The following is a 49,856-nucleotide window of genomic DNA, read 5'->3' on the forward strand; positions in this document are numbered from 1 at the left end:
AAGCTCTGCCGGGTGGCATTTGCCTTGATGAAAAATCAGAGCGAATACCAGCCGAAGCCTATGTTGCAGGGTTGCCCTGCAACATAGAATCTCCCACAGTGGTCCGGGCCCGGCCTCGCAGCCCAGCGGGAGCAAGCTCCCTCGCCACGGTTTTGTTGAGCATTGTTGAAGGAGGGGCAGCTTCATTCAGCGACTCGGTCAGTCAGCGCTTCAAGGCATCACATTGAGCGCGCAGGTCGCTGTTGGAGATCGAGCCGCAGCTGCCATTGCCGGTCTTGGCTTCACAGAGATAGCGCTGATCACTGTCGGTGATGCCGCCGCAACTGCCGTTGCCGGTCTCGGCCTCGCAGGCGTAACGCAGGTTGCTGTTGGAGATCGAACCGCAGCTACCGTTGCCGGTCTTGGCATCGCAGTAATAACGTTGGTCACTGTCGCGGATGCTGCCGCAACTGCCGTTGCCGGTCTCGGCCTCGCAGGCGTGACGCAGGTCGCTGTTGGAGATCGAGCCGCAGCTGCCATTGCCGTTCTTGGCATCACAGTAATAACGCTGGTCGTCGTCGTTTATGCTGCCGCAGCTGGCAAAGGCATAACCGCTAAGCATCCACAGCACCACAAAAATAACTTTCATCACTCTCTTCCCTGATTGGCCGGAACAAACCGGCGTTGCTTTGCCCAGCTGGGCCCGCGCAGTTTAGAGCGCAGGCTGGGTGTATGGAAGAGTTTGAATGAGACGACTCTCACACTGTCTCAGTGCCTGCGCTTGAGCATCGGCAGTGGATCGCTGGGTGATGTCGCTGAGGAACGGCTAAGATGGCGCAGGTAAAAATCACAGGGAAAGGCAGGCGTGATGGCAGCTCGTTTTGCTCCATTGGTTCATATCGATTGGAAAACACCCGGCGGTGAGTTGCTTGGGCTGCTGCAGCATTACTATCCCGACATCGGTGTGTTTGCCGGGCCGGAATTCGAGGCGTTGTTGGATGAGTTGTCCAACGAGATGCCCGAGGTCTGTTTCGAGGCGTTGGCGACTGTGTTGGCGCCTCACGGCTTCGACCTGTGGAATCTGGACGCTGGTGGCGATGATTACCGACCGGTGATTTTCCCGGCCGATCAGCGCGAGGCGTTTGCCCAGCACTGGCAGGGCCAGCGCGGCGAGCCGAGGTTCACGGCGAGTTTGATCGCGCCGCCGAAGCCTGCCGTCGAACGCAAACCGGCCAAACCCAAACGCAGCAAGTTGAATTGGCTGCAGGAAGTCCATGACTATCCCGGCGCCACCTATGTGCATGAGTACAACTACCGCAACGGTTGGGCCGCCATCACCGAGCAGGACGAAGACCAGTGGTTGTGCTTCCTGATCGACTACAACCAGTGGCCGCCCACCGAGCAGGACATGCTCGAACACCGGAGCGATGGCGTGGACGCCGCGGACTTGCAGCTCATCGATGCCGATGCCCAGCGCAGCCTGTGGAAACGTCAGGTCGTACGCGGCGATTACAGTGCGGATGACCGTTATCAATACGAGATTCGACAAGGCGATGAGATCGCGGCGTTCGGGCCTGCCGGGGAGCAGTGGCCGGAATTTGAACAGCCTTGCGTGGTGGTGGGCTCGGAGATATTCGAACGCCAGCGTATTTACGAACCCGAGCATTTGACGCGGATCTGGCGGATCACGGCGGACAGCAGCGAGGTGATTTTCGAGTACGCGGATGAACTGACGATCCTGCCCATAGGCCCTGGTCGCTTGCTGTTCATGCAACACAACGGCCCGAAGTGCTGGGTCTGGAATCAAGACCCGCCGCACCAGGCCTTCGTCGCCAAACCGATGCCCGCTGAGGCCTATAAGCTGCGGGCCTCAACGGTGTACCTGGGGGGTGACGAGATCCTGTTGTTCAGCGAAGGCGCGCGGCAGAACGTTGAGCACTCGGGTTATCAGGAAACAGTGTTGTTGGCGTGGCGCTTCAACTTCATGACTGGCACTGCGACGAAAGCGACATTGGATGGTTTCGGCAGTGAACTGCGCCAGGACACGCGCCTGCTCGTCACGCAGCCCAAGCAGGTCATTACCTTGCGCACGTTTCACGGGCAACTTCATGTGGCCCGGGGGCATGGGGATTGGTGGGTGTGGAGTTATCGCGCCAACACCTTTGGCACACACACGCTGGCGTGGTTTTGGAATCAGGGCAGTGATGAGGTGGTGAAGCTGTCGAGCAAGGACATCCCGCGTATTAAACCGGATGTTCGTTATGTGCCGGGGCAGGATCGATACCTGGCGTTTGAGACGGAGTTTGTGGCGCGGTTGCCTGGGTTTGCGCAGATGGTTGAAGCCAAGGGGTGTGAAATTCTGGTGTTTGAGTGAGGCGGTTTTGCCTCACCGCGATCCTTCGAACGCAACAGCTTTTGTGGCGAGGGAGCTTGCTCCCGCTCGGCTCTGTAGGAGCTGCCGGAGGCTGCGATCTTTTGATCTTGAGCGTTCGCTCCAGACTCAACGGGCAATGAAAGATCGCAGCCTCGTTGCACTCGACAGCTCCTACACACAGGCGAGCGGGAGCAAGCTCCCTCGCCACGGGTTTGCTTAGATGCTTAGCAACCCACGAAACCCACGCGCCGCGTAATACGACTGCACACCGTTGTGGTAGATGAACACCCGGCCATAACGGTAGTCGCCAAAAATCGCCCCATCGAGCGAGCGAAGCGCTGGAGGGGTTGCCAGCCAACTGGACGTTTTTGCATCAAACTCGCCGAGCGTTTGCAGGGCTCGGTACTGCTCTTCCGTCAGCAGGGCGATGCCCATTTCTTCGGCCATTTCGACGGCACTGCCTTTGGGCTTGTTCTCCTTGCGTGCGTCCAAGGCGGCACGGTCGTAGCAGAGGCTTCGGCGACCGGTTGGGCTTTCTTTGGCGCAATCACAGAAGGTGACAGCGCCGGTTTTCGGGTCGAGGCCGATAACGTCTGGCTCGCCTCCGGTGGCTTCCATGGCCTGGAGGGACTTCAGGGCATTGGGGTTGTTTTCAAGTCGAGTCTGGACGTCGGCCCAGGGGATGTCTGGGTGACGGTTCAGGTTTTTTTTGAAGCGGGTTTTCAGGGTTTGGATGAGATTGTCTTGTTCTTGTTTTTTCATGGTGTGGGAGTCCCTGGGTGATCGGTTGCCGATTCCGCGCCTGGTTCAAGACTACCTAGGATAGACGGGCGGCAGATTTCCCACAGACCTGGCCGCTTTTTTGTGGGAGCGAGCTTGCTCGCGATGGCGGTGTATCAGCCAGCAGATTGGTTGACTGTGAATCCGCTATCGCGAGCAAGCTCGCTCCCACAGGGTGAGTTTGTCAGGCACTGAACTGCTTGATCCAATCAAGGCCTGCCACGGTAGAGCCGGTGGGACGGTATTCACAGCCGATCCACCCTTGGTAGCCACGCCGCTCCAGGTCTGCGAACAACGCCGCAAAATCCATATTTCCCGTCCCCGGTTCATGACGCCCCGGGCAGTCGGCAATTTGCACATGGACGGTTCGGTCATAGAAACGAGCCAGGATATCCGCCGCGTCCCCGGTCAGCCGTTGGGCATGGTAAAGATCGAGGATCAGCCCAACACTCGGGAACGTCTCCAGCACCTGCTGCGCCCTGCTGAAGTCGGACATGTAGTAGTTCGGCATTTCCTGCACGCAGATGACTTCGATCAGCGGCCGCAGCCCCTGGTCCTCAAGGTATTTGACGGCGTACTCCAGGTTGCTCCCATAGATAAGCGCGGCGTCTTCCTGAGTCGTAACGCCCGACATGATGTGGACATCCGAACACGCCAGCGCCTTCGCATAGCGAGCAGCCTGGAGCAAGCCGCTGCGAAACGCCTCTTCCTGGCCGTGCAAGGCGGCGATGCCTTTGGTCACGCCAGCCGGTGCGGCGAACTGGATTAACGGCAGGTTGTGTTGAGTCAGATGATCAGCCAGAAGACTGGCGTCGAACTCATAGGGCGACGGGAATTCCACCGCGCGAAAGCCCGCAGCGGCGGCGGCTTCGATGCGTTGCAGAAAAGGCACTTCATTGAACTGAAAACCGAGGTGAGCGTTGAACTTGGGCATGGGGTAAATCATCCATCCTGGAAAGAAACGAAATCATCCGTTTAGAGCAACTTGCGCAGCGCCAGCACGGCACTGTCGGGCGTGGTCAATACCGGCAGACCGGAGCGGGCCTGAGCTTGCCCGGCAGCACTGGTCATCGAAAACTGGGCGAAGCAGATCAAGTCGCAATCCTTAACCTGAGCGGCCATTTCCACAATGGCAGCATCGTGGGCTTGTGGGTTGCCGTCTTTCAACGCCTGCAATGCACCCGGAACGAAATAAGGCACCACTTCCACCGCGCGACCACTGCGCTCTGCCGCTTGCTTGAACTCGGGCATCATCGAGGTAATGGTCGGCTCGAACGTTGCCAGCACAGCAATGCGCGATGCCTGGCTCAGCGCCTGGTCGATCATGGCTTCGTTCGGCTTGAGCACGGGAATGGCCACCTCGGGTTTAACCAGGTCGATGGCATCGCCAAACGCCGAGCAGGTAAACAGAATGGCATCCGCCGCGCTTTGTACGGCGTAGTGGGACAGCGTCAGGAAGCGCGCCTTCATGCTCGTGGTCAACTCGCCCTCTTCCACCCGGTCTTGGGGCAGCGAGTCCTCGAGCAGATTGATGATCCGTGCCTGCGGCCAATGCCGGGTAAAAGCCGCCGTGATGGGCTCGATTGCCAAAGGGGTTGCGTGGATCATAAAAATTCGTGGAGCCTTCATGCTTATGCCATTCTCCAGATCATGTTTTTTGCACGGTATCAGAAGCCCCGATAGCGTGTGGAATTCCTGTGGCAATAAACATGCGGCACTGAGCACATGAGGCCTGTATGAAGAACTTCACGATTCAACGTATTGACCACATCGTCCTGCGCGTCAAAGACATCGAGCGCAGCCTCGCTTTCTACACGTCGGTGCTTGGTTGCGAGCTCAAGAAGCGCCGGGACGATCTAGGCATGCTTCATCTGGGCACCGGTGTTTCGATGATTGACCTGGTGGCCGTCGACGGGCCTCTCGGTCGCCAAGGTGGGCCGGCGCCCGGCAAGCAGGGGCACAATGTCGATCACCTCTGCCTGCGTATCGAGCCGTTTGATGAACAGGCCCTCCTCGCGCATTTGGCCTCGGCCGGCCTGTCCGTTGAGAAAGCGCAGATGCGCTATGGCGCGGAGGGCAAGGGTTGGTCGATCTATTGCTTCGATCCGGATGGCAACCAGATCGAGTTGAAGGGGCCGGCGCTGGAGCCCTGAACTTCAACGGGCAGCTGCGGCCCCTGTGGGAGCGAGCTTGCTCGCGATAGCGGTCTGTCTGAGACGGTGATGTTGGCAGTGCCGCCGTCATCGCGAGCAGGCTCGCTCCCACAGGGGATCTCTGGCGGACGCCGAATTTGTGAACAGCCGCAATCAAAAACTGTGGCTGCGGAGGGTGAACTCCCTGTCACAGATTTTGCGCAGACTTTGGCTGCCCGGCTAGATTCGAGGTTTGCGCCGTCGACTCCAGACAATGCCCACCGCCGCAGCCACGACCACCACCCCGACATTGCCAAACAACCAGATCGCAAAGTTGCGGCTCTGGTCTGCTTCGCTCTCGTAGAACGGCCCGAAATAACTACCAACGGCCATGAACGCCAAATTAAATGTGCCGACCGCCAACACGATGATCATGAGGACGAACAAGGTTCCCTTGATGACGTTCATATGACTTTCCAGAACCAGATGTCCTTGGAATCGTGAAAGTCCGAGAACGTGCCTTCGATCGAAAAACCCATTTGTATACGCGGGTAGCTCAGCCAATCCGTCAGGCGACGGCCATTCCACAGGTCAATGTGATCGCCGCTGCGGTTGGTCGTGGTTTCGTTTGCCCGACGCCAGAAGTCCTTGAAGAAAATAACGCCCTGCTGCCCGCCCAGGGTCTCTTCGAATTCTTCGCTTTTAATGGTCTTCATGGCCTGCAAGCCAGGGATCTTGGCGCGGCTCAAGGCCTTGGCAAGTTCTTCGGCGGCCAATATATGCCCGTCGCTCTTGGGGTGTTGCCAGCAATGTCGCACGCTTTTGAGCTGGCTCATGTCTGCACCGGCGCGACGCAGGGCCACGCCGAGGTTGATCGCGCATTGGTCACTGAAGTTCTTGGCGCCATTGGTTCTGCAAGGCGCGGCATCACCAAATATCTGCGGATGGCTTTTCCACAACGTGTCGAATGTAAACATTCTGCCCTCTCCATGAGGTTTTTTATCCTGGACAAATAGCCTAGCAGACCTGCTCGCCCCATGGATTCAATAAGCGCTGGCGCAAGATTGAAAGCCAGTAGCCATCACCGCTCCTTTATGGTTTCCTGCCCCAGCACGGTTATTGACTGAAACCTTTCGAAATCACCCGTTTGTGATGTTTCAGCCCGACTCAAGGAAGGCTCTAGCGCAACCTGTCGAGACATACAGCCGAATGACGGTTTTTCCCGTCAACCGTCCCCGACAAGTTGTTTTTCTGCCTAGACTCATCATTGTTCCGCCGTGCGCTGTGTTTTGAATGAGCCCGCACGAAAATACTAAAAACAAGAGGAAAACCCGTAATGTTCAAACCTATCTGGAAAGCGCTCGCTTGCACATTGGCCCTTAGTGCGATGAGCACGGCCATGGCGGCAGATCCGGTGGTGATCAAGTTCTCCCATGTGGTCGCCGAACAAACACCAAAAGGCCAAGGCGCGCTGCTGTTCAAGAAACTCGTGGAAGAACGGTTGCCAGGCAAAGTGAAGGTCGAGGTCTACCCCAACTCTTCTCTGTTCGGCGATGGCAAGGAAATGGAAGCCCTGCTATTGGGCGACGTACAGATGATCGCGCCGTCACTGGCCAAGTTCGAGCAATACACCAAGACCGTACAGCTGTTTGACTTGCCGTTCCTGTTCGATGACATCTCCGCCGTGGACCGCTTCCAGTTGAGCCCTGAAGGCCAGAAGCTGCTCAAATCCATGGAAAGCAAGAACATCACCGGCCTGGCTTATTGGCACAACGGCATGAAGCAGTTGTCGGCGAACAAACCCCTGCGTGAACCCAAAGATGCTCGTGGTCTGAAGTTCCGCGTACAAGCATCGGCGGTGCTGGAAGAACAATTCAAGGCAGTGAACGCCAACCCGCGCAAGATGAGCTTCGCCGAGGTTTACCAAGGTTTGCAGACCGGCGTGGTCAACGGTGCGGAAAACCCGTACTCGAACATCTACAGCCAGAAAATGCATGAAGTGCAGAAGTACATCACCGAGTCCAACCACGGTTTGCTCGACTACATGCTGATCACCAACACCAAGTTCTGGAACGGCCTGCCGCCGGACATCCGCACTGAACTGGACAAGATCCTGGTAGAAGTCACGGCCCACGTGAACAAAGAGGCCGCGCAGCTGAACGAGCACGACAAACAGCGCATCCTCGACGCCAAGACCACCGAGATCATCACCCTGACGCCAGAAGAACGTGGCGAATGGCGCGACAAGATGAAACCGGTATGGAAAAAGTTCGAAGGTGATATCGGCGCTGACCTGATCAAAGCCGCCGAAGCCTCCAACAAGGCCCAGTGATTGGTTGGCCGGTGCTGCCGCCCTGGTAGCGCCGGCCTGTCGTCCCCCACAGGAGAGGTCACGCCATGAACGCCCTTCGGCGCATCTGGGAACACTTCGAGGAAGCTTTCATTGCCTTCCTTCTGGCCGCCATGACGCTTGTAACGTTCGTCTACGTGGTGCTCAACAATCTCTATACCGTTTTCTATAGCCTCGGCGACCAATGGTCAGCCGCAAGCGAGTCGATGTTCGCCATTGGCGACACCGTCATGGGCATGGCCCAGGCCATGACCTGGAGCACGTCACTGACCAAGGCCCTGTTTGGCTGGCTGATCTTTTTCGGGCTGTCGTACGGCGTGCGCACGGCCGGTCACATCGGCGTCGATGCGCTGGTGAAACTGGCGAGCAAACCGGTGCAGCGTTTCATTGGCGTCATCGCTTGCCTGTGCTGCCTTGCCTATGCCGGGCTGCTGGCGGTGGCGAGTTTCGAATGGATCAACACTTTGATGATTGCCCAGATCGGCGCCGAGGATCTCGGCCATTTCGGCATCATGCAGTGGCACGTCGGCTTGATCGTACCGGTAGGGTTCACGCTGGTGTTTATTCGTTTCGCAGAAATTCTCGTGCGAATTCTGATGAATCGCCAGACCGGTCTGGGCCTGGCCGATGAAGCGGCCGAAGCCATCAAATTGACCGAACATGAGGAAGACAAGCCATGACCATTGCCTTCCTGTTCATAGCACTGTTCGTGCTGATGTTCATCGGCGTGCCTATTGCCATTTCGCTGGGATTGGCCGGCTCGCTGACCATCATTTTTTTCAGCCCCGACTCGGTGCGTTCCCTGGCGATCAAGCTGTTCGAAACGTCCGAGCACTACACGTTGCTGGCGATTCCGTTCTTCCTGCTGGCCGGTGCGTTCATGACTACCGGCGGTGTGGCGCGACGGCTGATCGACTTTGCCAACGCCTGCGTCGGGCATATCCGTGGCGGCCTGGCGATTGCGGCGGTGCTGGCGTGCATGCTGTTTGCGGCGTTGTCGGGCTCAAGCCCCGCGACAGTGGCAGCGGTCGGTTCCATCGCCATTGCCGGGATGGTGCGCTCGGGTTATCCACAGGCGTTTGGCGCAGGCATCGTGTGCAACGCCGGCACCCTGGGCATCCTGATTCCGCCCTCGATCGTGATGGTGGTGTACGCCGCAGCGACCGAAACGTCAGTGGGCAAGTTGTTCATGGCCGGGGTGATTCCCGGCTTGCTGTTGGGTATTTTCCTGATGGTGGCGATCTACATCGTCGCCGTGAAGAAGAACCTGCCAGCCCTGCCCCGGGCAACGTTCCGTGAATGGTTGACCACCGCGCGCAAGGCCATCTGGGGCCTGCTGCTGATGTTCATCATCCTCGGCGGGATTTACTCCGGGATGTTTACCCCCACCGAAGCAGCGGCGGTGGCGGCGGTGTATTCGGCGTTCATTGCGTTGTTCGTCTACAAGGACCTGACGTTCCGTGAGACGCCGAAAGTGCTGCTGGAGTCGGCCAAGCTGAGCATCATGCTGATGTTCATCATTGCCAACGCCATGCTCTTCGCCCATGTGCTGACCACCGAGCAACTGCCGCAGCAAATCACCGCATGGGTGATCGATGCCGGTTTGACGCCGGTGACCTTCCTGCTGGTGGTGAACATCGTGCTGCTGATCGCCGGCGCGTTCATGGAGCCTTCGGCGATCATCCTGATCCTGGCGCCGATCCTGTTCCCCATCGCCATGAAGCTGGGCATCGACCCGATCCACCTGGGCATCATCATGGTGGTGAACCTGGAGATCGGCCTGATCACACCACCGGTCGGGCTGAACCTGTTCGTCACCTCGGCGGTGACGGGCATGTCCCTGCCCGCCACCATCCGCGCGGCCATGCCCTGGTTGATGATTCTGCTGGCGTTCCTGGTGCTGATTACCTATGTGCCATGGATCTCGCTGGCGCTACCGAATTGGTTGGGGATGAGTTAAGCCCAACTGAACACAGACCTGCGGAGCGAAGGCACTGGCTCATCACTCCGCAGGTGCAGGTCCTGGTGCGGGTGACGCACCGTCGACACATGCATAAGGAAATCCGGCAATGCTCAAACCTATGTGGATAACGCTCGCCTGTACCCTGGCCTTCAGTGCGTTGGGCACGGCCACGGCGGCAGAACCGATCGTGATCAAGTTTTCCCATGTCGTGGCCGAACAAACGCCCAAGGGCCAGGGCGCGTTGATGTTCAAGAAGCTCGTGGATGAACGGCTGGCGGGCAAGGTGAAGGTGGAGGTATACCCAAGCTCCACGCTGTATGGCGATGACAAGGAACTGGAAGCCTTGCTCCTCGGGGACGTGCAGATCATTGCGCGGTCGCTGGCCAAGTTCGATCAGTACACCAAGTCGGTGCAGTTGTTCGACTTGCCCTTCCTGTTCAACGACATCGCCGCCGTGGACCGTTTTCAGCGCAGCCCCGAGGGCCAGAAGCTGCTCAAGTCCATGGAAAGCAAGAACATCACCGGCCTGGCCTATTGGCACAATGGCATGAAGCAGCTATCGGCCAACAAGCCGCTGCGCACCCCCGAGGATGCCCGCGGCCTGACGTTCCGGATACAGACCTCCGCGGTGCTGCAGGAACAGTTCCAGGCAGTGGGCGCCAAGGCGCATCCGATGATTTTCTCGGTGGTGTACCAGGCTTTGCGCACCGGTCTGGTCAGCGGCACGGAAAACACCTATTCCAACTTCTACAACCAGAAACTCAATGAAGTGCAGAAATACGTCACCGAGTCCAACCACGGCGTACTCGACTACATGCTGATCACCACCTCGGACTTCTGGAACGGCCTGCCGCCGGATATCCGCAGCGAACTGGACAAGATCGTGGTCGAGTCCACCGCCCATGCCAACCAGGAAGCGGAGCGATTCAACCAGCAGGACAAACAGCTTGTGCTGGACGCCAAGACCACCGAGATCGTTACCCTCACGCCCCAGGAACGTAATGCCTGGCGCGAGAAAATGAAGCCGGTATGGACAAAATTTGAACAGGAGATCGGGCCGGACCTGATCAAGGCGGCTGAGGCTTCCAACAAGGTCCAGTGATGCTACAAAGGCCCAACACGCTCCCGCTGAGCCTGTAGGAGCTGCCGAAGGCTGCGATCTTTTGATCTTTTGATCTTTGATCTTTCGCTTGAGACTCAAGTGTTTGGGGAAAAATCGCAGCCTCGTTGCACTCGACAGCTCCTACACAGCGTCCGCAGGCCCAGCGGGCGCAAGCTTCCTTGCCAGTCAATCTACCGTCCCCAGCAACCCGGCACATTGCGTTATGATCCCCGCCTCTCCCTGAACAGAGCTTTTACTCGCGAATGCTGCCGTCCACTGCCGACACCTCCACCCTGCCCGCCGTCCTGGTCGGCCCACTGTTGCGACGGCTGGAGCCCACGCGCCTGGTGATGTGGCTGGTGGGTACGCGAGCATTGGCGTTGACGCTGCGCGTGGATGGCGTGGGCGATCTGGCACTGGATGCGTCGCACTGCACCGTGGTGCCGGTGGGGCAGCGGGCGTTTGTGCATCTGATCGATGTGCGGCTCGACAGCCCTCTGCCCCAGGACGTGGCGATCGACTACGACCTGCTGGTGGACGGCTCCCCCATCGCCGAATGGGCACCGCACCTGCTGTATGACGGCGCACCGTGCCCGAATTTCATGTTGCATTCGCGCATCGAGCAACTGGTCCACGGCTCTTGCCGCAAACCCCACTACCCAGCCAACGACGGCCTGCTCTGCGTCGACCGGCTATTGGCGCAAACCCCGGAGCAGCGCCCGGCATTGCTGATGATGAGCGGCGACCAGGTCTATGCCGACGACGTCGCCGGGCCCATGTTGCGGGCGATTCATGCGCTGATCGAACGCTTGGGGCTGTTCGAGGAATGCCTGGACGGTGCCGTGGTGGAAGACAGCGCCAAGCTCTATCAGCACCCGGCCAGTTATTACCATCGTGCCGATTTGTTGCCGGCACTTGAGAGTAACGAAACCCTGCGCGAGCGATTTTTCGGCGGGGCCCGCAAGCCGATTTTCACCAGCAGCAGCGCCGACAATCACCTGGTGACTTTCGCCGAGGTCATGGCGATGTACCTGCTGGTGTGGTCGCCGGTGCCCTGGACGCTGATCGCGGTGCAGCCGCCCGTACTGACCGTCGAACGACGCCAGCGCTACGACCTGGAACAACAGCGCATCGATGCGTTCAAGACCGGGCTGGGCGGCGTGGCGCGGGTGTTTGCGCACCTGTCGTGCCTGATGATTTTCGACGACCACGACATTACCGATGACTGGAACCTGTCTGCGCAGTGGGAGGAAACGGCCTACGGCCATCCGTTCTCCAAACGCATCATCGGCAATGCGTTGATCGCCTACATGCTCTGCCAGGGCTGGGGTAACAACCCGGATGCCTTCGCTGACGTGCTCCCGCAAACCTTGGCCCTGAGCGACACCGCCCGGGACCGTTACCTCGACAGCGAGCCCCAGGACCAACTGATCGACACCCTGCTGGGGTTCCAGCAATGGCATTACGTGCTGCCGAGCACCCCAGCCCTGGTGGTGCTCGACACCCGCACCCGCCGCTGGCGCAGCGAGAACAACCTCAAGCAGCCTTCCGGCCTGCTGGATTGGGAAGCCCTGAGCGAGTTGCAGCAAGAGTTGTTGGATCACCCGTCGGCGATCATCGTCTCACCGGCGCCGATCTTCGGTGTGAAGCTGATCGAGACTGTGCAGCGGGTGTTCAGTTGGTGCGGTTATCCGCTGCTGGTGGATGCGGAAAACTGGATGGCCCATCGCGGCGCTGCCCAGGTGATCCTGAACATTTTCCGCCACTCGCGTACGCCAGGTAATTACGTGGTGCTGTCCGGGGACGTGCATTATTCCTTCGTTTACGAAGTATTGATCCCACACCGCAAGGGCGGTCCGCGCATCTGGCAGATCACCAGCAGCGGCATCAAGAATGAATTTCCCCCTGCGCTGCTGGAATGGTTCGATCGCCTGAACCGCTGGCTCTACTCGCCGCGCTCGCCCCTGAACTGGTTCACCAAGCGCCGCAGCATGCGCATCGTTCCCCACACCCCGGAACACGCCGAAGCCGGTGAGCGGCTGTGGAACAGCGCAGGCATTGGCCAGGTGTTCTTCAATGAACAGGGCCAGCCCGCGCAGATCTATCAGCACAACGCCAACGGCCAACCGCCAACGCGCATGCGGCCTCCCAAATCCCCATCAGCCTGAAACCTGTGGGAGCGGATGCAAAAACACCTGTGAGCGAGCTTGCTCGCGATAGCGGTGGGTCAATTGCCGATGATGCTGTCTGTGCCGCCGTCATCGCGAGCAAGCTCGCTCCCACAGGGAAGTCGGCAGGTCAGAACGCCAATTGCAGGCTCTGCTGGCCTTCAAGGCTGAGCAGCAGCTGCTTCGCCGCCAGGCCGCCAGCGAAGCCGGTAAGGCTGCCGGAGCTGCCGATGACGCGGTGACATGGGGCGATGATCGAGATGGGGTTGCGGCCATTGGCGGCACCGACCGCCCGGACCGCCGTCGGTTGGCCAATCTGGATGGCGATGTCGCGGTAGCTGCGGGTTTCGCCGAAGGGGATGGTCAACAGGGCTTGCCAGACGCGGATCTGGAAATCAGTCCCCGCGAAGTCCAGCTCCAGCTCGAAACGACGGCGCTGGCCGGCGAAGTATTCCAGCAACTGACGCTCGGTTTCCTTGAGGACCGGATGCTGGGTGTCCTCCTCCAAAGGCCCCAGCCGCACCCGATTGAGCCGCTCGTTTTCCCAGAGGATGGCCGCCAGCCGTGCCTCCCGGGCGACGAGGATCAGTTGGCCGACGGGGGATTGGATGGTTTTGTACTGGGGGAGCATCAAGCATTCCTTATCACGGGTTGACCGTTTTTGTAGCACAAAGGCTTTTCACCAAACCGAAAATCTCGCTCAGCCCAACAACCCCAACGCCTTCGCCCGCGCCACCGCCTGGGTGCGGCGCTCGACGCCGAGTTTGCTGTTGATGTGGCTGGCATGGGTCTTGACGGTGTGCAGCGAGATAAACAACTGCTCGCTGATTTCCTGGTTCGAGCAGCCTTGGGCAATCAACTGCAACACCGCCCGCTCACGACTGCTGAGGGTTTCGACCGGCGCCGTTGGGTCGGCAGGCTGGGCCACCGTCGAGGGCAGGCGTTCGAGCAGATGCTCGCGCAAGGTACTGGGCGGTGCCTGCAGCAGCTGTTCGCGCAACCATTCACGGTGCTCGCCGAACAGCCATTCGAAGGGCTGCAAAACCCCGCCGCTGGCGGCTTCGAAAGCCTGGGCCAGGGTGCGACGGGCTTCGGGTTCACGCCCGATGCTCAGCAGCAAGGCGACTTTCTGGTTGAGCGCCATCACGCTGAGCATCTGCCGGCCACTCTGCTGACCGTGTTCAAGCAAGGCATCGAGCCGCCCTTGCGCGAGTATCGGTTGGCCCCGGATGGACTCCAGCACCGCCTGTTGCAACTCGACATGCAATGGCAATTGCGGGTGGAATTCCGGTGGCGCGGCGGCCCGTTCCCCCGTGTAGGTCTGGCCCAGCCGGGCCAGCCAGGCTTCGGCCAGGTCGGTACGCCCCTGGGCCAACCAGAGCTCGCACTTGACCAGGGTGATCATCGCCAGATAGTAGATCGGCGGAACATCCCAGATGTGCATCAGCCGCTCGGCTTCCGCCAGTTCGGCGAAGGCCCGGGCGAACTCGCCGCTGTAGCCTTCGATACGCGCGATCACGCAATGGCCGATCAGCACGCTGATGTCGCGGCAGGCACGGGCTTCGGTGAGGCCCGCCTGCAGCCGCGCAAGACCGACCTGGGGCTGCATGCGCAAGGTCAGCAAAAAACCTTCGTACATGATCAAGCGCGCCCGCACCGCATAAAGCCGCTGGGGCGACAGCTTGTGCAAACGTTGCAGGCCCTGGTGCACTTCATCCAGAGCCCGCAGGATCTCTCCCCGCGCCTGCAGGACCCGGGCACGATCGTAATGGGCCAGGGCCTCGAACAGTGGATTACCGACCCGCTGCGCCAGCTCCAGGGAATCGCGGTTCAGGTTTCGGGCGCGCCACAGGTCGCCGTCGGCAATCGCCAGGTTCGACAGTGTGGACAGGCACATCAGGCGCTGGCCGTAGCGTTTTTGCGGCAGGCTCTCCAAAGCTTCGCTGCAATACCGCACGGTGGCCTCGCGGTCGCCCCGGCCACGGGCGACGATCCCGCTCAGGGCCAGCCATTGGGCGAGCATGGATTTTTGCGCAGTGGCCGAGGGGGCCGGCAGGAAACGACTCAAGTGCGCCGCCAGCTCTTCGGCAGCGTCCAACTGGCAGGCCAGCCCCAACGCCCAGCTGTAGAGCACGATCAGCCGCGGGGTGCTGATGAGCAGGCTGTCGGGCAAATCCATTTTCCAGCGCAGCAACATGCCGACGTTCTGCTCGGCCAGCAGTTGCTCCTCCGAGAGGTTCTGCACCAGGTTCGCCGCCACGTCCAGGTGCCCGGCCCGCAGCGCCTGTTCCACGGCTTCGTCGATCAGGCCCTGGGCGTTGAACCAGCGACAGGCCCGCAGGTGCAGGGTCGCGGCCGGGACCATGGCCGGTGCGCTGGGACGACTGCGCAGCAGGTCGGAAAACAGGTGGTGGTATCGGTACCAATGGCCGTGCTCGTCCAGCGGCACCAGGAACACTTGGTGGGCCGCCAGGTAACGCAGGATTTCGGCGCTGTCATGGGCCTCGCGCACGGCGTCGCACAGTTCGCTGCAAAAGCGTTCCTGAGGGGCCGTGTCGTAGAGAAATGCCTGCACCTCGGCAGGCAGGCAGTCGATGACCTCTTCAAGCAGATAATCGCGAATCAGTCCTTCGCCGCCGTGCAAGGCCTGGGGCAGCAGGCCTTCGGTACCGGCTTCGGAGGCGGCCAGCAACCAGAAACGCAACCCTGCCACCCAACCTTCGCTGCGCTGGATAAGATTTTCCAGCGCCTCACCGCGCAACGAACTGCTGTGGTGCTGGAGCAGGGTCAAGGCTTCGTCATGGGTCAGGCGCAGGTCCTGCTCATTGAGTTCGAGCAGTTGCCGCGACAGGCGCAGGCGCGCCAAATGCCAGTCCGGGCGCTGGCGGCTGGTGACAAGGACCAGCAACCCGTCGGGCAGGTGATTGAGGAAAAATTGCAGGCAGCGATCCAGCACCGGGCTTTGGGCCAGGTGGTAATCGTCAAGGACCAGCAGCAAGGGTGCGCGAGGCGATAAGTGCGTGGACAGTTCGTCCAGCAGGCCGTCGAGCCATTCTTCGAAGGCAAAGGGTTGATGACGCTGGCGCATTTTCAGCAGCCCCAGGGCCCGGCCGCCCAATTGCGGGAAAAACGCCTGGAGCCCTTCGAGCAACCGTTCCAGGAAGCGGCCGGGATCGTTGTCCCGGACGCTGAGCCCCAGCCAGAGGCTTTGCCAATGGGCCGGCAGGCTCTGGCAGAACTCCACCGCCAGGGAGCTTTTACCGAACCCCGCCGGGGCACTGACCAACAGCAACCTGCCTGTGAGCCCTGCGCTCAAACGCTCGCACAACCGCGGCCGCACGACATGGCCGTCGGGCAAGGGCGGGCGGTAGAAACGCCCGTCCTGTACCGCGATGGCGGCGCGGGCAGAATCCGGAGGTGAAGACAAATCAGTCATGGCCGGCTCTTGTTGGAATGCGGGTGTCGGCGTTGCAGATGTCCGCAGACTAGCGGTAAACGAGGAGGTATTGAAGGGAGTGCTACAAATGGCTACAAAAAGACTACAAAAGTGATTGCCCTTGAAGGCGCCGCTTTTGTGGCGAGGGCGCTTGCTCCCGCTGGGTTTTGTAGGAGCTGGCGAAGCCTGCGATCTTTTGATCTTTTGATCTTTCGCTTGAGACTCAGGTGCCTGGGGAAAGATCGCAGCCTCGTTGCACTCGACAGCTCCTACACAGCTCCTACACAGTTCCGACACAGCTCCTACACGGTTTCTACAAGGTGCAGCCCAGCGGGAGCAAGCTCCCTTGCCACAGGTTTTTTTGTGTTGCTCAAAAAAAACGCCCCGAACCAGTCGGGGCGTTTCTTCGAGGATGCGGCCTCGGGTAAAGCGATTTAGCGGATGCCGTCCTGACGCAAGGCGTTCGGGGTGAAATCGGCGGTGGTGGCGGTGAAGCCGAAGTCGTAGGCCGATTTCTCTTCGTTCTTCATGCCCAGTGCCAGATAGCGGCCGGACTGCAGGTCGTAGAGGGTTTCCAGGGCGTACCACGGCACTTGCTTGTCGTAGTAGTTCTCGGCATGGGCCTCGGCCACGCGCCACAGTTGGCCACGGCCGTCGTAGTGGTCGATCACCGCAGCTTGCCAGGTGTCTTCATCGATGAAGAAGTCACGCTTGGCGTAGATGTGGCGCTGGCCTTCCTTCAGCGTCGCGGTCACGTGCCAGACACGACGCAGCTCGTAGCGTGCCAGGTCCTGGTTGATGTGGCCGGCCTTGAGGATGTCGGCGTACTTGAGTTGTGGCGAATCGATCTTGTAGCTGTTGGAGGCGATGTACAGCTCTTTCTTGCCTTCCAGCTTCCAGTCGTAGCGGTCCGGCGCGCCGTTGTACATGTCCAGGTTGTCGGAGGTACGCAGGCCGTCGGCGGCGGTACCCGGGCCGTCGTAGGACACTTGCGGGGCACGGCGCACACGGCGCTGGCCGGCGTTGTAGACCCACGCCGAACGCGGCTCCTTCACCTGGTCGAGGGTTTCGTGCACCAGCAGCACGCCACCGGCCAGGCGCGCCGGCGCGGTCACTTGCTGCTTGAAGTAGAACAGGATGTTGCCAGGGTTGGCCGGATCGAAGTCCTTCATCTTGTCGCGGAACACGAACTGGTCGCGGAAATACACCAGGCTGTACGAACCGTTGGGCTGTGGGGTGGCCTGGGTGACCAGACGCGTCACGCTACCGCCGCGATAGCGGGTGATGTGGTTCCAGATGACTTCCACGCCGCTCTGGGGAATCGGGAACGGCACGGCCGTCTCGAAGTTCTCCAGGCCGTTACCGCCGGAGACCAGTTTGGTGTTGACCGCGTTTTTCTTGATGGAAGCGAACACCTCGTCCGGCACGGTGGCACCGCGATGGGTCGGATAGACCGGCATCTTGAAGGTTTCCGGGTAACGCTTGAACAGCGCGTACTGGCCCGGCGCGAGCTTGTCCTTGTACTGGTCGACGTTTTGCGCGGTGATGGTGAACAGCGGTTTTTCACTGGCGTATGGGTCGGCGAGGAAGCCCTTGCTGTCCACGGAACCGGCATTCTTGGCCATGGGTTTCCAGGCCGAGATCGAGCCGTCGGCATTGCCGGCCATCTCGGCGCCCATCGGCGTCAGGCTCTTGCCGAGTTTATCGGCCTCGGCGGCGGGCACTGCCGCCATGACGCTGGCAGCCAGCAGGGAGAGCCCCAGAACACCGACCTGCAACAGATTCTTTGTTATTTTCATAGTGTGTCGTCCTGAAATTCGGTGCTTAGAAGGTCACGCCGACGCTGAGCGCCAGGAAGTCACGATCGTCCACGGTACTGAAGTCGCCACCAAAGAAGTTGGTGTAGGCCAGGCTGGCGTTGTAGGTGTTCTGGTACTCGGCATCCAGCCCGAGGCTGACGGCTTTGCGGCCTTCTTCGAAGTTGCCGCCAGGGCCTGGCGAGTAGCCTTTGACGTCATGGGACCAGGCCACGTTGGGCTTGAGGTTCACGCCAGCGAAGACGTCCGGGTATTCCCAGATGGCGCGCGCACGGTAGCCCCAGGAGGTGGAGGTGGTGAAGCCGTCGTTGTTGCAGTTGCTGTTCACGTTGCCGGCAGCCTGGCCGCCACCCGCGGCGGTCGAGGCGTTGAGCCTGCTACAGAAACCATTAGGCAACTCGCCCGGACCGAAGACCGGGTCACGGCCATAACGCGCGTCGGACTTGCTTTCCAGCCCGCCGACATGAGTCACCCCGACTTCACCCACCAGGGTCAGGCGGCTGGCGCCCATGACCTGGTCAAGGAAGTGAGTGAAGGTGGTCTGGAACTGAGTGATCTCTTTACGGTTATAGCCGTGCAGGTCCTGGCCCGGCGAGCCCTGGAGCACCGACGCATTGCCAAAATTGGCAAGCGGCGTAATACCGGCGAAGAGAATGTCGGTGGTGCTCAGTTGCACCGGGGCATTCGGGCGATAGCTGAGTTCACCGCTCCACGCCGTGCCGGTGGGCAGGGTTGTAGAGAAGCTCAGGCCATAGAGGCGGATGTCTTCAGGGTACTCTACGAAATATTTCGAACTACCCGCGACCAGCAGCGGCGCCAGTTGGCCAGCCACTGGCGCAAGGTTGTAGATGGACTGGGAAGCGCCCGTGGCGCTGAAAATCGGCGCACGGCTGTGGTAGTTCATGAAGTAGGCACCGAACTCGGTGTCCAGCGGCTCGAACATGTACTTCAACGATGCGCCCCACTGGCCGCTGTCACGGGCGTCGCGGTCCGCACCGCGGCGTACCAGCACACCTTCTTCGTTGACGTCGATACCCAGTGCGGCCGCTGCACCCAATGCGGCCGCTGGGAGCGTGGAACGCTTGTTCAGCACCCGCAGATTATCGTTGCACCCATCAGCAATCACATCCGGCTGGGAGAAGAACGTACCGCAGTTATCCACCACGGTCTGGTCCCACTCCAACTGATAGAACGCCTCGGCCGACAGGTTGTCGGTCAGGCTCTGGGAGACGTAGAACATGTTGACCGGGATCAGGCCTTCCTTGACCTCGGCACCAGGACGACGGAACGCGGACACGTCGACCGGGTTGATGGAGTTGATGCCGCCCTGGATGAAGGTACTTTCCCCCCAACTGACCACTTGTTTGCCCAGGCGGACCGAGCCCGGCTGATCGGCAATGGCGTAGTTGTGGTAGACGAATGCATCGAGAATCTGCCCGCCGGAGGACTGGGCACCTTCCTTGCGGTTGTTGTCGCTGATGTCCTTGTACAGGCGGTGTTCGTCCTTGAGTTCGAAGTCGTACCAGTACTTGCCGCGCACAAACACGCCGGTATCGCCGTACTTCAGTTCCAGGTCATGGATGCCCTTGAAGATCTTCGAGAAGGTTTCCCCTCGCTTGAAGTTCAAGTGGCCGTCATCGGAGGTCTGCGACAAACCCTTGCCGCCATTGTTGACACCGATCAGGTCCTTGTTGGCTTTGGCCGTGGACCAGCTCGCACCGACCGACAGGGACGAGTCGAACTGGCCTTCGATTTCACCGATGTTGAAACTGACGCCGAATGCTGGCCCGGCGAGCGAAGAGGCGAGACTGACCGCCAGAGGCAGTTTTGCCCGGCGCCAGAACGTGGTTGCTGAGGTCATCGACGCTACTCCATGTGCATTATTGTTATGGCAGTGGACATTTCAAGAACACCTCGATGGCCGGGAGCGGCAGCGTCCCGACATCCATCAAGGTCGCATCGCCCTTTCGTGCATGCGCCCCGTTCCTGAGAATCCGTGAGCGGACTATAGCCAGCAGGTAGTACGGCTTGATCCCTCTAAAGTGTGATTTGCAGCCCTCAACCACTCTGGAACAGTCCTTTCGCCAGGCCGACAGATGTCGGCACGGCAAGGATGGCTGAAATTTTCAGTTTGACAAGGCAAGCGCTTGCTTGGTGGGGCTGCCGTGCCCTTTCGGGCACGGCAAAAAGGCCTAAAGCGTGGACAGGAAGGTGCTGTTGTTGCTCTGCCATTCGGTGATGTCGACGCGGATGCGCTTCTTGTCGAGCTTGCCGACGCTGGTCTTGGGAATTTCAGTAACAAGGGCGATCTGGCTCGGGATCGCCCACTTGCTCAAGTGCCCCAGTTCGACGAACGGCTTGAGGTGTTCCTTGAGTTCGCGAGCCCCGAGCTGATGCCCTTCACGAATCACCAGCAAGGCAAATGGCCGTTCGCCCCACTGCGGATCGGGAATGCCGACCACTGCTACTTCGCGTACCGCCACGTGACGGCTGATGAGGTCTTCCAGGTCCAGGGAGGAAATCCATTCGCCACCGGTCTTGATCACGTCCTTGATGCGATCACGGATGTCGATGAAGCCCATGTTGTCCAGCGTGGCGACGTCACCGGTGTGCAGCCAGCCGCCGGCCCAGAGCTCGGCGCCCTTCTGCGGCTCGTTGAAATAGCCCTCGGTGAGCCACGGCGCGCGCAGCACCAGTTCGCCCTGGGTCTCGCCGTCGGCCGGCAGGAAGCGCCCCTCGGTGTCGACGATCGCCGCTTCCACCAGCGGGCCCGGCACGCCGGCCTTGATCCGATAGGTGGTGCGTTCGTCTTCGCTGCCGGCCATCAGTTCATCGTTGAGGTGGGCGCAGGACACCAGCGGGCCGGTTTCCGACATGCCATAGGCGGCAGTGAGCTGGATGCCCCGCGCCTTGGCCGCTTCGTACAGGCTGCGATTCAGGGCGCTGCCACCGATGACGATTTTCCAACCGCCGAAATCGGTGTCCTGGGCGCCCTTGGCGTTGAGGACCATTTGCAGGATGGTCGGCACGCAATGGGAAAAGGTGACCTTTTCCTTGCGCCACAGCTGGACCAGGAATTCGGGATCGTAGCGACCCGGGTAGACCTGCTTGAGCCCGAGCATGGTCGCGACATAGGGCAGGCCCCAGGCGTGGACATGGAACATCGGCGTGATGGGCATGTACACGTCGTTGGTGCCCAGCAGCCGCACGCTGTCGATAGACCCCATGATGGTCGCCACGCCCATGGTGTGCAGCACCAGTTGCCGATGGGTGAAGTACACGCCCTTGGGGTTGCCCGTGGTGCCGGTGGTATAGAACGTGGTGGCGACGGAGTTTTCGTCGAAATCCTGGAAGTCGTAGGTGGGGGCGGCGGCGGCCAGCAGTTGCTCGTATTCACCCACCAGGTTCGGCAGGTCGGCGGTTTTCTCCGGCAGGTCGGTCAACAGCAGGGTCTTGTCCACCGTGGTCAGGTGCCCGGCAATCGCCTGGTACAAGCCGACGAACTCGCTGTTGACCAGCACGAAGCGGTCCTCGGCGTGGTTCATGGTGTAGAGGATCTGCTCCGGTGACAGGCGCACGTTGATGGTGTGGATCACCGCGCCGATCATCGGGATCGCGAACATGCATTCCAGGTAGCGATGGCTGTCCCAGTCCATCACCGCCACGGTATCACCGGCCTTGACCCCCGCCTCGGTCAACACGTTGGCCAGGCGCGCGACCCGCTCTATCAGCGTCGGATAGCTGTAGCGCAACTGGTCACGGTAGATGATCTCGCGGGTTTTCTCGTAACGCGTGCCGGACATCAGCAGCCGCTTGATCAGCAGCGGGTATTGATAAGCGCCTTCGGCTGGAGGAATAACGCGAGTCTGCAACATAAGAGTCCCTTTTCTGACTGCACGGTCTTGGCTGGAAGTAAGCACTCTAGAGCGCTTATACACCGATCAAATCAGCCAAAGGAATGATTTGATCGGTGCGCAAATACTAGCCTTGAGCCATGCCCAGGACTGTAGGAGCTGCCGAGTGCAACGAGGCTGCGATCTTTCCCCTGCCAATTGAATCCAGAGCGAAAAAACAAAAGATCAAAAGATCGCAGCCTTCGGCAGCTCCTACACAAAGCGAGCTTAAGGTGGATCAGTGCGCCTCGGTAAACGCCAGCTTCACCCCAATGGCGACGAGCACCGCGCCCATGGTCCGGTCGAACCAGTGGCCCATGCGCGCAAAACCGGCGCGCACCCGTTGCTGGCTGAACAGCAGCGCCACCAGGCAGAACCAGGCGGCCGTCGCAACCGCCAGGTACACGCCGTAACCGGCCTGGACGGCCAACGGCGTGTGTGGGTTGATCACCACGGTGAACAGCGACAGGAAAAACAGGGTGGCCTTGGGGTTCAGGCCATTGGTGACGAAGCCCGAGGTGAACGCGCCGCGAGGGGTACGCTCACCGGCCTCCTTGTGCAGGTTGTCCTCGGCGGGCTTGGCCGGTTGCGCCCGCAGTGCCTTGAAGCCGATGTACAGCAGGTACGCGGCGGCGGCCCATTTCAGCGCGTTGAACAGCACGATCGATTGCGACACGATCAGGCCGATACCCAGCAACGAATACCCCACGTGCAGGAAAATCGCCGTGCCGACGCCCAGCGCCGTCCAGGTCCCGGCACGCCGGCCATGGGTCACGCTTTCACGCACCACCACGGCAAAATCCGGCCCGGGGCTGGCAACGGCCAACAGGTGGATCAGGGCGACGGTGAGGAATTCGGTGAGGTACATGGTGGAGCTCCTTGCGACAATCTTTTGTTGGATGAAATCCCGTGGCGAGGGAGCTTGCTCCCGCTCGATTGCGCCGCAGGAACTGTGTAGGAGCTGTGTAGGAGCTGCCGAGTGCAACGAGGCTGCGATCTTTCCCCAGACACTTGAATCTCAAGCGAAAGATCAAAAGATCAAAAGATCAAAAGATCGCAGGCTTCGCCAGCTCCCTCGCCACAAGTACACACCGCCACAGCCACATTTCATCTGATAGGCTCGCCACATTACGCCTTCGGTTCTTGACATAAAAGGTACAGCTGATGACGAACACCGCCCGCGCAGTCTTCCTCGACCACCCTTCCCTGGACCTCGGTGATCTGGACCTGGGCCCGCTGCGCAACTGCTTCAGCGACCTGCAACTGTTCGCCCGGACCACGCCGGACCAGGTCATCGAGCGGCTCAAGGGCGCCACCGTGGCGATCACCAACAAGATCGTGATCGATGCACAGGCCATGGCGGCCAGCCCCGAACTGAAGCTGATCCTGATCAGCGCCACCGGCACCAACAATGTCGACCTGGCCGCCGCCCGCAGCCATGGCATCACGGTGTGCAATTGCCAGGGCTACGGCACGCCGTCGGTAGCGCAGCACACGATCATGCTGCTGCTGAACCTGGCGACGCGCCTGGCCGATTACCAAAAAGCGGTGGGTGAAGGTCGCTGGCAGCAGGCTTCACAGTTCTGCCTGTTGGACTACCCGATTGTCGAACTGGAAGGCAAGACCCTGGGCTTGCTCGGCCATGGCGAATTGGGCAGCGCCGTCGGGCGGCTGGCCGAAGCCTTTGGCATGCGTGTACTGCTGGGGCAGATCCCCGGTCGCCCGGCCCGCCCCGACCGCTTGCCGCTGGAGCAGTTATTGCCACAAGTCGATGCGCTGACCCTGCACTGCCCGCTCAACGAGCACACCCGCAACTTCATCGGCGCCCGCGAACTGGCGCTGCTCAAGCCCGGCGCATTCGTGGTCAACACCGCCCGTGGCGGCCTGATCGATGAACAGGCCCTGGCCGAAGCCCTGCGCAGCGGTCACTTGGGAGGCGCCGCCACCGACGTGCTCAGCGTGGAGCCGCCGACCCAAGGCAACCCGCTACTGGCCGGCGATATTCCACGTTTGATCGTCACACCGCACAACGCCTGGGGCAGCCGCGAAGCGCGACAACGGATCGTCGGGCAAATGAGCGAAAACGCCCAGGGCTTTTTCAGCGGTACAGCGCGGCGTGTCGTCAGTTGATAAACTGCCGCACTTTTTTTCAAGGAGCAGACCATGGATCCGCGCAGTGAAGTACTGCTTCGTCAGGCCGAGTTATTCCAGGGCTCGGTGTTGTTGGCCGGCCTGCCCGCCGATGACCTGCTCGGCCGTTTGCCAGAGGCCCATGGCTGGTGCTGGCATGCCGGCGATCAGGCCGCGCTGGAGACTCGCTTCCCCGAGCGCAGCCACTTTGGCGTGAACGTACCCGAGCGTGGGTTCGACACGGCCGTGGTGTTCCTGCCCAAGGCCAAGGACCTGACCGACTACATCCTCAATGCCGTGGCGGCGCGCCTGGCCGGTCGCGAGGTGTACCTGGTGGGGGAAAAACGCAGCGGCATCGAAGGCGCGTCCAAACAGCTCAACCCGTTCGGCAAGCCACGCAAGCTCGACAGCGCGCGGCATTGCCAACTGTGGCAGGTCACCGTCGCCAACGCGCCCGAGGCCACGCCTCTGGAAAGCCTGGCCCATACCTACGAATTGCCCCTGGCCGAAGGCCCGTTGAAGGTCATCAGCCTGCCAGGGGTGTTCAGCCATGGTCGCCTGGACCGCGGCAGTGCGCTGCTGTTGGAACACCTGGATAAACTGCCCAGCGGGCATTTGCTGGACTTCGGCTGCGGTGCCGGGGTGCTGGGGGCGGCGGTCAAGCGGCGCTATCCGCACAACACCGTCACCCTGTTGGACGTGGACGCATTCGCCACCGCCAGCAGTCGCCTGACCCTGGCCGCCAACGGCCTGGAGGCCGAGGTGCTGACCGGTGACGGCATCGACGCCGCGCCGATGGGCTTGAGCGCGATCCTGAGCAACCCGCCGTTCCATGTCGGTGTGCATACCGACTACCACGCAACGGAAAACCTGCTGCGAAAAGCAGCCAAACATCTGAAAAATGGCGGCGAACTGCGGCTTGTCGCCAATAGCTTCCTCAAGTACCAACCGCTGATCGAGGAGCATCTGGGCGTCTGCGCCATCAAGGCCGAAGGCCAGGGCTTTCGCATCTACCGGGCCAAGCGCGGTTGAAATCTTTTAGGCAACAGCACTTGCTCTATCGGATTTGCCTAGGCAAAATCCGCTCCGTCCTAGGGGAGTAGTCTCCCGCGAGCGCCATGCTCGCCCGGCATACGTCAACATACTTGGTCAGCAGACCATGGCGTATGCGGCCCAAGCGTCCACGCAGATGGTCGCTGGGTTTGACAAGACCTATGACACGCACACCTTACCCGGGGCGGGAAGGCTGTACGTGTCATAGCCGTGTCGACCCGCCCCTTTAGGAATTCCTGATGCTGGACTCACTCCTCGTACCTACCGCTATCGTTGCGCTGGCCGAAATCGGCGACAAGACGCAATTGCTCGCGCTTATCCTGGCCGCTCGCTTTCGCAAACCCTGGCCGATCATCGCCGGCATCATTGCCGCAACACTCGCCAACCACGCAGCCGCCGGGGCAGTCGGGGCCTGGGTCAGCGGATTTTTCTCCAATGCGGTGTTGCACTGGATACTGGCGGCAAGCTTCACGGCCACGGCGCTGTGGACCCTGGTCCCGGACAAACTGGACGATGAGGAAGCAAGCACGGCCCGCAAGTTCGGACCGTTCCTGACCACGCTGATTGCGTTCTTCCTGGCGGAAATCGGCGACAAGACGCAGATCGCCACGGTGATGCTCGCCGCGCAATACCCGGAGTTGTGGTTGGTGATCATCGGCACCACCGTGGGCATGTTGATTGCCAACGTGCCTGTGGTCCTGGCGGGCAATTTCGCCGCCGAGAAGCTGCCCCTGACCCTGATCCGTCGCCTGGCCGCCTCGGCATTCTTCGTCCTGGCGATCGTGGCGGTGTACAAGGCGATGCAGAGCAGTGGGTGGGTTTGACCCTGTGTCACACCTTGGGCAGAGGATAACTGTGGGAGCATAGCTTGCTCGCGATAAACGATGACGCGGCCTGATTGACGTCTGCGTCGCCCCTGTCGCGAGCAAGCTTTGCTCCCACAACGATGCTTACTTCTTGGCCTGCTGATAAAGCGGCATCACCTTCGGAATCGCCGCCTGCAACGAAGCGATACGGCTGCCCGACGACGGGTGGGTGCTCATGAACTCCGGTGGCGCGCCTTCCGAGGCCTTGGCCATCTTGTTCCACAAGGTGATCGCCGCGTTCGGGTCGTAGCCGGCGCGGGCGGCCAGCTCGAGACCGATCAGGTCGGCTTCGTTCTCGTTGCCGCGGCTGTTGGGCAAGGTCATGCCATAGTTGGCGACTGTGTCGGCCAACGCCAGGCTGTCCTGGCCCAGGCCGAACAAGGCACCAGCGCCTTGCTTGGCCATCTCGATGCCATAGGCCTTGGACATCGCTTCGCGCCCGTGCTCGCGCAGGGCGTGGGCGATTTCGTGGCCCATGATCGCGGCGATTTCAGCGTCGGTCAGCTTCAACTGATCGATCAGGCCGGTGTAGAACATGATCTTGCCGCCAGGACCACAATTGGCGTTGAGCTCATCGCTCTTGATCAGGTTCACTTCCCAGTTCCACTGCGCCGAATCCGGGCGGAACACAGGCGCCTGGGCGATCAAGCGGTCGGCAATGACCTGGATGCGCTTGGCATCGTTGCTGGTCTTGTCCAGCACGCCCTGGGCGCTCGCCTCACCCATCGTCTTTTGATAGGACTGGGCGTACATCTGGTTGACCTGATCGGTCGACAGCATGCTGAACATGTACTGCTTGCGTTCCACGCCCACGGCTCCGCCGCTGGTGGTATTGACCGACTGGCAACCGGTGAGCAGCAGAGCCGCGCTCAGAGCACTCACCATCAATGTCTTGTTCATGTAAAAGAAGCTCCCTGGAAACGTGGGCGTATCCTAGGCCTTGATTTGTATCGGCGCCAGATACAGAACGAGGGATTACAGGTTTTTCGGACAGACCCTACACAGTCCATTTGCGACACCCATGCAGCTAAAACAGTCAGCCGACGAACAGCTCCTCATGCCGCGCCACAGAAACGCCGATAACGGCTCCAGACGTCATTCCCGCGTCAGGAGCCTTTATGAAATTCAGATCGATCCAGTTTTCCGTGGCCGCCCTGGCCGGTGCCATCGTGCTCAGCGTGGTGGGAGCCCTGGTGCTGTACGCACTGTTTGCCGGCGCGCGCACCCAGGACATGGTGCAGCAGCGGACCAAGGCGCAGTTCGAACACCTCATCGAACAACGCCTCACAGCCCTGGCCCGCACCCAGGCGAGCCTGATCCAGCGGGAACTGGAAGCACCGTTGTTGCTCGCCCGTGGCCTGGCCACCAGCAACGCCTTGATGGGCATGAACGGCACGGACGGCAACCCGCAACTGAAGGTGCCTCGCGAGCAAATGATCAGCCTGTTGCGCGAAACCGTAGTGCGCAACCCGAAGATCCTCGGTGCTTACATCGCCTGGGAACCGAACGCCATCGACCACGACGACGCCAATTATGTGAACAGCCAGGTGCTTGGCATGGAAACCGACGGACGTTTCCTGCCGTGGTGGTTCCGTAACCAGGACGGCTCCCTGGGCCTGGAAAAACTCGCCGACGTGACCGACCAGAAACTGCTTTCCACCGGCATCCGCGCCAGTGAGTACTACCTGTGCTCCCAGGACAGCAAGAAAGCCTGCGTGATCGACCCGGCGCCCTATCGCGTGGGCAGCACGATGACCATGCTCGCCTCGTTCATCGAACCGATCATGATCGATGGCAAGTTCCAGGGCATCGTCGGTGCCGACCTGTCGGTGAACTTCATCCAGGACATGCTCGTGGCCGCCGATGGCAAGTTGTACGACGGCGCCGGGGAAATGGCCTTGCTCTCCAGCAACGACCGACTGGTAGCCTTCACCAAGGACCCGAGCAAACTCGGGGAAAAGGCCAGTGACCTGCTGGACGCCAGTGCACTGGATAACCTCGCCAGGCTGGGCGCCGGCGAAGTGCGCTACGACATCGACGAAGAACATGGGCATATCGAGGTGTACATGCCGTTCGGCATCGGTGAGACCAACGCCCGCTGGACGCTGATGTTGCAGCTGCCGCTGAACGCGGTCATGGCCGACCTGCAAGCGCTGCAGAAGGATCTCGACCATCAGCGCCAGGCCGACATCTTCGGCATGGCGATGGTGGGCCTGGTGATTGCCGGCATCGGTCTGCTGGTGATCTGGTTGGTGGGCCACGGCATTGCCCGACCGCTCAAGCAAATGGTGGCGATGCTCGATGACATCGCCCAGGGCGAAGGCGACTTGACCCGTCGCCTGGTCAGCGACCGCGCCGATGAACTGGGGGCGATCGCCAGGGGCTTCAATACCTTTCTGAGCAAGTTGCAGGGCATGATCACCCAGGTGGTGACCTCGGTGCAGAGCGTCAGCGATTCGTCGGAGCACACCGCCGATATCGCGATCCGCACCAACCAGGGCGTGCACAAGCAGATGTCGGAGATCGATCAGGTCGCCACTGCCGTGCACGAAATGACCGCCACCGCCCAGGACGTGGCCCGCAACGCGACCCAAGCCGCCCAGGCCGCCAGCCATGCAGACCAGGCTGCCAGCCAGGGCATGCAGATCGTGCGGGACACCTCCACCTCCATCGGAGCCCTGGCCGTGGAAATCGGCAAGGCGGTGGGTGTGGTGCAGACCCTGGCCAAGGACAGCGAGAACATCAACGCGATCCTCACCGCCATCCGCGGGATCGCCGAGCAGACCAACCTGCTGGCCCTCAACGCAGCCATCGAAGCCGCCCGGGCCGGTGAACAGGGCCGTGGTTTCGCGGTAGTCGCCGATGAAGTGCGCAACCTGGCGCAGAAGACGCAACAGGCGACCGAAGAAATCCAGACGATGATCCAACAGTTGCAACAAGGCACCCGGGACGTGGTGCGGGTGATGGAAGACAGCCAGAACCGCACCGACGAAAGCGTGCAGCATGCGGCGAAAGCGGCCCAGGCCCTGGAGACGATCACCCAGGCCGTGTCGGTGATCAACGACATGAACACCCAGATCGCCAGCGCCGCCGAAGAACAAAGCGCCGTGGCCGATGACATCAACCGTAACGTGATCAACATCGGGCAAGTAGCGAACGAAGTGGCCAGCGGCGCCGACGAATCCAGCGCAGCCAGCGCCGGGTTGACCAAACTGGCGGAGCAGCAGCGACGGTTGATCAATCAATTCAGGGTCTGATCCAACGGCCCCATCGCGAGCAAGCTCGCTCCCACAGGGGATTGGCGGTGGCATGCCGATCTTGTGAACACCGAAAAAACTGTGGGAGCGAGCCTGCTCGCGATAGCGTCCGTTCAGCCAACCTTGAAGTGACTGACACACCGCCTTCGCGAGCAAGCTGTGGGAGCGAGCCTGCTCGCGATAGCGTCCGTTCAGCCAACCTTGAAGTGACTGACACACCGCCTTCGCGAGCAAGCTTTGCTCCCACAGGGGATTGGCGGTGGCATGCCGATCTTGYGAACACCGAAAGAACTGTGGGAGCGAGCCTGCTCGCGATAGCGTCCGTTCAGCCAACCTTGAAGTGACTGACACACCGCCTTCGCGAGCAAGCTTTGCTCCCACAGGGGACTTGAAGTGACTGACACACCGCCTTCGCGAGCWAGCTTTGCTCCCACAGGGGATTGGCGGTGGCATGCCGATCTTGTGAACACCGAAAAAACTGTGGGAGCGAGCCTGCTCGCGAWAGCGTCCGTTCAGCCAACCTTGAAGTGACTGACACACCGCCTTCGCGAGCAAGCCCGCTCCCACAGGGGATTGGCGGTGGCATGCCGATCTTGCGAACACCGAAAAAACTGTGGGAGCGAGCCTGCTCGCGAWAGCGTCCGTTCAGCCAATATTGAAGTGACTGACACACCGCCTTCGCGAGCTAGCTTTGCTCCCACAGGGGATTGGCGGTGGCATGCCGATCTTGTGAACACCGAAAAAACTGTGGGACACAGGTTCAATGCAGGGGTTTAGAGTTCGCCGAGGGCCTCTATCAGCGCTTGGTTCTGCTCCGGTGTGCCGATGCTGATCCGCAGGAACTGGGCAATCCGCTCCTGTTTGAAGTGCCGCACGATCACACCCTGTTCCCGCAGTTTCGCCGCCAACCCTGCCGCATCGTGCCGGGGGTGGCGGGCGAAGATGAAGTTGGCCGCCGAGGGCAGCACTTCAAAGCCCTTGGCTTGCAGTTGGGCCACGACCCATTCACGGTGCTCGATGACCAACTGGCAGGTCCGGTCGAAATGCTCGCGATCATCGAACGCCGCCGCGCCGCCGACATTCGCCAGGCGATCCAGCGGGTAGGAGTTGAAGCTGTTCTTGATCCGCTCCAGCGCTTCGATCAGGTCCGGATGGCCCACCGCCAGGCCCACGCGCAGCCCCGCCAGGGAGCGGGACTTGGACAGGGTCTGGGTCACCAGCAGGTTCGGATAGCGATCCACCAGGCTGATGGCCGTCTCGCCGCCGAAGTCGATATAGGCCTCGTCGACCACCACCACCGAATCCGGGCTGGCCTTGAGGATCTGCTCGACCGCTTCCAGCGCCAGCAGGCAGCCGGTCGGCGCGTTCGGGTTGGGGAAAATGACCCCGCCATTGGGTTTGGCGTAGTCTGCCGGATCGATCTGGAATTGCGCATCGAGCGGCACCGCATCGAACTGGATGCCGTACAGCCCGCAATACACCGGATAGAAGCTGTAGCTGATGTCCGGGAACAACAGCGGCTGGTCGTGTTGCAACAAACCGTGAAAAATGTGCGCCAGCACTTCATCCGAGCCATTACCCAGGAACACCTGATTGCTCTGCACGCCGTAATAGCGGGCCACGGCGCTTTTCAGCAGGTCGCTGTTGGGATCCGGATACAGGCGCAGGTTATCGTTCAGCTCGGTCTGCATCGCCGCCAAGGCCTTGGGCGATGGGCCGTAGGGGTTCTCGTTGGTGTTGAGCTTGACCAGCCGGGTCAGCTTCGGCTGTTCACCCGGCACGTAGGGCACCAGGTTCTTGACGAACGGGCTCCAGAATTTACTCATTTCAGTTCCCCTGCCCTTCGATGGATGGCTCGTCAAGAATGCGGTACTCGGCACTGCGCGCGTGGGCGCTCAGCGATTCGCCACGGGCCAGCACCGAAGCGGTCTTGCCCAGTTCGGATGCGCCCTGCTCGGAGCAGAAGATGATCGACGAACGTTTCTGGAAGTCATACACCCCCAGCGGCGACGAGAAGCGCGCGGTGCCGGAAGTCGGCAGCACGTGGTTGGGACCTGCGCAGTAATCGCCCAGGGCCTCACTGGTGTGGCGGCCCATGAAGATCGCACCGGCGTGACGGATCTGCGGCAACCAGGCCTGCGGGTCGGCGACCGACAATTCCAGGTGTTCCGGCGCGATACGATTGGCGACTTCGATGGCCTGCTCCATGTCGCGGACCTTGATCAGCGCGCCACGACCGTTGATCGAGGTGTTGATGATCTCGGCGCGGTCCATGGTCGGCAGCAGCTTGTCGATGCTGGCGGCGACCTTGTCGAGGAACTCGGCGTCCGGGCTGACCAGGATCGCCTGGGCATCTTCGTCGTGCTCGGCCTGGGAAAACAGGTCCATGGCGATCCAGTCCGGGTCGGTCTGGCCGTCGCACACCACGAGGATTTCCGAAGGGCCGGCGATCATGTCGATGCCGACCTGGCCAAACACGTGGCGCTTGGCGGTGGCGACATAGATGTTGCCCGGCCCGACCACCTTGTCGACCCGCGGCACGCTTTCGGTGCCATAGGCCAGCGCAGCCACGGCCTGGGCACCGCCGATGGTGAACACCCGGTCCACGCCAGCGATGCAAGCGGCGGCCAGCACCAGTTCGTTGATTTCACCGCGCGGGGTCGGGACAACCATGACCACCTCGGCCACGCCGGCGACCTTGGCCGGAATGGCGTTCATCAGCACCGACGACGGATAGGACGCCTTGCCGCCCGGCACGTACAGGCCGGCGCGGTCCAGCGGCGTGACCTTCTGGCCCAGCACCGTGCCGTCGGCTTCGGAGTAGCTCCAGGAGTCCTGTTTCTGCCGTTCGTGATAGTCGCGCACCCGGGACGCGGCTTTTTCCAGGGCTTCGCGCTGGGGCACGGTGATCCGGGTCAGGGCCAGTTCCAGGCGCTCGCGCGGCAGGATCAGGTCGGCCATGGACGCCACTTGCAGGCCGTCGAACTTCTGGGTGAATTCCACCAGGGCGGCATCGCCACGCTCGCGCACAGCCTTGATGATGTCCAGCACCCGCTGATTGACCGAGTCGTCAGACACGCTTTCCCAGCTCAGCAGATGATCCAGATGATGTGCGAAATCCGGGTCGGCAGCATTGAGTCGGCGAATCGAAGTGGGAGCGATCATAGCGAGGGCCTCATTAATGGCAAATGCTCAGGCGCCCTAAGCTACCAGTCCATTCGCGTGGGCACCTGAGAAAATTGGCTATGACACGGATAGACGGGCGCGACTCAAGGTCGCGCAGGTGAATCAGCCGCGGTGTCGCGATTCCACTGCCTTGCGCAGGGTATCGATCAGAGCCTGGATACGGGCGTGCTGCATTTTCATCGAAGCCTTGTTGACGATCAGCCGGGAGGTGATGTCAGCGATGAAGTCCTGGGGTTCCAGACCGTTGGCCCGCAGGGTGTTGCCGGTGTCGACCACGTCGATGATCTTGTCCGCCAGGCCGATCAGCGGCGCCAGCTCCATCGAACCGTACAACTTGATGATATCGACCTGACGGCCCTGCTCGGCGTAGTAACGCTTGGCGATGTTGACGAACTTGGTCGCCACGCGCAAACGCCCCTTGGGCTCCGGCGCGCCGACTTTACCGGCGGTCATCAGCTTGCAGCGGGCGATCTGCAGGTCCAGGGGCTCGTACAGGCCCTGGCCGCCGTATTCCATCAGCACGTCCTTGCCGGCAACGCCCAGGTCGGCGGCGCCATGTTCCACGTAGGTCGGCACATCGGTGGCACGCACGATCAGCAAGCGCACGTCGGCCTGGGTCGTGGGGATGATCAGCTTGCGGCTCTTGTCCGGATTCTCGGTCGGCACGATGCCCGCTTCAGCCAGAAGCGGCAGGGTGTCGTCAAGGATGCGGCCCTTGGACAGTGCGATGGTCAACATGGGAAACGTCAGTCCTTATCAAGGTACTCATGCCCGGTCGCAAGCGGCGCCGGACACACATCGAGGGTGCAAACACCCTCGACCTGAAACGAAATCAACGGGCACGTCCCTGCGCCCACGGAAAGTGCCTGCGCGACGATCATACTGCGTTGAAAACAGGTTCGGAATGCTCATTGACAATCAGTCAACTCCGCTTCCTCGCCTGTTTTCGCCTTGCTTGATCGCCGCGCAGTCACTTTCCAATTAGCCCGGTACGCGGCGGATCTTGGCGCCGAGCATCTGCAGTTTTTCTTCGATGCACTCATAGCCACGGTCGATGTGGTAGATGCGATCGATCAGGGTATCGCCTTCGGCAACCAGGGCCGAGATGACCAGGCTGGCCGAGGCCCGCAGGTCGGTGGCCATCACTGGCGCGCCCTTGAGCTTCTCGGTGCCGGTGACGATGGCCGTGTTGCCTTCGACCTGGATCTTGGCGCCCATGCGGTGCAGTTCGTAGACGTGCATGAAGCGGTTTTCAAAGATCGTCTCGATCACCGCACCCGTGCCTTCGGCAATGGCGTTGAGGGAGATGAACTGCGCCTGCATGTCGGTCGGGAACGCCGGGTACGGAGCGGTCCGCACGTTGACGGCTTTTGGCCGCTTGCCGTGCATGTTCACTTCGATCCAGTCTTCGCCGCAGGTGACTTCGGCACCGGCTTCCTTGAGTTTCTCCAGGACGGCTTCAAGGATGGTCGGATCGGTGTCCTTGACCTTGACGCGGCCACCGGTGACGGCAGCGGCCACCAGATAGGTGCCGGTTTCGATCCGGTCCGGCATCACTTTGTAGGTGGCCGAATGCAAGCGCTCGACGCCATCGATGGTGATGGTGTCGGTGCCAGCGCCGCTGATCTTGGCGCCCATGGCGATCAGGAAGTTCGCCAGGTCGACCACTTCAGGCTCGCGCGCGGCGTTTTGCAGCACGCTGCGGCCCTTGGCCAGTGCGGCGGCCATCATGATGTTCTCGGTGCCGGTCACGCTGACGGTATCGAAGAAGAAGTGCGCGCCGCGCAAACCGCCTTCCGGCGCCTTGGCCTTGATGTAGCCGCCTTCGACGTCGATCACCGCGCCCATGGCTTCCAGGCCGCGGATGTGCAGGTCCACCGGACGCGAGCCAATGGCGCAACCGCCAGGCAAGGCAACTTCGGCTTCACCGAAACGGGCGACCATCGGGCCCAATACCAGGATCGACGCACGCATGGTCTTCACCAGCTCGTACGGGGCGACCAGGGTCTTGATGGTGCGCGGGTCGATCTCGACGCTGAGCTTCTCGTCGATCACCGGCTCAATGCCCATGCGGCCGAACAGCTCGATCATCGTGGTGATGTCGTGCAGGTGCGGCAGGTTGGCCACGGTCACCGGGCCATCGCACAGCAGGGTCGCGGCAAGGATCGGCAGGGCGGAGTTCTTTGCCCCGGAAATACGGATTTCGCCATCAAGACGAACGCCGCCGGTAATAATCAGTTTATCCATAAGAATCTCGAGGCCCTTGGGCTCAGGTGCGCTCGGCCCAGGCCGCGCGGCTGAAAAATTTCATCGTGACCGCGTGGATGCTGCCATCGGCGATCCATGGGTTCAAATGGGCATAGATGCTCTGCTGACGCTTCACTGGGCTCAACGTCGCCAGTTCATCGCTGATCACGTTCAACTGGAAGTTGCAGCCTTCGCCTTCAACTTCCACCTGCGTACCAGGCAGCTTTCCTTCTAGGAAGCTCTTCACTTCTACAGCCTGCATGCTCAACCTCAATCGGCGCCCTGTGCGCGCGGGTCGCACATCATACAAAAAAGCCCCGCGCCTGCGAACCCCGCGAAGCAGGACTCTGACGAGTAACGCAGCCCGCTTGGGCGTGTTTGAATCATTGTGGCCAGAGATTGCTCCCGTCGGGCGTAGGAGCTGCCGAAGGCTGCGATCTTTTGATCTTGATCTTCACTCCCGACTCAATTGCCTGGAACAAGATCGCAGCCTCGTCTCACTCGACAGCTCCTACGACGCGGCACAGCGGGAACAAGCTCCCCCGCCACAATGGTCAGGGGTGCGCCAACAACTCGGTCAGCTCGCTGACCTGGGCTATTTCGCGCATGTCTTCGGGCATCCCACGGATGCTCCACGTTTTGCCGGCAGCCTTGGCGTCCCGCATGAAGCACAGCAGCAGCGACAGGCCGACGCTGCTGGACTTCTGCACCGCCGAGCAGTCAATGACCACCTCGGCGGCACTGACGGACTTGATCAGCGCCTGGCCCTCCTTGCGCAGGGCCGGGCCGGTGCGGTAATCCAGCACGCCACTGAGCATCAGCACGCCAGCCTCACCCAGACGAACGGCGGATTCACTCACCGACTCGATCATTGTGCCTGCTTCTCTTTGGCATCTTCGGCCACTTCCTTGGCCTTGGCGACCTCACCGGCCCAACCGTTGATGGTCTTGTCCAGGTCGTTGCCATTGCGCTGCATCGCGTCGGCGAACTGATCACGGAACAGCTTGCCGATGTTGATGCCATTGATGATCACGTTGCGCACCTTCCACTCGTCGTTGATTTTCTCGAGTGTGTAGGAGACAGGGTAGATCGCGCCGTTGTTACCCTTGACCTGCATGTCGACGCTGGTGCGGGTGCCGCTTTCGTCCTTGGCCGGCGAAACGGTGATGCCCTGGTTGTTGTATTCAAGCAAGGCGTTGCCATAGAACTGCATCAGGCTGCGCTTGAAGTTTTCCTGGAACCGGGTCATCTGCGCCGGGCTGGCCTTGCGCGAGTACTTGACGGTCATGATGCTCTTGGAGATGCCATCGGCGTCCACCACGGGGCCGACGATGCCGTTCAGCGCGTCATAGAACGCGCTCGGGTCCTGCTTGTATTTCTCTTTGTTGGCGGAAAGGTCCGCCAACAGCCGGGTCGTCGTGTCCTGGATGATGTCATGGGCCGAAGGCGCAGCCACGGCGTTAGCCATCAACGGCAGCGCGGCGAGCAGCACCAACAGGCCACGTCGCAAGATAGAGATCATTCAAAAGCTCCTCATTTGGCGTCTTTGCTAACGGTATTGAGCAGGAATTTACCGATCAGGTCCTCGAGCACCAGGGACGACTGCGTGTCGTGGATGACGCCACCGTCCTTGAGCACGGCGTCTTCCCCACCCACGCTGATGCCAATGTATTTCTCACCCAGCAGCCCAGCCGTGAGGATAGATGCAGTGGAATCAGTCGGCAGGTTATCCACGCGCTTTTCCAACTGCAGCGTCACCCGACCGGTGAAATCCTCGCGATTCAGATCGATTGCCGTGACCTTGCCGATAGTGACACCGGCCATGGTCACCTTTGCTCTGACCGTCAAACCGGCGATATTGTCAAAGTTGGCATAAAGTTTATAAGTATCGGTGCTTGCCGTCGGCGCCAGTCCACTGACCCGCAGGGCCAGCAGCAGCAAAGCCAGGATGCCAGCCAGCAAGAAAAGGCCGACACCGATTTCCAGGGTGCGGTTTTGCATCAGAAATCTCCAAACATCAAGGCGGTCAGAATAAAGTCGAGGCCCAGGACCGCCAGCGAGGCGTACACCACGGTCTTGGTTGTGGCACGGCTGATCCCCTCTGACGTGGGCTCACAGTCATAGCCTTGAAACACGGCGATCCAGGTCACGACGAAAGCGAATACGGCACTTTTGATCACGCCATTGAGGACATCGTCGAGGAAGTCGACGCTGTTTTGCATGTTCGACCAGTAGGAACCCTCATAGACCCCCAGCCAGTCGACGGCCACCCACGAGCCGCCCCAGATCCCCACGACGCTGAAAATCATCGCCAGCACCGGCAGGGAAATGAAACCGGCCCACAAGCGCGGGGCGATGATGTACTTGAGCGGGTCGACACCGATCATTTCCAGGCTGGACAACTGCTCGGTGGACTTCATGTTACCGATTTCGGCCGTCAGCGCCGAACCGGCCCGCCCGGCGAACAGCAGCGCCGTTACCACGGGGCCGAGCTCACGCAGCAGCGTCAACGCAACCATTTGCCCGACCGCCTGCTCCGAACCGTAGCTGGACAAAATGCTGAAGCCTTGCAGCGCCAGCACCATGCCAATGAAGATCCCGGAGACCACGATGATCACCAGGGACATCACGCCAACCGAGTGCAACTGCTTGACCAGCAGGCCAAAACCGCCGCCCGTCGAGTTGCGGCCGAGCAAGGCGTGCATCAGGAACAGCGAGGAACGGCCCAGTACCGCCACCACATCGATGCCGGAGCGGCCGAACAGGCGAATTCTTTCTAATAGTGATTTCTTGCGCATCAGCGCTTCCCCAGCAGATCGGTACGGTAATCCGTGGCCGGAAAATGGAACGCCACCGGCCCGTCCGGATCACCCTTCATGAATTGGCGGATGCGCGGATTGTCCGAATCCGCCAGTTCCTGGGGCGTGCCCTGCCCCAGCACCTGGCTATCGCCAACCACATAGATGTAGTCGGCAATGCTCGCGGTTTCGGCCAGGTCGTGGGAGACCACGATGCTGGTGATGCCCAGCGCATCGTTGAGCAGGCGGATCAGGCGCACGAGCACGCCCATGGCGATCGGGTCCTGCCCGACGAAGGGCTCGTCGTACATGAGGATCTTCGGATCGAGGGCAATCGCCCGCGCCAACGCGACCCGACGCTTCATGCCGCCGGACAGCTCGTCGGGCATCAGGTCGAGGGCGCCCCGCAGCCCGACGGCCTGCAACTTGAGCAGGACGATGTCGCGGATCATCTCTTCCGGCAGCTCGGTATGGACCCGCAGCGGGAACGCCACGTTCTCGAACACGTCGAGATCGGTAAACAGCGCGCCACTCTGGAACAGCACGCCCATGTGCTTGCGCGCATCGAACAGGTCGCTGCGAGACAACTCGGGAAGATTCTGACCATTGACCCAGACTTCGCCGGCGTTGGGGCGCAATTGTGCCCCGATCAGCCGCAGCAGCGTGGTCTTGCCACACCCGGAAGGCCCCATGATACCGGTGACCTTGCCGCGCGGAATGCGAATATCGATGTCATTGAAAATGCTGCGCGTCCCTCGCTTGAAGGACAGTCCCTTCAGCTCGACCGCGTAGGCGTTGTCGGCACTCATCTAAACTCCTTGCGATGCAGCCTCACATTCGAATGCCCTGGGCAGCCGACAAGCGCCGGTACCGCCGGGCATGCGAACCGGCGGCGAACTATATCACTGCAACAGCCAAGCGCCCAAGGCCAACGCCCCGCCTGTTAAGCCTGTCTTAAGGTAAAAAGCCACATTTTATGTCGAACCTTGCGACGCCTTGAACAAAGCATGACGAACTTACGTGAGGGAATTGTTCATTGCCGCTATAATCGCCGCCTTTTCATCGGGCTATACGATTTCTGACATGAGCCAATCCAGCGACCTGATTCAATCGGCACAACGTACCATCCGCCTCGAGCTCGAAGCCGTGCAAGGCTTGCTGCCCCATATCGACGCTGATTTCGTACGCGCCTGCGAGATGATTCTGGCCAGCAAAGGCCGCGTGGTCGTGGTCGGCATGGGCAAGTCCGGGCACATCGGCAACAAGATCGCCGCCACCCTCGCCAGCACCGGCACCACGGCCTTTTTTGTCCATCCGGCCGAAGCCAGCCACGGGGACATGGGCATGATCACCCGGGACGACGTCATCCTGGCCCTGTCCAACTCCGGTTCCACCAATGAGATCATCACGCTGCTGCCGCTGATCAAGCGCCTGGGCATCCAGTTGATCAGCATGACCGGCAACCCGGACTCGCCGCTGGCCAAGGCCGCCGAAGTGAACCTCAATGTTCATGTCGAACACGAAGCCTGCCCGCTGAACCTGGCACCGACCTCCTCCACCACCGCGGCCCTGGTCATGGGCGATGCCCTGGCCGTGGCGCTGCTGGAAGCCCGGGGCTTCACCGCGGAAGACTTCGCCTTTTCCCATCCCGGTGGCGCCCTCGGCCGTCGCCTGCTGCTGAAAGTCGAAAACGTGATGCACGCTGGCCAGGAGTTGCCACAAGTGCTGCGCGGCACGCTGCTCAAGGACGCGCTCATGGAAATGACCCGCAAGGGGCTGGGCATGACGGTGGTCCTGGAAGTCGACGGCAAGCTCGCCGGGATCTTCACCGACGGCGATCTGCGCCGCACCCTGGACCGCACCATCGACATCCACAGCGCCACCATCGAGCAAGTCATGACGCCCCACGGCAAGACCGCCCGCGCCGAGATGCTCGCCGCCGAGGCCCTGAAAATCATGGAAGACCACAAGATCAGCGCCCTGGTAGTCGTCGACGACGAAGACCGTCCGGTGGGCGCCCTGAACATGCACGATCTGCTGCGTGCGGGAGTCATGTAAATGAACACAGACCTGTTGCAACGTGGCCAAGCCATCAAGCTGGCGGTTTTCGACGTGGACGGCGTGCTGACCGACGGTCGCCTGTACTTCCTCGAAGACGGCAGCGAGTTCAAGACGTTCAACACCCTCGACGGCCAAGGCATCAAGATGTTGATGGCCGCCGGCGTGCAGACCGCTATCATCAGCGGCCGCAAGACCCCGGTGGTCGAGCGGCGCGCCAAGAACCTCGGCATCCCGCACCTTTACCAGGGGCGCGAAGACAAGCTGGTGGTGCTGGACGAGCTCCTGGGTCAACTCAACCTAAGCTATGAACAGGTGGCCTACCTCGGTGACGACCTGCCAGACCTGCCAGTGATTCGCCGGGTCGGCCTGGGCATGGCGGTCGCCAATGCGGCCAGCTTCGTCCGCGAGCACGCCCACGGCGTCACCACGGCGCGAGGCGGCGAAGGTGCGGCCCGCGAATTCTGTGAACTGATCCTGCGCGCCCAGGGCCGCCTCGAAGCGGCCAACGCCGCGTACCTGTGAGCCATTTATGCTGAGCAAGAAGATTCGCACCATTGTGGTGTTCGGCTGTATCGCGGCGATTTTTGCTGCGGTGGGCTACTGGAACATCAGCCCCGAACGGTTTCTCGACCAGCCTGCGGCCCAGATCGAGGAAAAGATCGACTGGTACGCGACCAACACGCATACCCTGCAGTACCTGCCCGACGGCAAGGTGCAGTACGAGATGACGTCCGACAAGGTCGACCACGTAAAGGCCACTGACATTACGCTGGTCACCAAGCCCGACCTGAACATGTTCCGCGGCACCGAGTTTCCGTGGCATGTACAGAGCGAGCACGCCGAAGTCAATTCCGGCGGCACCGAAGTGGAACTGATCGACTCGGTGCGCGTCGCCCGAACCGACGAGAAAAACCGTACGACCATCATCACCAGCACGCGCATGACCGTGTTCCCACAGCAAGAATATGCGCAGACCGAGCAACCCGTTAGAATCGACGGCGCCGGGGGTGTATCGACCGGCACGGGAATGAAAGCGTATTTGAAGGAAAGCAGGATACACCTGCTATCGAACGTAAGAGGACAGTATGAAGCTCGCTAAAACCCTCCCTATTTTGCTCAGTCTGGGCGCAGCACTGGGAAGCGCGAGCGCCTGGGCTCTTCCCGACGACCGCAACCAGCCTATCCGCATCCAGGCTGACGACGCCCAGCTCGACGACAAGAATGGCGTCGCCACCTATAAAGGCGACGTGATCATCACCCAGGGCTCGATGAAGGTCACCGGCAATACCGTGACCATCACCCGCACCCCGTCCGGCGACATCGACGTGGTGACCTCAGTGGGCAACCTGGCCTATTTCGAGCAACTGCAAACCGCGGGCGATACCAAGCCAGTGCAGGGCTACGGGGTCACCATCCAGTACCACGCCTCCCAGGATCGCGTGGTCCTGATCGACCGCGCCAAGGTCGTGGACAAGGACAACAACGTGACCCAAGGCGAGAAAATCGTCTACGACACCAACAAGAAACTCGCCAGCGCCGGTCGCGCCACCGGTAGCAAGGTGACCGAGTCGCGTCCGCGGATCGACATGGTGATCCAACCGAAAAAGAAAACCGACGAGCAGAAGGCCCAGTAATGGCAACTCTGAAAGCTCAGCACCTGGCCAAGAGCTACAAGAGCCGTCAAGTCGTGCGTGATGTCAGTCTGTCCATCGACAGCGGCCAGATCGTCGGCCTGCTCGGCCCCAACGGCGCGGGCAAGACCACCTGCTTCTACATGATCGTCGGCCTGGTCCAGGCCGATCAGGGTCGCGTGCTGATCGACGACCTGGATGTCAGCCACCAGCCGATGCACGGCCGGGCGAAGGCAGGTATCGGCTATTTGCCGCAAGAAGCGTCGATCTTCCGCAAACTGTCGGTTGCCGACAACATCATGGCGATCCTCGAGACCCGCCAGGAACTCGACAAGGCCGGTCGTCGCCAGGAGCTGGAAAGCCTGCTGCAGGAATTCCACATCAGCCACATTCGCGACAACCTGGGCATGAGCCTGTCCGGCGGTGAGCGGCGTCGCGTGGAAATCGCCCGCGCCCTGGCCACCGCACCGAAGTTCATCCTGCTCGACGAACCGTTCGCCGGCGTGGACCCGATCTCGGTAGGCGACATCAAGCAGATCATCCATCACCTCAAGGCCAAGGGGATCGGCGTGCTGATCACCGACCACAACGTGCGCGAGACACTGGATATCTGTGAAACCGCCTACATTGTCAACGACGGCCAGCTGATCGCCGAAGGCGACTCCGCAGCTATCCTGGCCAATGACTTGGTCAAGGAAGTGTATCTGGGCCATGAGTTCCGCCTGTAAGCACAAGTGTCTGGCGAATTGCTCGAGCGTCGTTTAATTTTATTATGGCGACGCTCTAGGCAAACACTTCAGTTTCAGGCATATAATTTGCTTAAGTTTGGCGCCTCGGCGCCCTGTAGTGGATGGCGCATGTGCGCCGGCGAATAAGGTGTTAAGCCCCTGCCATGAAACCATCGCTAGTCTTGAGAATGGGCCAGCAGCTGACGATGACACCGCAGCTGCAACAGGCCATCCGCCTGCTCCAATTGTCGACCCTGGACCTGCAACAGGAAATCCAGGAGGCCCTGGAGTCCAATCCGATGCTCGAACGCCAGGAAGAAGGCGACGACTTCGACAACACCGACCCGCTGGCCGACAACGTCGAGCAGAAGACCAACACCGAGATCCCGGAACCGGCCTACCAGGAAACCGCCCCGACGGTGGACAACCTCGATGATGGCGAATGGAACGAACGCATCCCCAACGAACTGCCCGTGGACACGGCCTGGGAAGACGTTTACCAGACCAGCGCCAGCAGCCTGCCGAGCAGCGATGACGACGAGTGGGACTTCACCACCCGTACCTCTGCCGGCGAAAGCCTGCAAAGCCACCTGCTGTGGCAGTTGAACCTGGCGCCGATGTCCGACACCGATCGTCTGATCGCCGTGACCCTGATCGACTGCATCAACAACCAGGGCTACCTGGACGAGACCCTCGAAGAAATCCTGGAAGCCTTCGACCCCGAGCTCGACATCGAGCTGGACGAGATCGAAGCCGTCCTTCATCGCATCCAGCAATTCGAACCGGCCGGCATCGGCGCCCGCAACCTGGGCGAGTGCTTGTTGCTGCAACTGCGCCAGTTGTCCGCCAAGACACCATGGCTGGCCGAAGCCAAGCGGCTGGTCACCGATTACATCGATCTGTTGGGCGGCCGCGACTACAGCCAACTGATGCGTCGCATGAAGCTCAAGGAAGATGAGCTGCGCCAGGTCATCGAACTGGTGCAGAGCCTCAACCCGCGCCCCGGCTCGCAGATCGAATCCACCGAACCCGAATATGTGGTCCCCGACGTGATCGTGCGCAAGCACAATGATCGCTGGCTGGTGGAACTCAACCAGGAGTCGGTGCCCAAGCTGCGGGTCAACGCCCAGTACGCCGGCTTTGTGAAGCGCGCCGACACCAGCGCCGACAACACCTTCATGCGCAACCAGTTGCAGGAAGCGCGCTGGTTCATCAAGAGCCTGCAAAGCCGCAACGAAACCCTGATGAAAGTTGCCACCCAGATCGTCGAGCATCAGCGCGGCTTCCTGGAGTACGGCGATGAAGCGATGAAACCGTTGGTCCTGCATGACATTGCCGAGGCGGTGGGCATGCACGAGTCGACGATTTCCCGGGTAACCACCCAGAAATTCATGCATACCCCTCGGGGCATCTATGAATTGAAATACTTTTTCTCCAGCCACGTCAGCACCTCCGAAGGCGGCGAATGCTCGTCCACGGCCATCCGCGCGATCATCAAAAAACTGGTGGCCGCGGAAAATCAGAAAAAGCCGTTGAGTGACAGCAAGATCGCTGGTTTACTGGAGGCACAAGGCATTCAGGTGGCCCGCCGTACCGTCGCCAAATACCGCGAATCCCTCGGGATCGCGCCTTCGAGCGAACGCAAGCGGTTGATGTAACAGGCCACGCCACAGCGTTCCAGTGGCAGGCATTTCTGCCTGCCGCTTTATGCACTGGCAACGAAGGAGAAGCTGTATGCAAGTCAACATCAGTGGACACCAACTGGAAGTGACCGAACCCCTGCGCACCTACATCGGCGAAAAACTCGACCGATTGGAGAGGCATTTCGACAAGATCACCAACGTGCAAGTCACGATGAACGTCGAGAAGCTGCTGCAGAAAATCGAAGCCACGCTGCATATCCCCGGCGGAGAAGTGGTTGCCAACGCAGAGCACACAGACATGTATGCCGCGATTGACCTGCTGACCGACAAGCTGGATCGCCAACTCAAAAAGCATAAGGAAAAGACCCAGAGCCTCCTCCAGGGCGCAACCGGTCGTTAACCCCCCCAATCCATGATCCGACTAGAAACCATCCTGACCCCCGGCCGTTCCCAAGTGAACGCGCCGGGCGGCAGTAAAAAGAAAGCCCTCGAACACATTGCCAACCTGATCCACCGCGAGGTACCGGATCTGGAAATGCAGGACGTCTTCGAGGCCCTCGTTGCCCGTGAAAAACTCGGTTCCACCGGTTTTGGCAACGGCATCGCCATTCCCCACTGCCGTCTCAAGGGTTGTGCCGCGCCGATCAGCGCGCTGTTGCACCTTGAAACCGCCATAGATTTCGACGCCATCGACGGCGCCCCGGTCGACCTGCTGTTTGTATTGCTGGTACCGGAAGCGGCGACCGATGCGCACCTTGAGCTGCTGCGCCAGATTGCCAGCATGCTGGACCGCAAGGAAGTGCGCGAAAAACTGCGCAGCGCACCGAGTAACGAAGCTTTGTACCAGGTTGTCCTGGACGAGCAGAACGGTCATTAAAAATGCGCATGATCATTGTCAGTGGCCGCTCCGGCTCCGGTAAAAGCACGGCCCTCAACGTGCTTGAGGACAGCGGCTACTATTGCATTGACAACCTGCCCGCCGGCCTGCTGCCGGAACTGGCCGAGCGCGCCCTGATCCACACCGAGTTGGCGCAGCCGCTGGTGGCGGTGTCCATCGATGCGCGTAACCTGCCAAGCCACCTGTCGCGTTTTCCTGAACTGCTCGAGGAAGTGCGCAGCCGGCATATCCAGTGCGACGTGCTGTACCTGGATGCCGATGAAGAGACACTGCTCAAGCGTTTTTCCGAAACCCGCCGGCGCCACCCACTGAGCAACGCCAACCGTTCGCTGGCCGAAGCCATCGAGGATGAAAGCCAGCTACTGGGGCCGATCGCCGACCTGGCAGACCTGAAGGTCAACACCACGCACCTGAACCTGTATCAGTTGCGCGACACGATCAAGCTGCGCCTGCTCAACCAACCTGAGCCGGGCACGGCGTTCCTGGTGGAGTCGTTCGGTTTCAAGCGTGGCATGCCCGTCGATGCCGACCTGGTGTTCGATGTGCGCTGCCTGCCCAACCCTTATTGGAAACCGGAATTGCGCGCGCAGTCCGGGCTCGACCAACCGGTGATCGACTACCTGGCCGCCCAGCCGGATGTTGAGGAAATGTACCAGGACATCTCCAGCTACCTGCTCAAATGGCTGCCCCGCTTTGCCGCGAGCAACCGCGCCTATGTCACGATCGCCATCGGCTGTACCGGCGGCCATCACCGCTCCGTCTACCTGACCGAACGCCTGGGTCAACTCCTGCAACAATCCCTGAAGAACGTCCAGGTTCGCCACCGCGACCTCAGCTAAAGGATTCACATCGCGATGCCTGCTCAGGAAATTGAAATCATCAACAAGCTGGGTTTGCATGCCCGAGCGTCGGCCAAGTTCGTCGGAGTCGCGGGCCAGTTCAAGGACACCACCATCAGGGTTGGCCGCACACCCGAGACTGCGGTCGACGGTAAAAGCATCATGGCGATGATGATGCTCGCCGCTGGCAAGGGCACCAGGATCCACCTGCACACCGAAGGTGAACAGGCGCAAGAAGCAATGGATGCCCTGGTGGACCTGATAAACAGATACTTCGACGAAGGCGAGTAACTGACCAAATCCCAAGGCGGATTTATTGTGGCAAGGGAATTCATTTGTGGGAGCAAAGCTTGCTCGCGATGAAGGCGACTCGGTAACTCAGAAAACCGAGGTGCCTGGATCGCGAGCAAGCTTTGCTCCCACAGATTCCCTCGCCACAGATAAATCACATCACCACAGATCTGCCGTTTGTCACGCCAACGCCGTATCCAACACCATCATCAGACAAAACCCCACCAGCAACCCCAGGCTCGCCAGTTTCTCGTGACCATTGCGACGGGATTCAGGAATGACCTCGTGAGTCACCACCAGCAACATCGCCCCGGCCGCCAACGCGAGCCCCAGGGGCAAGAGCATCTCGGCCAGGCTCACCAACCAGGCGCACAGCAGCGCGAACACGGGTTCGACCAGCCCTGACGCCGCGCCAATCAGGAACGCCTTGACCCGCGACATCCCCGCCGTAGCCAGCACCAGCGCGATCACCAGCCCTTCGGGTACATCCTGCAAGGCGATGCCCATCGCCAGGCTGTCGGCATCCGGCATGCCGCCGCCCGCCGACACCCCCACCGCCATACCTTCGGGAATGTTGTGGGCGATGATGGCAAACACGAACAACCAGATCCGCGGCGCAATGATCGGGCGGCCTGGCGCCGCGACGAGCCTTTCGGGACAGGCGCAGACCTTGCGGTCCACCAGATACAGCCCGAACGCGCCCAATAGAATGCCGAAACTGATGAGGCCGCTGACCGCCCAAGGCGTCAGTCCCAATCGTTCGGCCGCGGCAATGCCCGGCACGATCAGCGAAAACGCCGTGGCCGCGAGCATCACTCCGGCACCGAAGCCCAGCAGCGAATCGCTGACGGCCTGGGGCATGCGCCGGATGACCAGCACCGGCACGGCCCCCAGCGCGGTGCCCAAGGCGCAGAGCCCGCCGCCCTCGAGCGCACGCAACAGCCTGGGCTCCAGGTCCAGCCATGCCAGGCCCTGGGCCGCCAACAACGTCATCCCGGCCAACAGCAACAACGACCCCAAGGCATAGCGGAACATCCGTCCGCTTCCAATCGCCAGTGTTTGAGTATCCATAATCAGCCTTGGGTTGCTTTCAGGAAGGACTCGAAGCCAGCGCAATCTGGTAGCGCCGGGCGACCTCAGGCCAGTTGATCACGTTGTAGAAGGCGCTGATGTATTCCGGACGACGGTTCTGGTAGCGCAGGTAATAGGCGTGCTCCCAGACGTCCAGGCCAAGAATCGGTGTGTTGCCCTTCATCAGCGGGCTGTCCTGGTTGCCGCTGCTTTCCACCACCAGGGTCTTTTGCGGGGTCACGCTCAACCAGGCCCAGCCGCTGCCGAAACGAGTCAGCGCCGCTTTGGTAAAGGCCTCCTTGAAACCCTCGATACCGCCCAGCTGCGCTTCGATCGCCGCCGCCAGGGCGCCATCGGGCTGGCCGCCGCCCCGGGGCGTCATCACTTCCCAAAACAGCGAATGGTTGGCATGACCACCGCCCTGGTTGATCACTGCGGCCTGCAGGCTTGCCGGCAACTGCTCGACACTGGACACCAGTTTTTCGACAGGCCACCCGGCGTATTCGGTGCCGTCCACCGCCGCGTTGAGGTTATTGATGTAGGTCTGATGATGCTTGGTGTAGTGGATCTCCATGGTTTGCGCATCGATGTGCGGTTCCAGGGCGTCGTAGGCGTAGGGCAATGCAGGCAAGGTAAAAGCCATGTTCAATGAACTCCATGATGAAGAGGGGCATTGCGCCGCCGGGCCGTAGCGGCATTGCAGTGCAGCAGGCGTTGGGTCCGTGGGTACTCACCGTACTCGCTGATGAAATTCAGCAGTTCGACATAGGTCTTGTGGCTCTGGCGCAGCGCGGCGGTGCGCAGGGCAGGCGCCAGCCGCTCGTCCTGGATCGTCTGCAACAACCGTTGGTGGATCGCGCACAGGTATTCGGCGCTCTCCTCCGGCTGGTTCAGGCGCAAGTGCAGGTCCGCCAGGTTGTGATGGGAGACGACGCACGCGGCCACGGCTTCGTCGGCATCCGCCCAGCGCTCGAACAACACCTGGGCCAGCGCCAGGGCCTGCAGGTAGGCTTCGCGGGCGTCCACCAGCTCGCCCAGCATGAAACAGCGATTGGCCCGTTCGATCGTACGTTTCCAGTGTTCCATGATGAGTCCTCCACACAGGTGTCGGGGTTACACGCCGCCGGCGGTGAGCTTCTCCGGGTCCAGCAGGACTTCGAGTTCGCTGCGTGTCAGGTCGGTGTGCTCCAGAGCGACATCGATGACCGGCCGACCTTGCTGGTAAGCCTTCTTGGCGATTTCAGCGGCCTTCTGGTAACCGATGATCGGATTCAGCGCGGTCACCAGGATCGGGTTGCGCGACAACGCTTCCTTGAGCCTTGCCTCGTTGACCTTGAAGGTGGCGATGGCCTTGTCCGCCAGCAAGCGGCTGGCGGTGGACATCAAGGCGATGCTGCTCAGCAGGTTCTGGGCGATGATCGGCAGCATCACGTTCAATTCGAAGTTGCCCGATTGACCGGCGATAGTGATCACCGTGTCGTTGCCAATCACTTGGGCCGCCACCATCGCGGTGGCTTCAGGAATGACCGGATTGACCTTGCCGGGCATGATCGAGGAGCCCGGTTGCAAGCCTTCGAGTTCGATCTCGCCCAGGCCTGCCAGCGGCCCGGAATTCATCCAGCGCAGGTCGTTGGCGATTTTCATCAGCGACACGGCGGTGGTCTTGAGCTGCCCGGAAACCGCTACGGCGGTGTCCTGGGAGCCGATCAGCGCGAACAGGTTCTTGCCCGGAGTGAACTGCACCTGGGTCAATTGCGTCAGTTGCTGGCTGAACAGCTCGGCGAAACGTGGATGGGCATTGACGCCGGTGCCGACCGCCGTACCGCCCTGGGCCAGGGATTGCAGGCTCGGCAGCACATCCTGCAAATGGCCGATATTGGCCTTGAGCTGCTGCGCCCAACCGTCGAGCACCTGGCTCAGGCGCACCGGCATGGCATCCATCAGATGGGTGCGACCCGTCTTGATGAATGGGTGGACCTCTTCGGCCTTGCGCTCGATCACCTGCACCAGGTGCGACAGCGCCGGCAGCAGTTGCTCATGCAAGGCCAGCGCCGCGCTGACATGAATGCTGGTGGGGATGATGTCGTTGCTGCTCTGGCCGCAATTGACGTGGTCGTTCGGATTGACCGTTTCCCCCAGCAGACGACTGGCGAGGGTGGCGATCACTTCGTTGGCGTTCATGTTGGAGCTGGTGCCGGAGCCGGTCTGGAAGATATCCACCGGGAAATGGTCCATGAAACGACCTTCGAGCAGCCCCAGGGACGCATCGACGATGGCCTTGCCCTGGGCCGCGCTGATCTGTTCCAGCTCTACGTTGGCCCGGGCGGCGGCAGCCTTGGCCAGGATCAGGGCGCGGATGAACTGCGCCGGCATACGCTGGCCGCTGACCGGAAAGTTATCCACTGCGCGCTGGGTCTGGGCGCCATAGAGGGCATCCACCGGGACTTGCAGCTCGCCCATGCTGTCGCGTTCGATACGGGTATTACTCATCGGGAGATCCTTGCACCAGTTCAATAAGAGGAATCGACGGTTCCAGGGCGCAGGTCGCCAGCGCCCAGGCATGGCTCTGCCAGCGCTTGAGGCGGCAGCGGCACAGTGATTGTTGTTCGAGCTCACGCAGAGGGCGCCAGGCCTGGTCGAGGCAGAGATTGCGCCAATGCCAGGGCAGCGCGACATCCGAGGCGGTATCGAGCAGCAGCCGGAACGCGGTCTCGGAGATCATCCATGGCGAAGTGGCGGTGCAGCAGGCCAGATAGCGGCCCTCGGCCAGGTAGTGCTCGATCAACCGCGGCTCGTCCGGGTTCATCGCGCAACGGATCTGGCGACTCATCCAGCGCCAGCTTTCAAGGTAGGGTTGTTCGTGCAGGGCAGAACTCATGACCGGGGCTCACTCGGCGAATGAGATTCATTATTAGATGATAATAAGAAGCAACACAAGCCTGATGAAGATCACATTGTGGCGAGGGGATTTATCCCCGTTGGGCTGCGAAGCGGCCCTCGACAATTAACAAGACACAACGCGGGGTCAGATTTTGGGGGGCGCTCTGCGCCCCAGCGGGGATAAATCCCATAGGCGCTAACCAAACCCCAAAAATAGTAAACTGATCGTCGATAGAAGAGCTGCAAGGAAAGCAAGCGTGACACCAGGACTAGATGAAGATTG

Annotated in this window: 49 protein-coding genes, 1 pseudogene and 1 riboswitch; of the genes and pseudogenes, 22 read left to right on the forward strand and 28 right to left on the reverse strand. The window is 60.9% G+C overall.

The features are described from left to right. Positions 1 to 202: 202 nt before the first annotated feature. A complete protein-coding gene (locus ASC85_RS20755) occupies positions 203 to 628 on the reverse strand; it encodes a hypothetical protein (protein WP_057451113.1) in 426 nt (141 codons plus the stop codon). A 219-nt stretch (positions 629 to 847) separates the two neighbouring features. On the opposite strand from ASC85_RS20755, the gene ASC85_RS20760 reads away from it, so the two are divergent. After that, the gene (locus ASC85_RS20760) at positions 848 to 2,353 is read left to right on the forward strand and encodes a DUF6630 family protein (protein ID WP_057451114.1); all 1,506 of its coding nucleotides are present in this window, start codon (positions 848 to 850) and stop codon (positions 2,351 to 2,353) included. A 216-nt stretch (positions 2,354 to 2,569) separates the two neighbouring features. Here the strand turns inward: ASC85_RS20760 and ASC85_RS20765 are convergent, their stop codons facing one another. From ASC85_RS20765 to ASC85_RS20775, 3 genes are all read right to left on the reverse strand, one after another. Then, on the reverse strand, positions 2,570 to 3,115 hold the full coding sequence (locus ASC85_RS20765) for a DUF4256 domain-containing protein (RefSeq protein WP_057451115.1): 546 nt from the start codon (positions 3,113 to 3,115) through the stop codon (positions 2,570 to 2,572). Positions 3,116 to 3,317: 202 nt separating this feature from the next. Further along, entirely contained in the window at positions 3,318 to 4,067 is a 750-nt protein-coding gene (locus ASC85_RS20770) for a hydroxypyruvate isomerase family protein (RefSeq protein WP_057451116.1), read from the reverse strand. A gap of 41 nt (positions 4,068 to 4,108) precedes the next feature. Beyond that, positions 4,109 to 4,762, reverse strand: a complete 654-nt coding sequence (locus tag ASC85_RS20775; RefSeq protein ID WP_057451117.1) for an arylsulfatase — start codon at positions 4,760 to 4,762, stop codon at positions 4,109 to 4,111. A gap of 107 nt (positions 4,763 to 4,869) precedes the next feature. On the opposite strand from ASC85_RS20775, the gene ASC85_RS20780 reads away from it, so the two are divergent. Further along, on the forward strand, positions 4,870 to 5,286 hold the full coding sequence (locus tag ASC85_RS20780) for a VOC family protein (RefSeq protein ID WP_057451118.1): 417 nt from the start codon (positions 4,870 to 4,872) through the stop codon (positions 5,284 to 5,286). 219 nt (positions 5,287 to 5,505) lie between these two features. Here ASC85_RS20780 and ASC85_RS20785 read toward each other — a convergent pair whose 3' ends face one another. Beyond that, on the reverse strand, positions 5,506 to 5,733 hold the full coding sequence (locus ASC85_RS20785) for a hypothetical protein (RefSeq protein WP_057451119.1): 228 nt from the start codon (positions 5,731 to 5,733) through the stop codon (positions 5,506 to 5,508). Then, entirely contained in the window at positions 5,730 to 6,242 is a 513-nt protein-coding gene (locus ASC85_RS20790) for a type VI secretion system amidase effector protein Tae4 (protein ID WP_046063872.1), read from the reverse strand. The genes ASC85_RS20785 and ASC85_RS20790 overlap by 4 nt, the downstream gene beginning before the upstream one ends. Positions 6,243 to 6,601: 359 nt before the next feature. Between ASC85_RS20790 and dctP the strand changes: the two genes are divergently transcribed. From dctP to ASC85_RS20815, 5 genes are all read left to right on the forward strand, one after another. Next, positions 6,602 to 7,597 (forward strand): C4-dicarboxylate TRAP substrate-binding protein DctP, encoded by a 996-nt coding sequence (dctP, locus tag ASC85_RS20795; RefSeq protein WP_014336661.1) that lies wholly within the window; start codon positions 6,602 to 6,604, stop codon positions 7,595 to 7,597. Positions 7,598 to 7,662: 65 nt separating this feature from the next. Continuing rightward, the gene (locus ASC85_RS20800) at positions 7,663 to 8,295 is read left to right on the forward strand and encodes a TRAP transporter small permease (protein ID WP_057451120.1); all 633 of its coding nucleotides are present in this window, start codon (positions 7,663 to 7,665) and stop codon (positions 8,293 to 8,295) included. Further along, positions 8,292 to 9,575, forward strand: coding sequence for a C4-dicarboxylate TRAP transporter large permease protein DctM (dctM, locus tag ASC85_RS20805; protein WP_057451121.1), 1,284 nt, complete (start codon positions 8,292 to 8,294; stop codon positions 9,573 to 9,575). Before ASC85_RS20800 ends, dctM begins: the two co-directional genes overlap by 4 nt. Before the next feature lie 109 nt (positions 9,576 to 9,684). Beyond that, entirely contained in the window at positions 9,685 to 10,680 is a 996-nt protein-coding gene (locus ASC85_RS20810) for a TRAP transporter substrate-binding protein (protein ID WP_057451122.1), read from the forward strand. A 263-nt stretch (positions 10,681 to 10,943) separates the two neighbouring features. Beyond that, positions 10,944 to 12,848, forward strand: coding sequence for an alkaline phosphatase D family protein (locus tag ASC85_RS20815; protein ID WP_057451123.1), 1,905 nt, complete (start codon positions 10,944 to 10,946; stop codon positions 12,846 to 12,848). A 130-nt stretch (positions 12,849 to 12,978) separates the two neighbouring features. Here the strand turns inward: ASC85_RS20815 and ASC85_RS20820 are convergent, their stop codons facing one another. From ASC85_RS20820 to ASC85_RS20845, 6 genes are all read right to left on the reverse strand, one after another. Beyond that, on the reverse strand, positions 12,979 to 13,479 hold the full coding sequence (locus ASC85_RS20820) for a methylated-DNA--[protein]-cysteine S-methyltransferase (RefSeq protein ID WP_057451124.1): 501 nt from the start codon (positions 13,477 to 13,479) through the stop codon (positions 12,979 to 12,981). Between the two features lie 69 nt (positions 13,480 to 13,548). Next, entirely contained in the window at positions 13,549 to 16,284 is a 2,736-nt protein-coding gene (locus tag ASC85_RS20825; protein ID WP_057451125.1) for a LuxR C-terminal-related transcriptional regulator, read from the reverse strand. Positions 16,285 to 16,718: 434 nt separating this feature from the next. Beyond that, positions 16,719 to 18,083: a DUF1329 domain-containing protein gene (locus ASC85_RS20830; protein WP_057451126.1), complete on the reverse strand. Its 1,365-nt coding sequence runs from the start codon at positions 18,081 to 18,083 to the stop codon at positions 16,719 to 16,721. 25 nt (positions 18,084 to 18,108) lie between these two features. Then, complete coding sequence (locus ASC85_RS20835) at positions 18,109 to 19,962, reverse strand: DUF1302 domain-containing protein (protein ID WP_057451127.1); 1,854 nt, start codon at positions 19,960 to 19,962, stop codon at positions 18,109 to 18,111. Positions 19,963 to 20,293: 331 nt separating this feature from the next. After that, positions 20,294 to 21,976 carry a fatty acid--CoA ligase gene (locus tag ASC85_RS20840; RefSeq protein WP_014336652.1) on the reverse strand — a complete coding sequence of 561 codons (1,683 nt, stop codon included), beginning with the start codon at positions 21,974 to 21,976 and terminating at the stop codon, positions 20,294 to 20,296. A 256-nt stretch (positions 21,977 to 22,232) separates the two neighbouring features. Further along, on the reverse strand, positions 22,233 to 22,862 hold the full coding sequence (locus ASC85_RS20845) for a LysE family translocator (RefSeq protein ID WP_003197884.1): 630 nt from the start codon (positions 22,860 to 22,862) through the stop codon (positions 22,233 to 22,235). A 296-nt stretch (positions 22,863 to 23,158) separates the two neighbouring features. Here ASC85_RS20845 and ASC85_RS20850 point away from each other — a divergent pair, with 296 nt between their 5' ends. The 3 genes from ASC85_RS20850 to ASC85_RS20860 all read left to right on the forward strand — a co-directional run bounded on the left by ASC85_RS20850 (position 23,159) and on the right by ASC85_RS20860 (position 26,001). After that, positions 23,159 to 24,124 (forward strand): 2-hydroxyacid dehydrogenase, encoded by a 966-nt coding sequence (locus ASC85_RS20850; RefSeq protein WP_057451128.1) that lies wholly within the window; start codon positions 23,159 to 23,161, stop codon positions 24,122 to 24,124. Between the two features lie 33 nt (positions 24,125 to 24,157). After that, positions 24,158 to 25,156 (forward strand): class I SAM-dependent methyltransferase, encoded by a 999-nt coding sequence (locus tag ASC85_RS20855; protein ID WP_057451129.1) that lies wholly within the window; start codon positions 24,158 to 24,160, stop codon positions 25,154 to 25,156. A 49-nt stretch (positions 25,157 to 25,205) separates the two neighbouring features. Continuing rightward, positions 25,206 to 25,328: riboswitch (yybP-ykoY riboswitch) on the forward strand. Positions 25,329 to 25,416: 88 nt separating this feature from the next. Then, complete coding sequence (locus ASC85_RS20860) at positions 25,417 to 26,001, forward strand: TMEM165/GDT1 family protein (protein ID WP_057451130.1); 585 nt, start codon at positions 25,417 to 25,419, stop codon at positions 25,999 to 26,001. Between the two features lie 126 nt (positions 26,002 to 26,127). Here the strand turns inward: ASC85_RS20860 and ASC85_RS20865 are convergent, their stop codons facing one another. Further along, a complete protein-coding gene (locus ASC85_RS20865) occupies positions 26,128 to 26,943 on the reverse strand; it encodes a M48 family metallopeptidase (RefSeq protein WP_057451131.1) in 816 nt (271 codons plus the stop codon). Positions 26,944 to 28,247: 1,304 nt separating this feature from the next. Here ASC85_RS20865 and ASC85_RS33925 point away from each other — a divergent pair. Further along, positions 28,248 to 28,442: pseudogene (locus tag ASC85_RS33925) on the forward strand (HAMP domain-containing protein); the annotation flags it as partial. Positions 28,443 to 28,556: 114 nt separating this feature from the next. Beyond that, positions 28,557 to 29,300: a methyl-accepting chemotaxis protein gene (locus ASC85_RS33930; RefSeq protein WP_375538592.1), complete on the forward strand. Its 744-nt coding sequence runs from the start codon at positions 28,557 to 28,559 to the stop codon at positions 29,298 to 29,300. Positions 29,301 to 30,073: 773 nt separating this feature from the next. Here the strand turns inward: ASC85_RS33930 and hisC are convergent. From hisC to ASC85_RS20920, 10 genes are all read right to left on the reverse strand, one after another. Then, positions 30,074 to 31,126, reverse strand: coding sequence for a histidinol-phosphate transaminase (hisC, locus tag ASC85_RS20875; protein WP_057451133.1), 1,053 nt, complete (start codon positions 31,124 to 31,126; stop codon positions 30,074 to 30,076). Between the two features lies 1 nt (position 31,127). After that, a complete protein-coding gene (hisD, locus tag ASC85_RS20880; RefSeq protein WP_057451134.1) occupies positions 31,128 to 32,465 on the reverse strand; it encodes a histidinol dehydrogenase in 1,338 nt (445 codons plus the stop codon). Between the two features lie 123 nt (positions 32,466 to 32,588). After that, the gene (hisG, locus tag ASC85_RS20885; protein WP_003197870.1) at positions 32,589 to 33,224 is read right to left on the reverse strand and encodes an ATP phosphoribosyltransferase; all 636 of its coding nucleotides are present in this window, start codon (positions 33,222 to 33,224) and stop codon (positions 32,589 to 32,591) included. A gap of 243 nt (positions 33,225 to 33,467) precedes the next feature. Next, the gene (gene murA / locus ASC85_RS20890) at positions 33,468 to 34,733 is read right to left on the reverse strand and encodes a UDP-N-acetylglucosamine 1-carboxyvinyltransferase (RefSeq protein ID WP_003197868.1); all 1,266 of its coding nucleotides are present in this window, start codon (positions 34,731 to 34,733) and stop codon (positions 33,468 to 33,470) included. Between the two features lie 22 nt (positions 34,734 to 34,755). Then, complete coding sequence (locus ASC85_RS20895; RefSeq protein WP_003197866.1) at positions 34,756 to 34,995, reverse strand: BolA family protein; 240 nt, start codon at positions 34,993 to 34,995, stop codon at positions 34,756 to 34,758. 292 nt (positions 34,996 to 35,287) lie between these two features. After that, entirely contained in the window at positions 35,288 to 35,593 is a 306-nt protein-coding gene (locus tag ASC85_RS20900) for an STAS domain-containing protein (protein WP_003197864.1), read from the reverse strand. Between the two features lie 8 nt (positions 35,594 to 35,601). Beyond that, positions 35,602 to 36,255: an MlaC/ttg2D family ABC transporter substrate-binding protein gene (locus ASC85_RS20905; protein ID WP_003197862.1), complete on the reverse strand. Its 654-nt coding sequence runs from the start codon at positions 36,253 to 36,255 to the stop codon at positions 35,602 to 35,604. A gap of 11 nt (positions 36,256 to 36,266) precedes the next feature. Then, entirely contained in the window at positions 36,267 to 36,734 is a 468-nt protein-coding gene (gene mlaD / locus ASC85_RS20910) for an outer membrane lipid asymmetry maintenance protein MlaD (protein ID WP_053118499.1), read from the reverse strand. Then, a complete protein-coding gene (gene mlaE / locus ASC85_RS20915) occupies positions 36,734 to 37,531 on the reverse strand; it encodes a lipid asymmetry maintenance ABC transporter permease subunit MlaE (RefSeq protein WP_046063856.1) in 798 nt (265 codons plus the stop codon). The genes mlaD and mlaE overlap by 1 nt, the downstream gene beginning before the upstream one ends. Then, the gene (locus ASC85_RS20920; protein ID WP_057451135.1) at positions 37,531 to 38,340 is read right to left on the reverse strand and encodes an ATP-binding cassette domain-containing protein; all 810 of its coding nucleotides are present in this window, start codon (positions 38,338 to 38,340) and stop codon (positions 37,531 to 37,533) included. The genes mlaE and ASC85_RS20920 overlap by 1 nt, the downstream gene beginning before the upstream one ends. Positions 38,341 to 38,614: 274 nt before the next feature. Between ASC85_RS20920 and ASC85_RS20925 the strand changes: the two genes are divergently transcribed. The 10 genes from ASC85_RS20925 to ASC85_RS20970 all read left to right on the forward strand — a co-directional run bounded on the left by ASC85_RS20925 (position 38,615) and on the right by ASC85_RS20970 (position 45,622). Then, entirely contained in the window at positions 38,615 to 39,589 is a 975-nt protein-coding gene (locus ASC85_RS20925) for a KpsF/GutQ family sugar-phosphate isomerase (protein ID WP_038858725.1), read from the forward strand. Continuing rightward, the gene (locus ASC85_RS20930; protein WP_014336638.1) at positions 39,590 to 40,114 is read left to right on the forward strand and encodes a KdsC family phosphatase; all 525 of its coding nucleotides are present in this window, start codon (positions 39,590 to 39,592) and stop codon (positions 40,112 to 40,114) included. A 7-nt stretch (positions 40,115 to 40,121) separates the two neighbouring features. Further along, positions 40,122 to 40,691 carry an LPS export ABC transporter periplasmic protein LptC gene (gene lptC / locus ASC85_RS20935; protein WP_057451136.1) on the forward strand — a complete coding sequence of 190 codons (570 nt, stop codon included), beginning with the start codon at positions 40,122 to 40,124 and terminating at the stop codon, positions 40,689 to 40,691. After that, positions 40,678 to 41,226 (forward strand): lipopolysaccharide transport periplasmic protein LptA, encoded by a 549-nt coding sequence (lptA, locus tag ASC85_RS20940; RefSeq protein WP_057451137.1) that lies wholly within the window; start codon positions 40,678 to 40,680, stop codon positions 41,224 to 41,226. The genes lptC and lptA overlap by 14 nt, the downstream gene beginning before the upstream one ends. Beyond that, the gene (gene lptB, locus ASC85_RS20945; protein WP_057451138.1) at positions 41,226 to 41,951 is read left to right on the forward strand and encodes an LPS export ABC transporter ATP-binding protein; all 726 of its coding nucleotides are present in this window, start codon (positions 41,226 to 41,228) and stop codon (positions 41,949 to 41,951) included. Before lptA ends, lptB begins: the two co-directional genes overlap by 1 nt. A gap of 164 nt (positions 41,952 to 42,115) precedes the next feature. Further along, positions 42,116 to 43,609, forward strand: coding sequence for an RNA polymerase factor sigma-54 (locus tag ASC85_RS20950; protein WP_057451139.1), 1,494 nt, complete (start codon positions 42,116 to 42,118; stop codon positions 43,607 to 43,609). Between the two features lie 76 nt (positions 43,610 to 43,685). Beyond that, positions 43,686 to 43,994 (forward strand): ribosome hibernation-promoting factor, HPF/YfiA family, encoded by a 309-nt coding sequence (gene hpf, locus ASC85_RS20955; protein WP_003178005.1) that lies wholly within the window; start codon positions 43,686 to 43,688, stop codon positions 43,992 to 43,994. A 12-nt stretch (positions 43,995 to 44,006) separates the two neighbouring features. Continuing rightward, on the forward strand, positions 44,007 to 44,471 hold the full coding sequence (gene ptsN, locus ASC85_RS20960) for a PTS IIA-like nitrogen regulatory protein PtsN (protein WP_003197847.1): 465 nt from the start codon (positions 44,007 to 44,009) through the stop codon (positions 44,469 to 44,471). A 2-nt stretch (positions 44,472 to 44,473) separates the two neighbouring features. Next, a complete protein-coding gene (gene rapZ, locus ASC85_RS20965) occupies positions 44,474 to 45,331 on the forward strand; it encodes an RNase adapter RapZ (RefSeq protein WP_003197845.1) in 858 nt (285 codons plus the stop codon). A gap of 15 nt (positions 45,332 to 45,346) precedes the next feature. Then, a complete protein-coding gene (locus ASC85_RS20970) occupies positions 45,347 to 45,622 on the forward strand; it encodes an HPr family phosphocarrier protein (protein WP_057451140.1) in 276 nt (91 codons plus the stop codon). Positions 45,623 to 45,802: 180 nt separating this feature from the next. On the opposite strand, the gene ASC85_RS20975 is transcribed toward ASC85_RS20970, so the two are convergent. The 5 genes from ASC85_RS20975 to ASC85_RS20995 are packed head-to-tail and all read right to left on the reverse strand — an operon-like array spanning position 45,803 to position 49,571. Then, complete coding sequence (locus ASC85_RS20975; protein ID WP_057451141.1) at positions 45,803 to 46,693, reverse strand: ZIP family metal transporter; 891 nt, start codon at positions 46,691 to 46,693, stop codon at positions 45,803 to 45,805. Positions 46,694 to 46,712: 19 nt separating this feature from the next. After that, positions 46,713 to 47,336: a superoxide dismutase gene (locus ASC85_RS20980; protein WP_057451142.1), complete on the reverse strand. Its 624-nt coding sequence runs from the start codon at positions 47,334 to 47,336 to the stop codon at positions 46,713 to 46,715. A gap of 2 nt (positions 47,337 to 47,338) precedes the next feature. Then, positions 47,339 to 47,779 carry a hypothetical protein gene (locus ASC85_RS20985; protein WP_057451143.1) on the reverse strand — a complete coding sequence of 147 codons (441 nt, stop codon included), beginning with the start codon at positions 47,777 to 47,779 and terminating at the stop codon, positions 47,339 to 47,341. A 27-nt stretch (positions 47,780 to 47,806) separates the two neighbouring features. Beyond that, complete coding sequence (locus tag ASC85_RS20990) at positions 47,807 to 49,183, reverse strand: class II fumarate hydratase (protein WP_057451144.1); 1,377 nt, start codon at positions 49,181 to 49,183, stop codon at positions 47,807 to 47,809. Continuing rightward, positions 49,176 to 49,571, reverse strand: coding sequence for a hypothetical protein (locus tag ASC85_RS20995; RefSeq protein ID WP_057451145.1), 396 nt, complete (start codon positions 49,569 to 49,571; stop codon positions 49,176 to 49,178). The genes ASC85_RS20990 and ASC85_RS20995 overlap by 8 nt, the downstream gene beginning before the upstream one ends. Positions 49,572 to 49,856: the final 285 nt, after the last annotated feature.

Origin of the sequence: Pseudomonas sp. Root401 (assembly GCF_001425105.1) — a bacterium.
Lineage (GTDB): Bacteria > Pseudomonadota > Gammaproteobacteria > Pseudomonadales > Pseudomonadaceae > Aquipseudomonas > Aquipseudomonas brassicacearum.

Bases quoted from the DNA above. Each gene is read 5' to 3' on its own strand.
- dctP (WP_014336661.1), top strand. From the start codon at position 6,602: ATGTTCAAACCTATCTGGAAAGCGCTCGCTTGCACATTGGCCCTTAGT.
- hisG (WP_003197870.1), bottom strand. From the start codon at position 33,224: ATGTTGACCATCGCACTGTCCAAGGGCCGCATCCTTGACGACACCCTG.
- hpf (WP_003178005.1), top strand. From the start codon at position 43,686: ATGCAAGTCAACATCAGTGGACACCAACTGGAAGTGACCGAACCCCTG.
- ASC85_RS20770 (WP_057451116.1), bottom strand. From the start codon at position 4,067: ATGCCCAAGTTCAACGCTCACCTCGGTTTTCAGTTCAATGAAGTGCCT.
- ASC85_RS20930 (WP_014336638.1), top strand. From the start codon at position 39,590: ATGAACACAGACCTGTTGCAACGTGGCCAAGCCATCAAGCTGGCGGTT.
- ASC85_RS20975 (WP_057451141.1), bottom strand. From the start codon at position 46,693: ATGGATACTCAAACACTGGCGATTGGAAGCGGACGGATGTTCCGCTAT.
- ASC85_RS33930 (WP_375538592.1), top strand. From the start codon at position 28,557: ATGTCGGAGATCGATCAGGTCGCCACTGCCGTGCACGAAATGACCGCC.
- ASC85_RS20800 (WP_057451120.1), top strand. From the start codon at position 7,663: ATGAACGCCCTTCGGCGCATCTGGGAACACTTCGAGGAAGCTTTCATT.
- ASC85_RS20830 (WP_057451126.1), bottom strand. From the start codon at position 18,083: ATGAAAATAACAAAGAATCTGTTGCAGGTCGGTGTTCTGGGGCTCTCC.
- lptB (WP_057451138.1), top strand. From the start codon at position 41,226: ATGGCAACTCTGAAAGCTCAGCACCTGGCCAAGAGCTACAAGAGCCGT.
- ASC85_RS20995 (WP_057451145.1), bottom strand. From the start codon at position 49,571: ATGAGTTCTGCCCTGCACGAACAACCCTACCTTGAAAGCTGGCGCTGG.
- lptA (WP_057451137.1), top strand. From the start codon at position 40,678: ATGAAGCTCGCTAAAACCCTCCCTATTTTGCTCAGTCTGGGCGCAGCA.
- ASC85_RS20850 (WP_057451128.1), top strand. From the start codon at position 23,159: ATGACGAACACCGCCCGCGCAGTCTTCCTCGACCACCCTTCCCTGGAC.
- hisD (WP_057451134.1), bottom strand. From the start codon at position 32,465: ATGATCGCTCCCACTTCGATTCGCCGACTCAATGCTGCCGACCCGGAT.
- ASC85_RS20920 (WP_057451135.1), bottom strand. From the start codon at position 38,340: ATGAGTGCCGACAACGCCTACGCGGTCGAGCTGAAGGGACTGTCCTTC.
- ASC85_RS20860 (WP_057451130.1), top strand. From the start codon at position 25,417: ATGCTGGACTCACTCCTCGTACCTACCGCTATCGTTGCGCTGGCCGAA.
- ASC85_RS20970 (WP_057451140.1), top strand. From the start codon at position 45,347: ATGCCTGCTCAGGAAATTGAAATCATCAACAAGCTGGGTTTGCATGCC.
- ASC85_RS20815 (WP_057451123.1), top strand. From the start codon at position 10,944: ATGCTGCCGTCCACTGCCGACACCTCCACCCTGCCCGCCGTCCTGGTC.
- ASC85_RS20855 (WP_057451129.1), top strand. From the start codon at position 24,158: ATGGATCCGCGCAGTGAAGTACTGCTTCGTCAGGCCGAGTTATTCCAG.
- mlaD (WP_053118499.1), bottom strand. From the start codon at position 36,734: ATGCAAAACCGCACCCTGGAAATCGGTGTCGGCCTTTTCTTGCTGGCT.
- ASC85_RS20780 (WP_057451118.1), top strand. From the start codon at position 4,870: ATGAAGAACTTCACGATTCAACGTATTGACCACATCGTCCTGCGCGTC.
- ASC85_RS20785 (WP_057451119.1), bottom strand. From the start codon at position 5,733: ATGAACGTCATCAAGGGAACCTTGTTCGTCCTCATGATCATCGTGTTG.
- ASC85_RS20950 (WP_057451139.1), top strand. From the start codon at position 42,116: ATGAAACCATCGCTAGTCTTGAGAATGGGCCAGCAGCTGACGATGACA.
- ASC85_RS20845 (WP_003197884.1), bottom strand. From the start codon at position 22,862: ATGTACCTCACCGAATTCCTCACCGTCGCCCTGATCCACCTGTTGGCC.
- ASC85_RS20775 (WP_057451117.1), bottom strand. From the start codon at position 4,762: ATGAAGGCTCCACGAATTTTTATGATCCACGCAACCCCTTTGGCAATC.
- ptsN (WP_003197847.1), top strand. From the start codon at position 44,007: ATGATCCGACTAGAAACCATCCTGACCCCCGGCCGTTCCCAAGTGAAC.
- lptC (WP_057451136.1), top strand. From the start codon at position 40,122: ATGCTGAGCAAGAAGATTCGCACCATTGTGGTGTTCGGCTGTATCGCG.
- ASC85_RS20825 (WP_057451125.1), bottom strand. From the start codon at position 16,284: ATGACTGATTTGTCTTCACCTCCGGATTCTGCCCGCGCCGCCATCGCG.
- ASC85_RS20820 (WP_057451124.1), bottom strand. From the start codon at position 13,479: ATGCTCCCCCAGTACAAAACCATCCAATCCCCCGTCGGCCAACTGATC.
- hisC (WP_057451133.1), bottom strand. From the start codon at position 31,126: ATGAGTAAATTCTGGAGCCCGTTCGTCAAGAACCTGGTGCCCTACGTG.
- ASC85_RS20840 (WP_014336652.1), bottom strand. From the start codon at position 21,976: ATGTTGCAGACTCGCGTTATTCCTCCAGCCGAAGGCGCTTATCAATAC.
- ASC85_RS20905 (WP_003197862.1), bottom strand. From the start codon at position 36,255: ATGATCTCTATCTTGCGACGTGGCCTGTTGGTGCTGCTCGCCGCGCTG.
- rapZ (WP_003197845.1), top strand. From the start codon at position 44,474: ATGCGCATGATCATTGTCAGTGGCCGCTCCGGCTCCGGTAAAAGCACG.
- ASC85_RS20765 (WP_057451115.1), bottom strand. From the start codon at position 3,115: ATGAAAAAACAAGAACAAGACAATCTCATCCAAACCCTGAAAACCCGC.
- mlaE (WP_046063856.1), bottom strand. From the start codon at position 37,531: ATGCGCAAGAAATCACTATTAGAAAGAATTCGCCTGTTCGGCCGCTCC.
- ASC85_RS20865 (WP_057451131.1), bottom strand. From the start codon at position 26,943: ATGAACAAGACATTGATGGTGAGTGCTCTGAGCGCGGCTCTGCTGCTC.
- ASC85_RS20985 (WP_057451143.1), bottom strand. From the start codon at position 47,779: ATGGAACACTGGAAACGTACGATCGAACGGGCCAATCGCTGTTTCATG.
- ASC85_RS20980 (WP_057451142.1), bottom strand. From the start codon at position 47,336: ATGGCTTTTACCTTGCCTGCATTGCCCTACGCCTACGACGCCCTGGAA.
- ASC85_RS20925 (WP_038858725.1), top strand. From the start codon at position 38,615: ATGAGCCAATCCAGCGACCTGATTCAATCGGCACAACGTACCATCCGC.
- dctM (WP_057451121.1), top strand. From the start codon at position 8,292: ATGACCATTGCCTTCCTGTTCATAGCACTGTTCGTGCTGATGTTCATC.
- ASC85_RS20835 (WP_057451127.1), bottom strand. From the start codon at position 19,962: ATGACCTCAGCAACCACGTTCTGGCGCCGGGCAAAACTGCCTCTGGCG.
- ASC85_RS20790 (WP_046063872.1), bottom strand. From the start codon at position 6,242: ATGTTTACATTCGACACGTTGTGGAAAAGCCATCCGCAGATATTTGGT.
- ASC85_RS20895 (WP_003197866.1), bottom strand. From the start codon at position 34,995: ATGCAGGCTGTAGAAGTGAAGAGCTTCCTAGAAGGAAAGCTGCCTGGT.
- ASC85_RS20810 (WP_057451122.1), top strand. From the start codon at position 9,685: ATGCTCAAACCTATGTGGATAACGCTCGCCTGTACCCTGGCCTTCAGT.
- ASC85_RS20760 (WP_057451114.1), top strand. From the start codon at position 848: ATGGCAGCTCGTTTTGCTCCATTGGTTCATATCGATTGGAAAACACCC.
- ASC85_RS20755 (WP_057451113.1), bottom strand. From the start codon at position 628: ATGAAAGTTATTTTTGTGGTGCTGTGGATGCTTAGCGGTTATGCCTTT.
- ASC85_RS20990 (WP_057451144.1), bottom strand. From the start codon at position 49,183: ATGAGTAATACCCGTATCGAACGCGACAGCATGGGCGAGCTGCAAGTC.
- murA (WP_003197868.1), bottom strand. From the start codon at position 34,733: ATGGATAAACTGATTATTACCGGCGGCGTTCGTCTTGATGGCGAAATC.